The organism is Paraburkholderia sejongensis (assembly GCF_020880815.1).
Classification (GTDB): domain Bacteria; phylum Pseudomonadota; class Gammaproteobacteria; order Burkholderiales; family Burkholderiaceae; genus Paraburkholderia; species Paraburkholderia sejongensis.
In genome coordinates, this window is record NZ_JAJITD010000001.1 from 172013 (window position 1) to 229683 (window position 57671).

Here is a 57671-nt window from a genome sequence, read left to right on the forward strand (position 1 = left end):
CCGCCGGTCGCCGCGCTGGTGGTGCCGGTCGCCGCGTTCGAGGTGACCGTGCCGGCCGGCGCATTGGTGGTCTGCGCGCCGCTCGCGGAGCCGCCCGACGTGCTGATGTAGAGGTCGTGCAGGATGTCCGGGCTCTGCCAGAAGCGCGGCGCGACTTCCATTACCACGTGGTACTGGTTCAGCGGGTTGTAGATCGTCGACACCTGGCGCTGGCCGAACGCGTCGTACAGCGTGTTGTCGATCTGCGAGGGCTTGATGTTCATGCGCGCGGCGGTTGCGCGGTCGATCGTCACCATCGCTTCGAGGCCGCCTTGCTGCTGGTCGGAGTTCACGTCGGTGAGCTCCTTGCGCGCCTGCAGCGCCTCGGTCAGTTTCGGCCCCCACTTGTACAGATCGGGCGTCGAGTCGGCCAGCAGCGTGAACTGGTACTGCGCGTTCGATTGCCGGCCGCCCACCCGGATGTCCTGCACCGCCTGCAGGAACGTGCGCGCGCCGGCGACGTCGCCGAGCGGGGCGCGCAGTTGCTGGATCACCTGGTCGGCGGACAGCTTGCGCTCGCTCTTGGGCTTGAGCGACACGAACATGAAGCCCGAGTTGGTCTGGCGCCCGCCGGTGAAGCCGGCCACGCTCTCGACCGCGGGGTTCTTGCTGACAATCTCCATCATCTGCGTGAACTTGCCCTTCATCGCCTGGAACGACGTGCTCTGGTCGGCCTGAATGCCGCCGACCAGCCGCCCGGTGTCCTGCTGCGGGAAAAAGCCCTTCGGCACGATGATGTACAGCGCGACGTTCAGCCCGATGGTCAGCAGCAGCACGGCCACGATCAGGCGGGGATGCTCTAGCGCCCAGCCGAGCGAGCGTTCGTAGCCGTTTTGCAGCGCGGTGAAGCCGCGTTCGAGCCCGCGCCCGAAGCGGTTTTCCTCGCGCTTCTCGTGCTTCTCGCGCAACAGGCGCGAGCACATCATCGGCGTGAGCGTCAGCGACACCAGCAGCGACACCGCGATCGCCAGCGACAGCGTCAGCGCGAACTCGCGGAACAGCCGGCCGACGATTCCGCCCATCAGCAGGATCGGCAGGAACACCGCGACCAGCGACAGGCTGATCGACAGCACCGTGAAGCCGACCTCGCGCGCGCCGACGAACGCGGCCTTCATGCGCGGCATGCCGTCCTCGATGTGCCGCGAGATGTTCTCCAGCACCACGATCGCGTCGTCGACCACGAAGCCGGTCGCGATCGTCAATGCCATCAGCGACAGGTTGTCGAGCGAGAAGCCCATCAGGTACATCGCACCGAACGTGCCGATGATCGAGATCGGCACCGCGACGCTCGGAATCAGCGTGGCGCGCCAGTTGCGCAGGAACAGGAACACCACCATCACGACCAGTGCGACCGCGATCACCAGCGTGCGCTGGGTGTCTTTCAGCGACGCGCGGATCGTGGTGGAGCGGTCCGAGGTGGGCAGGATATCGACGTCGGCGGGCAGCGACGCATGCAGTTGCGGCAGCATCGCCTTCACGCGGTCGACCGTTTCGATGATGTTCGCGCCGGGCTGCCGGTACAGGATCACCAGCACCGAGTGCTTGCCGTTCGCGAGGCCGAGGTTGCGCAGGTCCTCGACCGAGTCGACCACTTCGCCCATGTCCGACAGCTTGACCGCCGCGCCGTTGCGATACGCAATGACCAGGTCCTTGTACTGCGAGGCCTTGGTCGCCTGGTCGTTGGTGTACAGCTGCACGCGGTTCTCGCCGAACTCGATCGCGCCTTTCGGGCTGTTCGCGTTGGCCGCGGCGAGCGCCGCGCGCACGTCTTCGAGACCGATTCCGTAGTGCGACAGCGCATGCGGTTCGAGTTCGACGCGCACCGCCGGATTCGCCGAGCCGCTCACGTCGACTTCGCCGACCCCTTGCACCTGCGACAGCGACTGCTGCAGCACGGTGGCCGCCGAGTCGTACAGCTGACCCGGCGTCAGCGTGTTCGACGTGAGCGCGAGAATCAGGATCGGCGCGTCGGCCGGGTTGACCTTGTGGTAGGTCGGGTTGCTGCGCAGGCTCGCGGGCAGATCGGCGCGCGCCGCGTTGATCGCCGCCTGCACGTCGCGCGCGGCGCCGTCGATGTCGCGGTTCAGGCCGAACTGCAGCGTGATGCGGGTCGAGCCGACCGAGCTCTGCGAGGTCATTTCGCTGACGTCGGCGATCGAGCCCAGGTGCCGCTCCAGCGGACTTGCGACGCTGGTCGCGACGGTCTCCGGGCTGCCGCCCGGCAGCGACGCCTGCACCGAGATGGTCGGAAAGTCGACCTGCGGCAGCGGCGCGACCGGCAGTTTGGTGAATGCGAACACCCCGGACAGCGCGATGCCGATCGCCAGCAGCGTGGTGGCGACCGGGCGGGAAATAAACGGACGCGACAGGTTCATCGCCTAGTTCCCCGCATCGGTGGCGGGCGGCGTCGCGCTACCGGGCGAATCGTCGCGATGGAAGCGCTCGCGCAGCCGGCGGCCGAGCGAATCGAACGCGAGATAGATCACCGGCGTCGTGAACAGCGTGAGCAGCTGGCTGACGATCAGACCGCCGGCGATCGCGATGCCGAGCGGACGGCGCAGCTCCGAGCCCGCGCCGGTGCCGAGCATCAGCGGCAGCGCGCCGAGCAAGGCGGCGAGCGTGGTCATCAGGATCGGCCGGAAGCGCAGCAGACAGGCCTGGTAGATCGCCTCGCGCGGCGGCTTGCCTTCCTCGCGCTCCGCGTAGAGCGCGAAGTCGATCATCATGATCGCGTTCTTCTTGACGATACCGATCAAGAGCACGATGCCGATGATGCCGATGATGTCGAGGTCATGACCGGTGATCAGCAGCGCGAGCAGCGCGCCGACGCCCGCCGACGGCAACGTGGACAGGATCGTGATCGGATGGATGAAGCTCTCGTACAGCACGCCGAGCACGATGTACATCGTGACGATCGCCGCGAGGATCAGGAACAGCTCGTTGGCGAGCGACGCCTGGAACGCGAGCGCCGCGCCCTGGTAGCGGGTCTGGAACGACGCGGGCAGGCCGATGTCCTTCTGCGCCTGCTCGATCGCCCTGACCGCCGCGCCGAGCGACGAACCCGGCGCGAGGTTGAACGACACCGTGGTGGCCGGGAACTGGCTCAGGTGCGTAACCAGCAGCGGGGCGGGGCGCTCGATGAACTTCGCGATCGACGACAGCGGCACCTGGCCGCCGCTCGCCGTCGCCGAGGGCAGGTAGATCGAGTTCAGCGACTCGATGTAGTGCTGCATCTCCGGCTGCACTTCGAGGATCACGCGGTACTGGTTCGACTGCGTGAAGATCGTCGAGATGATGCGCTGGCCGAACGCGTCGTACAGCGCGCTGTCGATCGTGGCCGGCGTGATGCCGAAGCGCGCGGCGGTCGCGCGGTCGATCTCGATGAACACCGAGCGGCCGTTGTCCTGCAGATCGGTCGCGACGTCGGCGAGTTCGGGCGCCTGCTTCAGGCGCTCGACCAGCTTGGGCACCCACGTGGTGAATTCGCCGATGTTCGGATCGGTCAGCATGAACTGATACTGCGTCGGGCTGACCGTCGAGTCGATCGTCAGGTCCTGCACCGGCTGCATGTAGAGCGTCGCGCCCGGAATATGCGCGACGTCTTTCTGCAACTGGCGGATCACTTCGCTCGCGTTGCTGCTGCGGTCGTCGCGCGGCTTCAGGTTGATCAGCATCCGGCCGCTATTGAGCGTGATGTTGCTGCCGTCCACGCCGATGAACGAAGTGAGGCTCTCGACATCCGGATTTTTCAGGATCCGGTCGGCGAGCGCCTGCTGACGCTCGGCCATCGCCGCGAACGACACCGACTGCGGCATCTGCGTGATCGCCTGGATCACGCCGGTGTCCTGCACCGGGAAGAAGCCCTTCGGCACGAACACATACAGCAGGCCGGTCAGCACCAGCGTCAGCACCGCGACGACCAGCGTCGCGCGCTGCCGTCCCAGCACCCACGTGAGCGCGACCGCGTAGCGCGCGATCACCCAGTCGATGAAGCGGTGCGCCTTCGCCTCGAAGCGGTGGCTCTCGTGCGGCGGCGTGTGGCGCAGCAGCTTCGCGCACATCATCGGCACCAGCGTGAGCGACACGACCGCCGAAATCACGATCGTCACCGCGAGCGTGATCGCGAATTCATGGAACAGCCGGCCGACCACGTCGCCCATGAACAGCAGCGGAATCAGCACCGCGATCAGCGACACCGTCAGCGAGATGATCGTGAAGCCGATCTGTTTGGAGCCCTTGAGCGCGGCTTCGAGCGGCGGCTCGCCTTCTTCCACGTAGCGCGCGATGTTCTCGATCATCACGATCGCGTCGTCGACGACGAAGCCGGTCGCGATCGTCAGCGCCATCAGCGACAGGTTGTCCAGCGAGAAGCCGCACAGGTACATCACCGCGAGCGTGCCGATCAGCGACAGCGGCACCGACAGGCTCGGAATGATCGTCGCGTAGACGTTGGCGAGGAACAGGTACATCACCAGCACGACCAGCACGACCGACATCGCCAGTTCGAACTGCACGTCGCGCACCGATGCGCGGATCGTGGTGGTGCGGTCGGTGACGACCTGCACGTCGAGCGCGGCCGGCAGCGACTGCTGCAACTGCGGCAGCAGCTTCTTGATGCTGTCGACCACCTGGATCACGTTCGCGCCGGGCTGGCGCTGCACGTTCAGGATGATCGCCGGGGTGTTGTCGACCCACGCGCCGAGCTTGGTGTTCTCCGGGCCCGACACGATGTTCGCGACGTCGGTCAGCATCACCGGACGGCCGCTCTTGTATGCGACCACCGCGGTTTTGTACTCGTCCGCGCTTTGCAGCTGGTCGTTCGAGTTGATCGTGTAGTTGCGGGTCGGGCCGTCGAAGTTGCCCTTCGGCGTATTGACGTTCAGGTTCGAGATGGTGGTGCGCAGATCGTCGAGATTGAGCCCGTACGCGGCGAGCGCGCGCGGGTTCGCCTGAATCCGGATGGCCGGGCGCTGGCCGCCCGACAGGCTGACGAGGCCGACGCCCGCGACCTGCGAGATTTTCTGCGCGAGACGCGTGTCCGCGAGGTCCTGCACCTCGGTGAGCGGCATCGTTTTCGACGTGATCGCGAGCGTCAGGATCGGCGCGTCGGCCGGGTTGACCTTCGCGTAGATCGGCGGCGCGGGCAGGTCCGACGGCAGCAGGTTGCCGGCCGCGTTGATCGCGGCCTGCACTTCCTGCTCGGCGATGTCGAGCGGCAGGTCGAGGTTGAACTGCAACGTGATGATCGACGAGCCGGCCGAGCTTTGCGACGACATCTGGTTCAGCGACGGCATCTGCCCGAACTGGCGTTCGAGCGGCGCGGTCACCGACGAGGTCATCACGTCCGGGCTCGCGCCCGGATAGAAGGTCTGCACCTGGATGGTCGGATAGTCGACCTCGGGCAGCGCTGAGAGCGGCAGAAAGCGCAGCGCGACGAGGCCGACCAGCATGATCGCCGCCATCAGCAGCGCGGTGCCGACCGGACGAAGAATAAAGGCGCGGGATGGATTCATGCGGTAAGTGCTGTGCCTTTACTTTATTGCGCGGCCTGCGACGCGTGGCGGCCGCGATGCGCGTGGGCACCCGATGCGGCCGATGCACCGCCCGGCGCGCTCGCGCCATGCGGGCCCGACGCGCCCGCCGCACCGGCGGCGCGCGCGGCCGGAATCGTGATCTTCGCGCCTTCGCGCAGCCGGTCGGAGCCGTCGGTCACGACCCGCTCGCCGACCGCGAGGCCGGACTGGATGCTGGTGCGCTCGCCGTCGACCGGGCCGACCTTGACCTCGCGCACGGTGACCGTGTTGTCCGCCTTGACGACGTACACGAAGCGGCCCATCGAGCCATTGAGCACCGCCGAGGTCGGCACGATCACCGCGTCCTTGATCGTATCGACCAGCAGGCGCGTGTTGACGAACTGATTCGGGAACAGCCCGTTGTCCTTGTTCTCGAAGATCGCGCGCAGCTTGACCGTGCCGGTGGTCGTGTCGATCTGGTTGTCCATCGTCTTCAGCGAACCGACTTCGAGCGGGCGGGTGTTGCTGCGGTCGTACGCGGTCGCCGACAGCTGCTCGCCGTTCGCGGTGTGCTTGATGATCTGCTGCAGGTTGTCTTCGGAGGTCGTGAACAGCACGCTGATCGGCTGCAACTGCGTGATGACCGCGATGCCGTTCGCGAGCCCCGAGGTCACGTAGTTGCCCGGGTCGACCTGGCGCAGGCCGACGCGGCCCGACACCGGCGCGGTGATGCGCGCATAGATCAGGTCGAGCTTGAAGGTATCGATGTTCGCCTTGTCGGACTTCACCGTGCCCTCGTACTGACGCACCAGCGACGCCTGGGTGTCGACCTGCTGACGCGCGATCGAGTCCTGCTCGAGCAGCGTCTGATAGCGCTTCAGATCGAGGCGCGCGGTTTCCAGCAGCGCCTGATCGCGGATCAGCGTGCCTTCGGCGTTGCGCAGCGAAATCTCGTACGGGCGCGGGTCGATCTGGGCCAGCACGTCGCCCTTCTTGACCATCTGGCCTTCCTTGAAATAGACGTCCTGCAGCACGCCGCTCAACTGCGGCAGCACGGTGACCGTGGCGAGCGGCGTGACGGTGCCGAGCGCGGTCAGCACGACCGGCATTTCGCCCTGGGTCGCGGTGGCCACGTGCACCGGTTGCGGCATGTTGCCGGGGGCGCCGGGAGCGCCGCGGCCGAAGCGGCCCGCGCGCGCGCCGCTGGCGGCGCCGGGCGCGCTCGCGCCGGCACCGGGGCCGCCCCACGGATGCCAGCGCCACAGCACCACGCCGAGCACCAGCAGCACCACGACGATGATCGCGACGGTGCGGCCGCGACGCCGCTTCACCGTGCCGGGCGCGCCCGCTTGCGCGCCATCCGCGGACGGCTTCGGCGTGGCGGGGCGTTGAGTTTCCGGGTGCTTTTGTTGTTCGTCCATCGGTTCGGTCTGGTGACTGGCAAGTGATGTGAGCCGCTCGCGCGGGCGCCGCTAAAAAGGACAGCGGCACACCGGCGGTGCAAGTGGCGGGCAGGCGGATTAGACAGCGGGCGCGGCGCGCGATGTCTCGGCGCGATGCTACCCGGCGTACGGGACAGAGATGTTAACGCAATGCGAAATCATCGAGGCGGCGCGGCGCCGTTGGCGATGGTGCCTATGGCCGGCGGCGCGGTCCCGCAACCGGGATGCGTGATCGTACGTTGCGGCCTCTGTAACAGTCCAGCCAAGCTTTTTTTCGGTTGATTACGAAGGTTACAGAGGGTAGGCGACGGGTCGGCTAGCGGCGGCCGGTGTTTGGTGTCGGGCCGTGGGTTCCCCGGGTGGCCGCAGCCGCAGCCGCAGCGGCTGACGGGTTCGACGCGCGCTTACAGGTCGAGCCGGCGTCCCGGCGTGCCGCCGATTTCGAGCACGATTTTGTCGATGCATTCGAGCAGCGCCGGTGCGGCGTTGGCGATCAGCCAGTCGCGCGGGCACTGGTCGGCCGAGCCGCCGCAGTTGACCGCGTAGCGTTCGCCCGACGGCCCGACGAAACCGAGCGCGATCGCGTTCAGACCGTCGTACCACTCGCCGGTGGCGATCGCGTAGCCGCGTTCGAGCGTATCGGCGATCGCGTTTTCCAGGCGGCCGCCGACGTTCGGCCACTCGTCGCCCTCGGCGGTCTGCAGGCCGCTCAGCAGCGTGTTGCGTTCGGCTGGCGCGAGCGCGGCCAGATACGCGCGGCCCACCGCGGTGCGCGTGAGGCTCATCCGCGAGCCTATTTCGAGCCGCGACACGAGCACCGCCGAGCGCGGCCGGATCGTGTCGATCACGACCATGTCGTAGCGGTCGCGCACCGCGAGGTGCACCGACAACGCGGTGCGCTCGGCCAGCGCGATCAGGTACGGCCGCGCGCGCGCGCGAATGTCGAAATTGCGCAGGAAGCCGTTGCTCAGTTCCAGCACCGACGACGTCAGCACGAATCGCTCGCTGTCCGGCAGCCGCAGCAGAAAGCCCGCGCTGACCAGCGTCGCGCTGATGCGCGACACCGTCGGTTTCGGGATGCCGGTCAGTTCGGCGAGTTCGCGATTGCTGAGCGGCGCGTGGGCGGCGGCGACCGTGCGCAGCACGGTCAGGCCGCGCGCGAGCGCAGTGACTTCGTCGCCGGTGCTGTCCTTGCTGTCCTTGACGGGAGCGGCGGAGAGGGGGGAAGGCAGAGGTCGGTTCATACGCTTTTTTGGAACGGTATTTCGAGTTTTCTGTTCGTCAGCTGGTGCTGTGCGCGCCGGGAACCGGCCGGCAGGCGCTGGAGCGACGCGCCGGCTTGAGTAAATTTTAAGAATTGATTGTATCGGAACGAATTACCGGAAGCCGCTTGAAGCTTTTTATCATTTTGCTTGACTTAGTCAGCATAACCATAAAAAATGGAATCTTGTTTCGAAACACCGAGTTAATTGCACGTTTTTGCCCATATTTTGGGTGTTCGGTCGAATTTACCAGATTGAAGCGTGCTAATCGGTAGCGCCTGAGCTGGCCCAGGATTTCCGGCCGCGTCGAGTCAGCGCTTTCGAAAAACCGTCTCTCAGGTTCTAGCACGGCCCTCGGAATGGCTAGAACTTTTTCAAAGCGTCACGGCAACGTGACGCTTTTTTTTTGCCTGTATGGAGTTTCACGTGCACGTATCGCCGTGGTATCAGTCCACCCGCGCAACCACGAAGTGCATGACATCCGTGCGCCGCTCGGCAAACCCGGCCTCGCAATAGGCGAGATAAAGGCGCCACGTGCGAATGAAGGTTTCGTCGAGATTCAGGCCGCGCACCGTGTCCAGGTTCGCCTCGAACCGCTGCCGCCAGAGTTGCAGCGTGCGCGCATAGTCGAGACCGAATGACAACGCGGGCGACGCGTGCAGCCCCGCCGCGCTCGCGCCACGCACGAAGCGCTCGGCACTGGGGAGCATGCCGCCCGGGAAAATGTACTCGCGGATGAAATCGCTCGACGCGCAATAGGCGGCGAAGTGCGCTTCGTCTATCGTGATCGTCTGCACCAGCGCGCGGCCATCCGGCGCGAGGCGATCTCGCAGTTTGCGGAACCACACGGGCCAGTAAGTCACCCCAACGGCTTCGAACATCTCGATCGACACGACCGCATCGTACTGACCGTCCAGATCCCGGTAGTCGCGTAGTTCGACACGGGCAAGCCCATCGAGACCCTCGCGCCGGATCCGTTCGATAGCGAAGTCGCGCTGGTTCTGCGAAATCGTCACGCCATGGACCTGGATGCCCAGGCGCGCCGCGTGGATCGTAAAGCCACCCCAGCCGCAGCCTATCTCCAGCACGCGCATGCCGGGCCGCAGACCGAGCGTCTCGACGATACGGCGGTACTTCGCCTCCTGCGCCGCGTCGAGCGAGCGTATCGGGTCGCCGTCGAAGCAGGCGCTCGAATAGGTCCAACTCTGATCGAGCCATAGCGCGTAGAACGCATTGCCGATGTCGTAGTGCGCGTGAATGTTGCGCCGGCTGCCCGTGCGTGTGTTTATCCGCAAGCGGTGTCGGAGGTTGTACCAGAGCTGCGCGAGCCGGCCGCCATGCACCGCGCGCTTCACTGCCGCCTCGTTACACAGCGCGAACCGCAGCAGCGCGACGAAATCGGGCGAATCGAGCCACTGGGCGCGGTACGCTTGCGCCACGCCGATATCGCCCGCGCGCAGGATCGCGCGGCACGCACGCCAGTCGAGCACGTGCAGCACGGCGCCCGGCTGCTGATGCGGATCGCCGAACAGGTAGTGCGCGCCCTGCGGCGTGACCAGCGTCAGATGGCCGACCCGGACCTGACGCAACACGCCGAACAGGAGCCGCGCGCACAGCGGCATCGCCGCGTTGGTCGAAAGCGAACGCAGCACGTTCATGATGAGCCGTCCTTGTCTCGTCGTGGAATACTGGCCGGCGCGCACGGCCCGCTGCGATCCGCATGGCCCGAGCCCGGCGGACGGGCGCCGTAAAACGGCACGCGCTTGAGCCACAGGCGCAGCGCCTGCCAGTGGATGTGCATCATCACTGCAAGCGCGGCGAACGGCCGGCGGGCGACGGCACGCAACGCGCTTCGCGCACTGAGCGGCTCGCCGCGCAGCGCGAGGGCGGTGCGCAGCAGCAGTCCGTTTCGATCGTGATAATCGATCGCGACGACGACCGAACCGTCGCGCAGGCGGACGCGAAACGCGTAGTGACCCGTGACGTCGCAAAACGGCGAGACGTGGAACGTTTTGCGACAGATCAGCTCGGTGTCGTCGCCGATCGGCGCGTGATCCGGCGCACTCAGCAGATAGCCGTGACGCGCGCCGAACGTGTTGCGCACATCGGCGTAGAGCGCGCGCAACGCGCCTTCGCGGTCGTAGCAGAACCAGAAGCTCACCGGGCTGAACGCGTAGCCTAAAACGCGCGGAATGGTCTGCAGCCAGATGTCCCCGTCGGCGGGGACCCCGGCTTCGGCGAGGCGCCGGCGCATCCAGCTCTCCAGCGGCTGGCCGTCGTGCGGCCCGTAGTCGCGCGTGACGAGGCCGAGCGGCGCCCAGCGGTCGATACCGAACCACCAGCGCTGCAACTGCGTCACGCAGGCAAGGTTGCAGCTCAGATACAGCACCGGATAGACGAATCGATGCCGCGCCGGACGCAGCCGTTCGTGCATCACGTTGCCGGTCAGAATACGCGCGGCGATACCGTCCCTGCCGTCGTTGCCATCGTTGCAGCTCGCTTCGATGCTCATCGCACCGCCCACGCCGGAAGCTCGCCGAACGCTTGCGCGACGTGCAGCGCGGATTTCAACCCGTCCTCGTGGAAGCCATAGCCGGTCCACGCGCCCGCGAACCACGTGCGCCGGTGGCCTTGCAGTTCGGGCAGACGCTGCTGAGCATCGACGCATGCAAGGTCCAGCAGCGGATGTTCATACACGTATCGACCGATCACGTGTTCCCGCGCGGGCGCCTCCACTGCGTTGAGCGTGAGGATCACCGGTGTGCGGAACGGCAGCGGCTGCAATTGGTTGAGCAGATAGCTCACGCACACAGGTTGGCGGTGGCCCGACGCCTGCGACACGCGTGCGCCGAGGTAATTCCACGCGGACCACACGCGCCGGCGGCGCGGCAGCAGACGCGTGTCGGTGTGCAACGTCGCGTAGTTGCGCTGGTAGCGCACTGCGCCAAGAATGCCGCGCTCCTTTTCGTCGGCGTCGACGAGCAGGCGCAGGCTCGTCGGCGCGTGGCTGGCGAGCACGATCGCGTCGAAGCGCTCGGCTCCCGCCTCGTCGGTCACGGCGGTGACGCCTTGCGGGTCGCGCCATACCGCACGCACTGGTGTGTTCGTCCGGACGTCGTCGAGCGTCGCGGCGATCCTGCGCACGTACTCGCGGCCGCCGCCCACCACGCTTTTCCACGGCGGCCGTCCATTCACCTGCAGCAATGCATGGTTCAGGCAGAAACGCAGAAACGTGGCGGCCGGAAAACGCAGGATCTCGTGAGCAGCGCTCGACCAGATCGCCGCCGCCATCGGCAGCAGGTAGTGACGCTGGAACGGCGCGCCATAGCCGCCTTCGACCAGCAGCTCGCCGACGGAGCAACGGTTGCGGCTCGCGTTTTCCAGATGCCGCTGCGCCGACGCGTTAAAGCGCAGGATGTCGCGCAGCATGTGCAGGAAGGATGGCGAGAACAGGTTGCGACGCTGCGCGAAAACCGTGTTCAGGTTCGTGCCGGCCCATTCGAGCCGGCCGTCATCGAGCGAGACCGAGAACGACATGTCGGTGCGATGCGCGCGCACGCCGAGTTCGCCGAACAGCGCGACGAGGTTTGGATAGCTACGATCGTTGAAGACGAGAAAGCCGGTGTCGACGGGATGCCGCAAGCCGTCCAGTTCGACGTCAACGGTGTTCGTGTGGCCGCCAAGGTAGCCGGCGGCCTCGAACAGCGTGACCCGGTGACGGCGCGATAGCAGCCACGCGCTGGCCAGGCCGGCAATGCCGCCGCCGACCACCGCAATGCGTTGGCCGGGCGGCGGGCAGATGAGTTCGCGCTGCATGTCGATCACTCTCCTGTTCGCGTTGTTCAGGACCGTGACTGCAGATACGGACGAGCCGCGCGTGCGGATGCATGCGGACTCAACGATTCGCATCGGCCGGCTCGAAGCCCGGCTGGCCAAGCTGCGCGGGCACCTGCGGCACGCGGACGAACTGCGAGGTGTCGTAGCCGATCGCGTCGAGCCGGGCGAGCAACGCACGGTAGGCGTCGTCGCTGATCACCGGCTCGCGCGCGAAGATCCAGCCGAGTGTCTTGTCCGGATTGCCGAGGATCGTGTAGCGGTAGCCGGGGTCGACATACAGCGTGAGTTGGGTGAAATACACGGGCCAGAACAGGCGGACGCGCCATGTGCCGCCGCCGCTGCCGGGCTCGACGGTATCGACGAACTGGTAGCGGCGCTCGTGCTGATCGAAACCGCCCTTGCGTCCGACGAACACGTCGTCGATGCGGCCATCCGCGCGCAGTGTCCATTCGGCGCGGGTCGCCACGAAGCCGTGTTCCGCAAAGTAGGGCACATGCGCGATCACGTACCAGCGGCCCATATAGCGCGGCAGATCCACCGCCACGGCTTGCAGCGGCAGCGACGCTCGCGGGTTGGGATTGGGCGGATGCCCGCCTGAGCAGGCTGTGGTGCCGAGCAGCGGGGCCACGGCGAGCGCGGTCATGACGAGCGCTGTGATGAAGCCGCGGGCGGCATGAACGATGCCGCGGGTCATCGCGCGGCCCTCGTGCCGTGCGCGTCGCATCGGTCACGCCTGTTGCCCGGCTCGCGCTTTTCGAACAGGTAGTGGGCCACCCCCCATTCGCTGCCGCGCGCATAGCCGAACAGTTCGGCGACGGCCATGTAGAACATGCGCCAGCGTTGAAACCACAGTTGCGTGTCCTTGCCGTACACGTCGGCGAGGATCGGCAGGATCTGCGCGCGCGCCGCATCGAGCGCGGCGAGCCACTGTTCGGCTGTGCGCGCATAGTGCGTACCATCGAGCCACCATTGCCGGTTCACGCGAAGGTCGTCCTGGAAACGCAGCAGCAGTGCCGCCGACGGCATCGTGCCACCGGTGAAAAAGTGCCGCGACATCCAGTCGGTTGCGTCGCTCGACGCGAACTGATACGCGAGCGAGCGATGCGCGAACATATGCACGAACAGCCTGCCGTCGTCGCGCAGCCAGCGCGAAAGCTTGCCGAGCAGCAAGCCGTAGTTCTTCATGTGCTCGAACATCTCGATCGAGACAATGCGGTCGAAGCCGGCGTCATGCTGCGGAAAGTCGAAGTCGGCGATGTTGCCGGTCAGCACCCGCAGGTTCTTCAAGCCGCGGCGCGCCGCGCATTCTTCGATGAAGCGCCGCTGCCCTTGCGCGTTCGATAGCGCGACGATTTGCGCCCGGGGAAAGCGTTGCGCAAGCCACAACGCGAGCGATCCCCAGCCGCAGCCGAGGTCGAGGATCCGCTGAGCGTCGCTGAGACCGGCGCGCTCGACATAGCGTTCGAGCATCGCCACTTCCGCTTCGGCCAGCGTTTCGCTACCGCGCGGGTAGTAGCCGCACGAGTATTTCAGGTGAGGCCCGAGGTGGGCCTCGAAGAACCGGGCCGGCACCTCGTAGTGCTGCGTGTTCGCCGCACCCGTTTCGACCGCAATCGGACTGGCGCGCAGGTCGGCCAGCAGCCGCTCCAGTGCTTCGGCGAGGGCTTCGCCGTCGTCCGCGTGTTCGTCGCGCAGACGTGCTCGTATCAGGCGCCGCATGCCCGCGCGGATCAACGCGTCGGGCAGCCAGCCGCGTTCGCAGCAGCGGATGATCCAGTGATCGTCGATCGGCGCGGCGGCGCTCGGGTCGGTCAGCGTCGTGCTCATCGTGGGGCTCCTTTGAGGCCGGACTCAGCGCGGGTCTTCGTGTCACTTGCGACGCGGCGGCCACGGCACCAGCGCGCTGGTCGAGCGCAGGTAGTCGTCGTAGCCGGCGCGCGTGCGCGCGAGGTGCGCTTCGAGCAGCGGAATGCCGGACACCTTCATTAGCAGCCACGCCATCAGCAACGGCGGCGCGAGCGTGAGCCAGCCGAACGGCAAGCGGATCGACAGCACGGTGTACGCGAACCAGTGGACGCATTCGAAGAAGTAGTTGGGGTGACGCGAGTAGCGCCACATCCCTTCGCGGCACACCTGCCCGTGGTTCGACGGCCGCGCGACGAAGCGTGCCAGCTGACGGTCGGCGAGCGCTTCGCCCGCCACGGCGATCACCCACACGAGGACGGCGCCCGCCGCGCTCGCGGCCGATGCGGATTGCGCGGACCACGCGGGAACAAAGAAGGCGATGGCCAGCAACAGCGCGACGACGGCCTGCAACTGGAAAAACCAGAAGAAATTGCGCGGCGCGGCGACGCCCCATTCGTCGCGAAAGCGCTGGTAGCGTGCGTCCTCGGGACCTGCGGCATTGCGGCACCATAGATGAAGCGCGAGGCGCATTCCCCACACGCCGCCGCCCATTGCGACGAGCGAGCGGTTCAACCCCGCACCGTTGCCCGCTACACCGGCGAAGACAGCGATGGCGCCGAGTCCGGCGGCCCACACGGGATCGATCATGCCGGCGTTGGCCGTGCGCAACTGCCAGAGCCACACCGCGCCGAACATCAGCACGAGCCCGGCGGCGGCTACGGCGATACCAGCGATCACAGACATGGATGCTCCGATGAACGGTCACATCCCTCAATACGGACGACGGGGCGCCCCGGATGCATCGAAGAGCGTTGCCACACCGCAAAAAAAATTCTGGCCGCCCAAAAGGCGGCCTGTGCGCGAGGGAAGGGCTGGCGAAGGGTTGGCGAACGGCTGGCGAACGGCTGGCGAACGGCTGGCGAATGACGACGCTCAGGCCGCGTGAATTTCGCCGCTGGCGAGCACGGGCCCGGTCGGCTGCCCCGTGGGCGAGCCGCCATGCGGCTCGAGCGACACAGCCAGCACCGCGCCCGACGTGATCTGCGCGAGGATCTGCGGCGACAGCGGCATCGACGCAGGTGCATCCGGCGGGAACACGCCGAGCGGAATCGGCTTCGCGTTGGGCGCAATCAGCCATAGCTCGGTCGAACGGTCGGCGGCCACTTGGGGGTGGACCGCCGGCACGACCACCATGCGGGCCCGGCGCACGTCGACCGTTGCGGTCCAGTGCGCAACGCCGTCACTGCGCGCAATGGTGGCCACCATGTAGTTGTTTTGCGCGACGACGGCCGTTGGCACCTGAGCCTCCTTGCGCAGGGTGACGAGGTTCAGCGCCAGCAGCACGAGGGCCGCGGCGCTTGCACCGATGCCGAGCCAGCGCCACACGGCGAGGTTATTCCACCAGCCGCCGCGCGCCTGCGCCGCGGGGCCGGAGGCCGCGGGCAAAAAGCCCAGATCACGCTGGATCCGCGTCCAGACGCGAGCGGGCGGTTCGAGCGGAGCGAGGTCGTCGGTTAGGGGGGCGAAACGCTCGATCCACTTGTCGAGCGTCGCGCGCAAGATCGCATCGCGATCTGCCCTGCGTTCGAGCGCGCGGCGCGAGTCGCTGTCGAGCACGCCGAGCGCGTATTCGGCGCACTGCAGATCGTCGTCGGGATTGGCTGGCGTATTCATCGCTCGAGGCACGTCTTCAACTGCAGCAGGCTGCGGCGGATCCAGCTTTTCATCGTGCCGAGCGGCACGCTAAGGCGCTCCGCCAGTTCGCTGTAGGTCGCGCCGCTAAAGAACGCTTCGCGCACCGCGCCGCGTTGCTGCGGCTCCAGCTCGCGCAGACAGGCTTCGAGCCGCCGTCGCTCGTCGCTGTGTTGCGCGACGTCGAACGGTGTCGGGGCCTCGTCCATGAGCGTGACGATCTGCTCATCGTCGAGCGGCGCTTCGCGATGCTGGCGCATCCGGTCGATCGTGCGGTTGCGCGCGAGCGTCAATAGCCAGGTCATCGCGCTGCCGCGCTCGGGATCGAAGCTGTCCGCGCGGCGCCACGCGTTCGTGTAGACCTCCTGCAGCAGGTCTTCGGCTTCGCTGCGATCGCGGATCATCCGCACGATGACCGCGAACACGCGTGAAGCGGTGAGTGTGTAGAAGTCCGCGAAAGCCCGCTGATCTCCCTGCGCCACGCGTCGCACAAAGTGCTCGAGCTGGGCGCGGCGAGCGTCGTTGGTCTCGTCGAGGTTACGGGACGTGTCGTTCATGCGCAGGACTCGATCGTTATCGCGCGGGCGCGGATGTGTCCCGCAATATAACACCGCCTGCGCGACCGTCCGGACGGCTCGCCGTCTTCATATCGCAGCGCTTATACCGCGCATAACGGACTTTTATTTCGACCGGGATATTGGCTCATCACCATTTCCCCTGACATGACGCGCAGGGCCAGCTGCGCTGTCGCGCCGACGCGTCATCAATCTTCCCGTCCCGAGAGTCTTTATGAAAAGAAAAATGGCTTGCGCCGTTCCCCGCGCACTATCTCGTCCGGCCGCGTTTCTGGCCGCGCTCGGTATCTCTGTCGCATTGAGCACCGCCGCCATGGCTGCCCAGCCGATGGGTGTCGCGTTCGTCTATCTGGGCAATCCCGGCGATGCGGGCTGGACCTACGCGCACGAGCAGGGCGTGAAGGCGATCGAAGCGCAGTTCGGCGACAAGATCAAAGTCACGCGCGTCGAGAACGTGCCTGAGTCGGCCGACTCCGAGCGCGTGTTCCGCGATCTCGCGAACAAAGGCAACAAGATCATCGTCGGGTCGAGCTTCGGCTTTCAGGACTTCGAGTTGAAGACGGCCAAGGATTTTCCAGACGTTGTCTTCGAGCATGCGACCGGCTACAAGAAGGCCGCAAACTTCGCGACCTACGACGTGCGCAGCTATCAGAGCGCCTATCTGGCCGGGCTGGTCGGTGGGTACACGACCAGGACGGGCACGCTCGGCTTCGTCGGCTCCGTCCCCGTTCCCGAAGTGGTGCGCAACATCGACGCGTTTACGATGGGCGCTCGCTCCGTGAATCCGAATGCGAAAGTGAAGGTCGTATGGATCAACAGCTGGTTCGATCCCGGCAAGGAGAAGCAGGCGGCTGAAACCCTGATCGGGCAAGGTGCCGACGTGCTGATCCAGAACACCGATTCGACCGCCACGATGCAAACGGCGGAGCAGAAGAAGGTGCATGCGTTCGGCTGGGACTCGGACATGAAGAAGTTCGGTCCCAATGCGCAACTCGGCGCGTGTGTCAGCTACTGGGGCGTCTACTACTCGCGTCTGATCGAACAGGTGCAGTCGGGTACCTGGACTAACGCGCCGACGTGGTGGGGCCTGAAGGAGAAAGCTATCGACCTCGCCAGCATCAACCCGCAAGCTGTGTCGCCAGCGGCGCAAAAGGCGCTGACGCAAAAACGCGAAGACATCATCGCCGGTAAATTCGATCCGTTCGCCGGGCCGATCAAGGATCAGAGCGGTGCGATCAAGATCGCCGCCGGAAAGTCGATGTCCGACGCCGAATTGTTGCGTATGAACTGGTTCGTGGAGGGCGTGGACGGCTCGCTGCCGAAATAACCTCGCCGACGAGGAGGAGACACCGGTGAGCCTGATCAATCCATCGAACTGGAGCGCGGCCGGGTTTGCCGAGCAGGGGCTTGCGCCGACGCGCGAACAGATCGTGGCTCGCCGACGGTCAACGCGTTGCTAGCGCCACCTCCCTATGCCGCTCTTTGCGGCGGCTTCCGCCGATTTCCGTCGAGTGAAAAAAAATCGCCGGCTCGCGTTCCCTGAACCACGAGCGCTCGCGGGTTCGACAGCGAGATGTTCGCCGCGCGCAAGCATTTGAGGAGGGTAAACAGCAGTTGGCTTTTGATTTCCGCGGCGATGCGGGGACTTTTGACGTATCCAGTGACCGTCAGCGTGATGCCGTCCGCCGTCAACTGGCTGAACACCACGCAAGGCACCGGGTGTTCAAGGATCGATGGATGATCCGCGTAGGCATTGAACAGAATGTCCTGAGCCTGCTCCGGATCCACGTCCAGCGAGAACGTTAACGCGATTGTGACCACGCCTTGACTCGTGTTGCCCATCGTCACGTTGCGCACGTTCTGCGCGATCAGCTGCGAGTTGGGCACGATTACCGTGGACTTGTCGGCCAGCTGGATCTCGGTAGCGCGAACATTGATGCGCCGGATGTCACCCTCGATGCCGGCAAGACTGATCATGTCGCCGACCTTCACCGGGCGCTCCGCGAGCAAGATCAGCCCCGAGATGAAATTCTTGACGATCTCCTGCAGGCCGAAGCCAATGCCCACGGACAATGCGCTGACGATCCACGCAAGGTTGTGCCATCTGACTCCCAGTACCGACAGGGTCTGCAGTGCGACGAGCAGGTAGCCGATGTTGGCGAACAACGTCAATAGCGACGCACGCATGCCGTCGCTCATTGCCGTCTTCGGCAGCAACTGGGTGTCGAACCATCCTCGAACGGATCGGACCAGGTACAGTCCGACGCCGCACGTGAGCGCCGCGTTGACCAGATGCTCGGGAACGATATTCAGCGCGCGCAGCCGGCCGCCGCCCAGCACCTCGACGATACTGGCGAACAGACCGGCGGGAGTCGTGCCGAGGCCACCGGTGAGCAGGGCCACCACTGCGGCGACGATCAACATGCTTCGACAGAGCCCGGACAGCACCGTCGCGATCTGCTCGAGATGGAAGTCTTTCAGCCCCAACAGCTGCCCGATCGCCTTGCCGCTGCGGTGCGCGGGACAGAAGATGCTTTCGCACGCATCGTGCGAGAGGCGGGTTAGCAGATACAGCGTGCACAGTACGAGGTGGAACCACACCATTTCGTAAGTGATGAAACGCGCGACGGAGACATAGCCGCACAACAATGCGATGAGGGTGCCAGCGACCGCCAGGCTGACCGCGGCATGTATCAGGCCGGCCAGCGTCGTGCGTGCTTCGGCAGACTCGCCGGCCGCGGCCAGAGCCGTGCGCACCCGGTTGGCCCGCATCAGCGACGCGCCGATGGTCAATGCAACGATCAGCGCAACGATGCCGCGAGTAAAAATCGTCAGCGGGACACTGGTGTCGACGGCCAGGTCGATTTGCTCCAGCGTCCCGGAAAAAAGCAGCAGTCCCGCGAGTATGGGCGGGAACGGGCGCAGTGCGCGCGCAAGCGGATCGGCGATGGCGGGCAAACGCCAGGAAGGATGCCGTGTACAGAGCAATGCCTCGCCGAGGGCGGCGATCAACGCGCAAGTCACCGTGTGCCTGAAAAGCCCGTTCACGAAGCTCTGCAGCGAAGGCGACAGGGCCGTTTGGCTCGCCAAGGCGACGCCGACCAGCTGCAACGCGCCAATCGTGGTCCCCACCGCGATGAGGACCGTCGACATCGCCAACGCGCTGCGCCGCAGTCGCCCCTCTGGAAGACGCCGCAAGCAGATCGATGCCGCGATCCGTTGAAGAACGCGGGTGCCGATCGTCGCGCAGCCCACAGCGATCAGGAGCAGCACAGCGGCGGCCAGCCGGTGATGCGGTTGCCATATCGATCCAGGCTGCGCCCGGATCTGGCGGGCGAATGCTCGCAAACGTCGATAGTCCGGTTCGTCCGGGCGGACCACAGGCCGCCAGAAGTCGGCGCTGATGATGCTGCCAGTACGAAGCGCGAGCTGGTCTTTCAAATGTTCGTGCAGTAGCCGCGCGATCTGCGCATTGACGTTCGAAAGCCCATCTTTGATGCGCCCGGCCTGCTCGATTTCAGCGTCGAGTCGCGCCTGCTGGTTGGCGAGCGCCACCCGCTGCCGTGCCACTGCCAGTGTTTCGCCGCCTGCGCCGGCAGCGGGAGGTGCGCCGAGCACGTCCAGTTGCGCGTGCGTTCTTGCCAGCATCGGCTGCAAAGACAGGGTCATCAGGCTGTCCGCCTCGGTGGCTGCCTGGCGGCTCAGCGTGTCGAGTTCGAGTAGCTGCGCATCGCTGGTTGCGCTCGATGCGCGCTGTCTGATCCCGTCCGCCCGAGCCTGAAGGGCGCCGAGCGCTTGCGGTGTGTCTGCTTCGACGGGCCCGTCGGCCGAAACATCCGCGGTGTCTTCGCTTCGCGCACTCCATGTGGAAGCGGCACCTGCGGCCACCGGAGCAAGAGCGGAGACAGCCACGATAAGGCTAAGGAAGAACGCAATGACCTGTCGCATGACGCGGGCTCAGTTGGGGAGAGATTGCCGGCAGTTGTGCGGCGCTGACATGGCGATCGTGTGCCGATATCGCTTTGCTGCCAGTTCGCGTCGGCAGAAAAGGGCTATACAGTCCAAAAAATTCCGTGCGAACCAAAGATGATTATATTATCATTTATGATTGAAGTATGCATAAATGATGGTGGCGCGGTGTCCTGGTCGTGCATGGGCGAACTGCGCAACAACGAATTGCGCACGGCCGCCCGTTCGCTTACGCACCTATGACCTGGTTGCGCTATCTGGAGTACCGATCCATTGAATGCATCGGTTCGGGTGTCACCCGAGCACCCGTGCAATCGCGCAAGACCCGACTCAACCATGACTGCCTATCATCGCCAATCGTTATTCTGGGGCGCGGTCGCGTTGTCGGCCGGTGTCCTCCTATGGAGCCTGCGCTCCGTGCTCACCCCCTTCCTGCTCGGGGCGATGATCGCGTACGTACTACAGCCGGGCGTGGAATGGCTAGTACGTCTGCGAGCGCCGCGGGGTCTTGCTGCGCTGGTCATGATGTCGCTCTTCGCGACGCTGATGGCGCTGCTGGTTCTGCTGGTATTCGTGGTCATTGAGCTGGAAGGCCCGCAGCTATCCGGACAGATTCCTTCGCTCGCGTCGAAACTCGAAACCGCCGTCAGACCCTCGCTGACTGCCGCCGGGATCGGCTACTGGCCGGACTGGGCGAGCGTGCGCGGCGCGCTTGCCGCGCAGCTGACGACAAGCGGTCACGACGCTATGCTCTCGGCGTTGCGATATCTGCGCACCGGCAGCAGTGCGATGATCGGCCTCGTGGGCGATCTTGTGATGGTGCCGCTGGTTCTGTTTTATTTGCTGTATGACAGACCCGAAGCAATCGCGCGGCTCGAAAGTTTCGTGCCACGGCGCTGGCTCGCACAGACGCGCAATTTCGTTACCGACGTCGACTGCATGATGTCGCAGTACCTGCGGGGGCAACTTCTGGTCGTCGCGGTATTGGCCGTTTTCTACCCCGCCGCGCTAGCTATTGCCGGATTGCGGATCGCGTTGCCGGTTGGGGTTCTGACTGCACTGGCTATCCTCGTTCCATACATTGGATTCGCGATAGCGCTGGCGTTCGCACTTTTGGCCGCGGTTCTGCAATTCGGCGATTGGTACGGCGTAGGAGCGGTCGCGCTTGTGTACGGCGTCGGTCAGATACTCGAAAGCGTCGTTCTCACCCCGCGCCTTGTCGGCGAGCGTATCGGTCTGCATCCGCTCGCGGTCATCTTCTCTTTACTGGCGTTCGGGAAGGTGTTCGGGTTTTTCGGCGTTCTGCTTGCACTGCCGGTCAGCGCCGCCTGTGTGTCGGCGTTGCGGGAACTGCGCAGGCGCTATCTGCGCTCGGCGCTTTATCGGGGTTGAGCGGGCCGGCCCGCGCGGGGCAGAGCGCACGCCACCGGCGCTCATCGAACGCTCGCGTCGCCCGCCGGCATGGGACGCCTGGCGACCTTTTCCGCCTCCACACGTTTGAGGCCTAAAGCCTGCAACACCACCGCCGCGATGTTCTGCGCGAACCTTTCCTGTCGTGATCGAAGGACTTTTCGCGACCGACCGATCGTCTTCGACGACGCCGGGAAATGAAGCTCGACCGCAAGTCCGGCGAGGACGGTGCCAATCACCGACAGCACCGATATCAGCTCGTCCGAAACGACGAAGCGACTTTGCGCAATGCCCCTGCGTGCGTCGCGCAACAGGCGCTGTCCGAGTCTACTGCTCAACGCACGCGCGGACAGTCCCTCGCGGATTAGCAGGTGTCCCCACGCTGGCTCGTAACAGGCGCGCAAAAGCGTGTGACGTACCGACACGGCGACGACTTCCGCCGGGTCGGACAAGCCGCCGACGAGACCATCGAGCGTCTCGACAAATTGCGCGAATAGCCAGTCGACGAGTGCCGTGAGGAGCCCTTCCTTCGAATCGAAGTGGTTGTAGAACGATCCGAATCCAACGTCGGCCGCGTTGGTGATCGCGTTGATCGTGACACCCTCCATGCCCTTTTTCACGATCAGCGCGAACGCCGCGTCGAGTAGACGCACGCGTGTTTCCCGCCTGCGCCGTGCGAGCCGGGGCGACCGTTCTGCGGTGGCCTCGCGGCGTTCGCCCGACCCCCTCACAGCCTGCCGACGACTCGCCCGCGGACTGCGGACATTTGACATGTTGCCTCCCTGGTCACTGTTTGACCCAATTCTAAGTATTAAAGTCATAATTGACAATATCATCAGAAATGGGTTTAATGTCACCCGGGCGCCTGTGCTGGTGGAAATCGGGTACCCATGACGGCCCACGCGGCCGGCGGACTCAGCGATCCGAACTGAAAGGCGCTGATGCACACCGTCCTTGCTTCGGCGACCAGCGCACAGCGGCGCGCATGCATCAGGCCGCGCGCTGATCGCGCGCCGCCGACTCGCGACACTGCCCGCGCAGCTGACACCGCTCAGCACCAAACGAATTTCTGCCTGAACTCTTCAGCTTTCCTGTGAACATCGTGAAACATTCCGGTCCTCACGCGCCGAGACGGGCGCGTTCCCTGTTACGTTCCTGCGCCCGCTCGATGCATCGGGTACCCGTCGTCATTGCGGCGTGCAGCGCCATTGTTCTTTGCGGATGTCACCATCGCGACGCGGCCGTGCCTGAAGCCAGGCCCGTGGTCGCGCTTGCCGTTCATCCGGATGGGCGTATCGCGGGCGACTCGTTGCCGGCGCAGGTTCAGGCGCGCTACTCCACGCCGCTTTCGTTCCGCGTCGGGGGAAAAATCATTGAGCGGCGGGTGCGGATCGGCGACACGGTGAAGGCAGGGCAGGCGGTCGCCCGACTCGATCCCACCGATCTGCAAAGTAACCTTGTCAATGCGCGCGCCCAGCTCGACGCCGCCGAACATCGGCTCGTCTTCGCGAAGCAGCAGCTCGAGCGGGACGAGGCGCAGGCACGCGCCAATCTGATCTCGACCGCGCAGCTGGAACAGACTCAGGACGCTTACGCTTCGGCGCTCGCGCAGCGCACGTCAGCTCTCGCGCAGATGTCGCTCGCGACGGATCAGCTGCGTTATGCGACGCTCACGGCCGACCACGATGGTGTGATCACCTCGGAAGATGCCGACACCGGTCAGAACATTCAGGCCACCCAGGCGGTTTATCGCCTCGACTGGACGGGCGACATCGATATCGCTTGCGACGCTCCCGAAGCAACGGTGAACGCGCTGGCGGCCGGCAGCAGAGCGCACGTCACGCTGCCCGCACTGCCCGGCAAGACGTTCGATGCATCGGTGCGCGAGGTTTCTGCCGCCGCCGATCCGCAAAGCCGCACCTGGCGCGTAAAGCTGACGCTAACTTCGCCGGGCCCCGAGGTGCGTCTGGGCATGAGCGCGAATGTGACGTTTGAGGCCGCCAGCAACGCCGGCGCCGCACAGTCCTACACGCTGCCCGTGACCGCGCTCTTTCACCGCGGCGAGCAGCCGGCGGTATGGGTCGCGCGCACGGGTAGTGACACGCTCGAACTGCGTCCGGTCACGATCGGGCGATATGACGAACGCACGGTGCTGGTCGACTCGGGCCTGCACGATGGAGACCGGGTCGTGCTGCAAGGCGTCCATGCGGTTAGCGCCGGCGAGCATGTTCAGGTGGTTCCTCCTCTGCATCCGGAGGGCTTGCCATCATGAACGCTCGCGACCCTCACGACACCTGCGACGATGCACGCGCGAAAACAGGCGACGGCTCGCACGCCGAAGGAACCGGTTTCAACCTGTCTGCGTGGGCATTGCGGCACCAGCAACTGGTGATCTTCCTGATCGGGCTCGCCACGCTGTTCGGGGTGATCGGTTACACGCACCTCGCGCAATCGGAAGATCCGCCGTTCACGTTTCGCACGATGGTGATCAAGACCTACTGGCCGGGCGCGACGGCCCGCGAAGTGCAGGAGCAGATCACCGACCGCATCGGCCGCCAGCTGCAGGCGGCGCCGTATGTCGACAACATCAAGAGCTACTCGCGGCCCGGCGAGTCGATGATCTTCTTTGCGATGAAGGACTCGGCGCCGGTCAAGGAGGTGCCGCAGACCTGGTACCAGGTGCGCAAGAAGGTGGGCGACATCCAGGCGACGCTTCCGCGGGGAACGGTCGGACCGTTCTTCAACGACGAGTTCGGCGACGTCTATACGAACATCTACGCGCTCGAAGGCGACGGTTTTTCGCCCGCGCAACTGCACGACTATGCGGACAAACTCCGCACGGTGCTGTTGCGGGTGCCCGGTGTCGCGAAGGTCGACTACTTCGGCGATCCGGATCAGCACGTCTTCGTCGAGATTTCGAACGCGCAACTGACGCGGCTCTCGATCACGCCGCAGCAGCTCGCTCAGGCGATCGACGCGCAGAACGCCGTTGCTCCCGTCGGTACGCTCACGACGGCCGACGACCGCGTGTTCGTGCGGCCAAGCGGCGCATTCAAGGACGAGCAGGCGCTCGGCGACGTGTTGATCACGGTGAACAAACGCGCGTTTCGCCTCGGCGACATTGCGACGATCAAGCGCGGCTACGACGATCCGCCGGTCACGCAAATGCGGGTGGGCGGCCAGGCGGTGCTCGGCATCGGCGTGACGATGCAGAAGGGCGGCGACGTAATCGACCTCGGCAAGGCGCTCGACGCGAAGACGGCGCAACTTCAGGCGTCGCTGCCGGCGGGGCTGAAGCTCTCGGCCGTGTCGAGCATGCCGCACGCGGTGAAGCATTCGGTCGATGACTTCGTGGAGGCAGTGGGCGAAGCGGTGGCCATCGTGCTGGTGGTCAGTCTGATATCGCTCGGCCTGCGTACCGGCATGGTCGTCGTGATCACGATCCCGATCGTGCTCGCGGTGACGGCGTTGTGCATGCATCTGTTCGGCATCGGGCTGGATAAGGTATCGCTCGGCACACTCGTGCTCGCGCTGGGGCTGCTGGTCGACGACGCGATCATCGCGGTCGAGATGATGGCGGTAAAGCTCGAACAGGGCTGGAGCCGGATGCGCGCGGCGGCCTTCGCCTATACGAGCACGGCCTTTCCGATGCTGACCGGCACGCTGGTGACGGTCTCCGGCTTTCTGCCGATCGCACTCGCGAAATCGAGCACCGGCGAGTACACCCGTTCGATCTTCGAAGTGTCGGCCATCGCGCTGATCGTTTCGTGGTTCGCGGCGGTCGTGCTGGTGCCGTTACTGGGTTTTCACCTGCTGCCGGAGCACAAGGGAAAGGCGAGCGGTGACCACGGTCACGAACACGACGTGTACAACACGGACTTTTACCGGCGTCTGTCGGGCTGTGTGAGCTGGTGTATCGACCGCCGCTGGGCCGTGCTCGGCATCACCGCCGTGCTGTTCGCCATCGCGATGGCGGCGTTCACGCGCGTGCCGCAGCAGTTCTTCCCGAATTCGGAGCGGCCCGAACTTCTCGTCGACCTGAGGCTGCCGGAGGGCGCGTCGTTCGACGCAACGCTGCGCGAAGCGAAGCGCTTCGAGAAGGTGCTGGATGGCAAACCGCAGATCGAGCATTTCGTCGACTTCGTCGGCACCGGCGCGCCGCGCTTTTACCTGCCGCTCGATCAGCAGCTTCAGCAGCCGAACTTCGCGCAGTTTGTCATTACCGCGAAAGACGTCGAGACCCGCGAAGAGTTGATGCACTGGCTCGACGCGAAACTGCAGAAGGACTTCTCCGGCGCGCGTACACGCGTCGCGCGCCTTGAAAACGGGCCGCCCGTGGGCTTTCCGATCAAGTTCCGCGTGAGCGGCGACGATATCGCCACCGTGCGTTCGATCGCGGATACCGTCGCCGAAAAGACCCGCGCCGATTCGCGCACGCGCAACGTCCAGTTCGACTGGGACGAGCCCGCTGAACGCTCGATCTCGTTCGAAATCGACCAGAACCGCGCGCGGCAACTTGGCGTCACATCCGAGGACGTCTCCAGCTTCCTGACGATGACGCTGTCCGGCTTCACGGTCACGCAGTATCGCGAGCGGGACAAGCTGATCAATGTCGATCTGCGCGCGCCGAAAACCGAGCGCGTCGATCCCGCGAGACTCACGAGTCTCGCCGTGCCGACGCCGAACGGCCCGGTGCCGCTCGGTTCGCTCGGACACGTGCGCAACGCGCTGGAGTACGGCGTGATCTGGGAACGCGACCGCCAGCCGACCATCACGGTGCAGGCGGACGTGCGCGGCGACGCGCAGGGCATCGACGTCACGCGCGACATCGACCGCGCGCTCGCCGACGTGCGCGCGCAGCTGCCGGTCGGTTACCGGATCGACGTCGGGGGCGCGGTCGAGGAGAGCGTGAAAGGCCAGACATCGATCAACGCGGAAATGCCGCTGATGGTCATCGCGGTGCTGTTGCTGCTGATGATCCAGCTGAAGAACTTCGCGCGTACCTTCATCGTCGTGCTGACCGCGCCGCTCGGACTGATCGGCGTAGTGACCGCGCTGCTGCTGTTCGGCAAGCCGTTCGGCTTCGTCGCGCTGCTGGGGGTGATCGCGATGTTCGGCATCATCATGCGCAACTCCGTGATTCTCGTGGACCAGATCGATCAGGACATCGCGGCGGGGCAGCCGCGCTTCGACGCGATCATCGGCGCGACGGTGCGGCGCTTCAGGCCGATCATGCTGACCGCCGCCGCCGCCGTTCTTGCACTGATACCGCTGCTTCGCTCCGGTTTCTTCGGCCCCATGGCGACCGCGCTGATGGGCGGCATCACGGTCGCCACGCTGTTGACGGTGTTCTTTCTGCCGGCGCTCTACGCGGCCTGCTTCAGGGTCCGGCGTGACGAATGCGCGGCGCAACACCTCGTCGCCGAGCACACGGAGGTTTGATCATGAGCTTTACCTATAAAAATCACGTGCTCGCGGTGGCTGCCGCGCTGACTGTCTCGGCGTGCTCGTTCGGGCCGAGCGGCGAAGCACCGGCGATGCCGTCGCCCGAGCATTACGGCGCCAAGGCCCAGCCGTCCAGAACCGTGACGGCCGCGGGCGTCGCACAGACATTCGATGTCGGCGCAACGGCCACGCCCGGATGGTGGCGCCTGTACCGTTCCGACGCACTCGATGCGCTGGTCGACGAGGGCTTGCGCAACAGCCCGAGCCTGGCGGCCACGCAGCGCACGCTCGCGGCCGCGCAGGAGCAACTGCGCGCGCAGGTCGGTGCATCGACGCTGCCGTCGATCGACAGCGCCGTGCAGGTCGAGCGTGCGCGCACGGCGGTCGTGCCGGGGCTGGGACCGGAGCAGGTGCAATACAACTTTTTCGCCGGCCAGATCTTTACGCACTACACATTCGACCTGTTCGGCCAGACGCGTTACACGAATTCGGCAAGCGCCGCGCGCGTACATGTGCAGGAGTTCGAACTGGACGCGTCGCGGCGCGCGCTGGCCGCCAACATCGTCGCGAGTGTGATCAATGTGGCGGCGCTCGACCGGCAGATCGCGCTCACCGAGCGGCTCGCCGACGTGTCGAACGCTGTTGCGACCGACGATGCGCAGCGGTTCTCGCTGGGATCGGCGTCACGCGCGCAGATGCTCGAATCGAAACAGGACGCGGCGTCGATCGCGGCGCTGCTGCCGCCGCTGCGGCAGCAGCGCGCGTGCGCCGTGCATGCGCTGGCGGTGTTGATCGGCCGCACGCCGGATAACGCACCGAACGTGCCGAATCTCGACGCGCTCGCGCTGCCCACGCAGGTCCCCGTTGCGGTGCCGTCGGATCTGTTGCGGTCGCGTCCGGACATTCAGGCGGCGGACGCCGCCGTCAAGGCCGCCGCTGCCGACGTGGGCGCGGCGACCGCGCAGCTTTACCCGAGCCTGTCGCTGACCGCCTCGATGGGGCGCGGCGGCTTCAGCTGGCCGGCCGTGTTTTCGGGCGCGGGCGGCTTGTGGGCGCTCGGCGCGGGACTGTCGCAGCCGATCTTTCATGGCGGCGCGCTGTTCGCACAGCGTCGCGCGTCGATCGATGCCTACGACGCCGCCGTGCTCCACTACAAGTCGACGGTGCTCTCCGCGTTCCAGGATGTCGCCAATTCGCTGGCCGCGCTGGACAACGATGCGCAAACGCTCGCAGCGGCGGATATGGCCGCGGACGCAGCCCGTGTCGCGTTCGACGATGCCGCGTCGCGCCATCGCATGGGCTCGCTGCCGGCGAGCGCAACCCACGCGTCCGAATCGCGCTACCTGAACGCGCAGATCGGCGCGGTGCGCGCCGCGGGTCAGCGCATGAGCGATACGGCGGCGTTGTTCCAGGCGATGGGGGAACTGCCTGCGGGCCGGCAGAGCACAGCATCGACGCAATGACGGTGCGCGGATGAAGAGCGTGCGCTATGACAGACTGATCGCACGCGGCCTCGCCGTCAGTCTTGCGCGAGCGGCTCTTCCGCCACGGGCAGCGGACGCGTGGCGACTTTTTCCGCTTCCGCGCGCTTGAGCCCGAGTGTCTGCAGCAGCATGGCCGCCGTGCGCTCCGGCAGGTGTTCGCCGTTGAAGCCGAGTTCCGCAAGCAAACCTGTTGCGGCTGCGCCCGGCACGACGTAGTTCAGTTCGGCCGCGATCGCGGACAGTACCGTGCCGCCGACTGCGAGAAATCCAATCAAAGGGTCGGCGACGGCAAATCGCTTGGCCTCGATACCGTTGCCGAGGTCGCGCAGCAGCCGATGGCCTAACCCACGGCTCAACGTGCTTGCCGAGAAGCCTTCGCGGATCAGGAATCGTCCCCACACCGGGTCCTGCCGGGCCCGCAGAATGGTGTGACGAACCGACACCGCGACGACCTCTGCCGGATCCGCAATGCCGGCCGCGATGCGGTCGAGCCTGTCCGCGAATTCCTCGAACACATTGTCGACGAGCGTCGAATAAATCGCCTCCTTCGACTCGAAGTGATTGTAGAACGAGCCGAAGCCGACATCGGCGGCCTCGGTGATTTCGTTGATCGCGACGCCTTCCATGCCTTTCTCTGCCATGAGCCTTAGCGCGGCATCGAGCAGTCGCGCGCGCGTTTCCCGTTTGCGGCGCGCACCGCGCGGCTCGCGTTCTTCGACAACGGGGGCCGGCGAGGGCGTCGCGCGGGGCGTGCGGGGCGTGCGTTTTGGGGTCCGGCGATTGGTCGTGGTCGTCATGATCGATTCAATTGTGGTCTTTTCCGCAGTATAGATTCGAACCTCTATGTTGACAAAACTATCAGCGATGAGTTTAATGTCACTAACGGCGCCCGGCGCCGGTCTGACAATAGCCATGGAGCGACGATGGAGACGACCACCGAAAACGATGCGGCACCGGAACTGACGACCGGGCAGCCGGCGCGTCACCCCCATCCGACGGCGAAAGCGACGGCTTTGGCCTATCTGATCTTCGATCGGCCCGATCTTCAGATAGCCGAGCGTTTTCTGACCGACTTCGGACTGCAAACGGTTTCGCGTGACGATGGTTTATTACTGCTGCGCGGCACGGGCGCTGCGGACTTTTGCTACGTCGTGCGCAACGCGCCGAAAGCGCGGTTCGTGGGCTTCGGCCTGCAGGTCGGCAGTCGCGACGAGCTCGACGCGCTGCAACAGCTGCCGGGCGCGGCGCGGCTCGAACGTTCGGCACTGCCGGGCGGCGGCTACGTGGTGACGCTGACCGATCCTTCGGGGTTTCGTGTCGATGCGCTGTGGGGCCAGTCGCCGGCAGAGAGCCTGCCTCACAGGTCGCCGTTGCCGTTCAACTCGATTGACGCGACGGTCCGCGTCAACGGCACCCAGCGACCGCCGGGCCATGCACCCGAGGTCGTTCGCCTCGGGCACGTGGTGCTCGAACTCGCCGACTATCAGACGACCTGCGCGTGGTACACGCGGCACTTCGGCTTCATTCCGAGCGACGTGCAGGTGCTGCCCGACGGCTCTCCCGCCGTCGCCTTCATGCGCGTCGATCTCGGCGGCGAGCCCGCCGACCACCACACGCTCGCGCTGGCCCAGGGATTTGTCGCGAAGTACAGCCATAGCGCTTACGAGCTCGTCGACGCGGACGCGGTGGGCATGGGACAGCGTGTTCTGCGCGACAGCGGCTGGACCCACGCGTGGGGAATCGGCCGCCATGTGCTCGGCAGCCAGATCTTCGACTACTGGCAGGACCCGTGGGGCGACAAGCACGAACACTACTGCGACGGCGATCTGTTCACTGCCGACGCGCCGACGGGCATCCACGCCGTGAGCCGCGACGCGATGGCGCAATGGGGACCGACGATGCCGCGCAGCTTCACCAAGCCGAAATTGACGCCGGTGAGCATCGCCGCACTGGTTCGCAATCTGCGCCGCAGCCCCGACCTGACGCTCGCGAAGCTAAGGACGCTCGCCAGAATTTTCGCCTGACGCAACACCTGTTCATCGAACCCGGAGACTAGAAATGGCTGTTCACGTTCTGCATTACCTGCATGATGGTCGCGCCCAGTGGGGCGTCGTTGCCGATGGCGCGATCACGCCGATACCCGGCGAGTTCGGGTCGACCGCCGAATTCATCGAGGCGAACCCGGTCGAGCGGCTGGTATTGCTCGACGGCCCGACCATTGCCGAGTCGCAGGTGCAATGGCTGTCGCCGGTGACGGCAAACCAGCAGTTCATCTGCCAGGGAGCGAACTATCGCCAGCATATGATCGAGTCCGGCATGGACCCGGACGCGAAGAAGTTCAACATGATCTTCACGAAGGCGACGAGCTGCATCGTTGCGGCCGACTCCGCGCTCGTGAAGCCGAAAGAGGTGCGGTTCCTCGACTACGAAATCGAACTCGGTCTCGTCCTCAAACGGGACATCACCTCGCGCGTCACGGTGACAGGCGAGAACCTCCACGAGTTCGTCGCGGGCGCCGTGATCGTCAACGATTACTCGGCGCGCGACATCCAGATTCCGCAGATGCAGTTCTACAAGGGCAAGAGTTATCGGACGTTCGGCCCGGTCGGGCCGTACCTGTGTCTGCTGCAACGAGAGGACATCGCGAGGCTGGGCGAGCTCGTGCTGACGCTGACAGTCAATGGAAGCGTCCGGCAGAACGACACCACGGCGGGGCTCGTCTACGGTCCCGCGGAAACGCTGACCGAGCTCTCCGGCGTTCAGGATCTGCACGCCGGCGACCTGCTCGCGACCGGCACGCCGTCCGGTTGCGCATTGATCATTCCGACGCCCGACAAGCAGCGCGCCGCCGCCCAGTTGCCCGAAGCGGAAAAGTGGCGCCTGTTCCTGAATCTGCAGGCCGAACGGACCCAGTATCTGCAGGTTGGCGACGTCGTCGAGGCGAGCATCGTCAGCCACGACCGCTCGATCAATCTGGGCGTGCAGCGTAACCGCGTGGTCGCAGAGGCACAATGAAAGGCGTCGCGAACATCGAGGACGTCCGTGCTATCGAAGCGCGCGGACAACACGCGGATCTGCCGGCGAACACCTACGAGATGATCCGCCGAGGCGCGGCCATCAATCCATCCGCGCCGGCGCTATCGTTCTTCGCGACAGTCGACGACTACTACGCGAATGCCGAGTGCTGGACCTATACCGAGCTGCTGCGCGACATCACCCGCACCGCCAATATGTTTTCGCGGCTCGGTGTACAGCGCGGTTCGGTCGTCGCGTACGTGCTGCCGAATCTGCCCGAAACCCATTTTGTGATCTGGGGTGCGCAGGCGGTCGGGATTGTTTGCGCAATCAATCCGCTGCTCGAAGCGGCGGCGATCGGCGAACTGCTCAACGCGTCGGGCGCGACCGTGCTCGTTACGCTCGCGCCGTTTCCGGGCACTGACCTCTGGCAGAAGGTCGGTTCGATCCTCGACGAGGTTGCGTCGCTCAAGCACGTCGTGCTCGTCGATCTCGCCGATCACGTGACGGGCGAACGGCGCTCGACAGCCCTGCGGCGTCAACGCGGCGAATGCCCGGGGCCGCTCGATGGTGGGCGCGTGCCGGGCGACATGCCCGCGCGGATCGTCGTGCACGACTTCAACGCGGCAATCGCGTACGAATCGAGCACCGCGCTCACCGCCGGGTATCAGATGAGTGCCGACGACCTGTCGTCGTATTTTTGCACCGGCGGCACGACCGGTTTGCCGAAAATCGCGATGCGCCGGCACGGCAACGAGGTGGCCAATGCATGGAGCGCGGGCCAGTTCTTCGGCGACAGCGTGGGACCCGGCAAGACGATGTTTTGCGGCTTACCGCTTTTTCACGTCAATGCGGCGATGGTAACGGGATTGCTGCCGTTCTCGCGTGGCGCTCATGTCGTGCTCGGTACGCCGCAAGGGTATCGAGCCGAGCGGGTTGTCGCGCGTTTCTGGCAGATCGTCGAACGTTATCGGGTGAATTTTTTCAGCGGTGTGCCGACGCTTTACGGGTCGCTGCTGGAGGTGCCGATCGGTGGCTGCGACGTCAGCTCGCTCGAATATGCGCTGTGCGGCGCCGCGCCGATGCCTGCGCAACTTCTGCGTGCATTTCAGGCTCGCACTGGCATCAGGATTCTCGAAGGGTACGGGCTCACGGAAGGCACCTGCATCAGCACCGCCAACCCCCCGCTGGGCGAACGGCGCGCTGGTTCGATCGGCCTGCCTCTGCCCGGTCAGGCGATGAAGGCGGTGATCGTCGACGAAACCGGGCGGTACCTGCGTGACTGCCATGTGGATGAGCCCGGACAGCTGGTGATTTCCGGTCCCAATGTATTCAGCGGTTATGCGAGGCCGGAACAAAACCGCGGAATCTGGCTGGACCTGGGCGATGGCCGCCGCTGGCTCAATACCGGAGACATCGGCCGTTGCGACGCCGACGGGTACTTCTGGCTCACCGGCCGCAAGAAGGAACTGATCATTCGTGGCGGCCACAACATCGATCCAGCGGCAATCGAAGAGCCGCTGCATCGTCATCCCGCTGTCCGACTGGCTGCCGCCATCGGCCGGCCGGATGTGCATGCGGGCGAGTTACCCGTCGTGTATGTCGAGATGAAGGCCGGCATGCGCACGACTGAAGCGGAACTGTCCGAGTTTCTGCGGCGCGAGATTCACGAACGTGCGGCGCTGCCCAAGGCAATCCGGATCGTCGATGCGATGCCGTTGACGGGCGTCGGCAAGATTTTCAAGCCAGCGCTGAGGTGGCGCGAAATGGCGGATGCGTTGCAGTCGGCCCTTGCTGAAGCCGGAGTCAACGGAGCAGGGGTTAGCGTCATGGAAGACGCCTCTCGCGGCGTGTCGGCTCACGTCGACCTTCCCAGTGCTCAGTTCGAACGAGTGGCGCGCGCGACGCTCGGGCGCTTCCCGTTTGCCTTTTCGCTGTCTGCTCCGCCAAACCCGCCACGCAAAGGTGGGAGCGCCGCAGCGATCGATACGGCAAATGGCCGGCAAGTGAAATCAGATTAGCGGGATATTCAGTCGTCAGAAAGACGGCGTGAAAACGCGCGTTTCACTCAGTACGACTATGTAATGGGTTGTCCGGAGTTTGTTGGGGCAATCGAAAGACATGAATTCAGACAAGTGGCGATCCCCGGCACCGGTGAGATCGGCCGTAACTTGCGGGCGAAAAAATTATTCAGCGACGAGACAGGAGGAGACACGTGAATTACAGGAGAAGAGTTCGCTCCGGCGGTTTGGCGGTTTGCATTTTCTGCGCCGCGCTTGCTGATACTGCACATGCTCAAACGGCTGGAAGCTTTACGGTGGCCACAGGGTGGCTTCATGTCGCGCCCCAGAGCAGCGCAACGCCGCTCACCGTGGAAAGCGTCGGTGGTGTCACGGTGAATCAGCAATTAGCCGGTAGCGGGGCGCACGCAACGTCCACGGATACGGTGGGAATTACCACCGAGTACTACGTCACCGATCACATAGGCGTTGCCACACTCATTGGGCTTCCACTGACCGTGAATCTAGTCGGAGACGGAACACTCGCGAAATATGGCACGCTCGGTTCGACGCGACCGATGCCGCCCGCTCTCGTCCTTCGATACCATCTGCTCGCCGCCCAGTCGAAATTCCGTCCTTTCCTCGGATTGGGCGTGAACTATACCTGGTTCACTCAGGTTCGCACGACTAACAGTACGTTCGTCACTGACAGTCTCGGTCCAGGCGGCTCCGCGCATGCATCCCTTAGTTCATCCTGGAATCCGGTCTTCCAGATCGGCGCAAATTACGCGATCACAAACCACTGGTCCGTGGGAGCCAGTGTCGATTACGTTCCCGTCAAGACTCATCTCACGCTGGACGGGACCACGGCTAATGGGACGCCAATCGTTTCACGAGCGACGATCCGCCTGAACCCCGTCAATGTTTTCCTGAACATCGCGTACACGTTCTAGTACGCACGGGCAGCGCGCGAGTGGCTATCACGCATGCCTTCATCACATCTGCAGCAATACCTCGGTTTGGGTGAAACAATGAAACGACAAATGCTTGAAGCGATCCTGTTTGCACTGCCGAAAGTGCTCGATCTGACGGCGCGCCGCTTCCCAGACTACCGGAAGCGCCTCGAGGAGCGAAACCTGGTCGCCTGGATCGGCCTGATGGATCGCAGCCTCGGTCGCGTCATCGAGGTGAGGAACGGTCGCATCCGCTCGCGTGCGGACACGCATCCGCAAGCCGACGTGAGCATGCTGTTCAAGGACGTCGCCACGGCCCTTAAATTCCTTTCGCCGCGCCAGGATCACGCAGAAATTATTCATGCGGCAAAGAACTTCAAGGTGATCACGGAAGGCGACGATGAACTGCTGGTGTGGTTCATGCAAACGCTCAGCATGATGCAAACCGTCGGCCTGCCAATGGGCGTGCGGATGCGCGACGGCACCCAGCGTTATACGACGTGCACGAATGGAGGCCCGTTGTTCGTCTATGTGAAGGCGGGCCGCATCGTTCGCGTGACGCCCATCGATCTCGACGACAACGACGCGGCGAGCTGGCAGATCGAAGCGCGCGGCCGACGCTTCAGCCCGCCGCGACGAGGCCTCGTCGCACCGCACGCATTGTCGGTGAAGTCGCTCGTCTATTCGGACAAGCGCATCCTTCATCCGCTCAAGCGCGTCGATTTCGATCCCGATGGCGAGCGCAATCCGCAGAACCGCGGCAAGTCGGGCTATGTGCCGATCAGTTGGGACGAGGCGCTCGATATCGTCGCGCGCGAGATCAACCGGCAAAAACGGCTTCATGGTCCGGGCTCCATCACGTTTCCGATGTCGTCGCATCATCAGTGGGGCAATGTCGGCTACTACCTGAGCGCGTTGACCCGCTTTGCGAATCTGATCGGCTTCACGCGCGTTGCCGCCAATCCCGACAGCTGGGAAGGCTGGTACTGGGGGGCGATGCATCACTTCGGCAACTCGATGCGGGTCGGCGTGCCGGCAGGGTACGGGGGCCTCGAGGACTGTCTGAAAGAAGCGCGGATGATCGTCTTCTGGTCCTGCGATCCCGAGAGCACCAACGGGGCCTACGCGGGATTCGAGGGCACGCCGCGCCGTCTTTGGGCCAAAGAGCTCGGAATCGAATTCGTCCACATCGATCCCCACTGCAATCCGACCGCGCAGTTGCTCGGTGGCCGCTGGATTCCCGTGCGACCGCAGACCGACGCGGCCCTCGCTACCGCGATCATGTACGTGTGGACCGTGGAGGGCCTGTACGACGAGCACTACGTTGCCAGCCGCACGACCGGCTTCGACCAATGGCGCGCGTATTTGCTGGGCCACGCAGACGGCCTGCCGAAAACGCCCGAGTGGCAGGAGGGCGAGACCGGCGTGCCGGCGAAAGACGTGCGCGCGCTCGCGCGCCGGTGGGGGAAGAACAAGGTCTATCTCGCGGTCGGTATGACCGGCGCGGGCTTCGGCGGCGCGGGGCGCGGCGCGACCGGCGCGCAATGGGCGCGTTGCATGGTCATGATGATGGCGATGCAGGGATGGGGAAAGCCGGGCGTCAATTTCGGCTGCCTCGAACTCGGCGCTCCTCACGACCTGCATTTCTATTTCCCGGGATACGCGGACGGCGGCATGTCCGGCGACCTCGCGTGGACCGCGAACGCAGTGAACAACTACCAGCGCATGCCCCACATTCTGACCATGAACCCGGTGAAGCAGATGGTTCCGCGCCAGCAGTTGCCCGACGCGATCATCGACGGTCACGCGACGGGTTATTTGTGGGACGGCATTTCGCAGGAGGCGCAGTTCGCGCCGTTCAGCTACCCGATGCCCGGCTATTCGCCGATCCACATGATTTATCGCTATGGGGGCTCAGCTTTCAGCACGGTCACGAAGTCCGGACGCTGGCTCGACGCCTATCGACATCCGAGCATCGAGTTCGTGGTCAACCAGTCGATCTGGATGGAAGGGGAAGCGCAGTTCGCCGACATCATTCTGCCGGCGTGCACCTCGCTCGAGCGCTGGGACATCGGCGAATGGTCCAATTCCGGCGGCTACGCGCATCATGGCTACAACACCGTCAATCATCGCATCGTGACGTTGCAGCACAAATGCATCGAACCGCTGGGCGAGTCCCGCTCCGACTACGCTATCTTCACCGCCATCCTGAGCCGCCTGGGTCTGGGCGGCGTGTTCACCGAAGGCTGCGGTGAACTCGATTGGGTCAAGCGGGTGTTCGAATCGTCGGATCTGCCCGTTCACATTTCGTGGCGCGACTTTTGTCGCAAAGGCTATTTTGTGGTTCCGCCGGAGAAGCCCGAATTGCGGCATCCGGTCGATATGCGCTGGTTTGCGGAAGGTCGTCGCAAGGATCTGCACGAGCCTCATCCGCTGCCGTCGCAGTACGCCGAACAGTTCGGCGAGGGCTTGCAGACGCCGAGCGGCAAATTCGAGTTCGTGCCGGAGCTGCTGATGCGGCATACCCGCGACAACCCCGAGCGACCGCCGGTGAATCGCTATATCCCATCGTGGGAGGGATTGCGCTGCGGCCTGTCGGCGCGTTATCCGCTGCAATTGATCGCGACTCACAGCCGCTACAGTTTTCATACTCATTGCGACGGCAAAAACTCGTCGGTCAACAGCATCGAAGATCATCGCGCGCTGGTCGGCGGGCACCGTTTCTGGCTGTTGCGACTCAGTCCCGCGGACGCGTCCAGTCGCGGCATTGCTCATCGCGATCTCGTGAAGGTCTACAACGAGCGGGGCGCTGTCATTTGCGCGGCCGACATTTCACCTCTCGTCACCGCGGGTGTCGTCAAGTCGTATGAGGCGAGCGCCGAATTCCAACTGATCGAAGTGAACGGCGAACGCGTCGAAATAGGCGGTTGCATGAACCTGCTGACCCCCGACCGGCCGCAAACGGCGGGTACGAGCAGTATGAGTCCGAATTCATGCCTGGTGCAGGTCGAAAAATGGAACGGCGCCGATGCGTTCATGCTCGGTCGCGCAGCGTGAGGAGTGCGAGATGAGCAAGTGGAATCTGGTGATCAAGGTCGGGCAGTGCGAGAACTGTCACAACTGCGTGATCGCCGCGCGCGATGAGCACGTCGGCAACGACTTCCCCGGTTATTCGGCGCCGGCCTGCGCCGATGCCGAAAGCCCCGTTCGCATCCTGCGCCGGGTCCAGGGCGACTCGCACATGGTCGAGACCACGTATTTGCCGGTGATGTGCAATCACTGTGACGACGCGCCTTGCATGCGGGTCGGCGGCGACGCAGTGCGCAAGCGCGCCGACGGCATCGTCATCATCGATCCCGAGAAGGCGCGCGGCCGCAAGGACATCGTGAAGGCCTGCCCATATAAGGCAATAGTCTGGAACGACGCGTTGCAAGTGCCGCAGACGTGGATCTTCGATGCTCATCTGCTCGATCAGGGCTGGCCGCATCCGCGATGCGAGCAGTCTTGCCCCACGGGCGTCTTCGAGAGTGTCAAGCTCGACGACGCAGCGATGGCGGAAAGGGCGCGACGCGACGGACTCAAGGTCTTGCGGCCCGAATTGAAGACCCGGCCTCGCGTGTGGTACAGCGGACTGGAGCGCTGGGAAAGCGTGTTTATCGGCGGATGTGTGAGCGCACGGGTCGGCGGCGTGGTGGACTGCGTCGCCGGCGCGGACGTGACGCTTTATGCGGGGCAGCAGCGGGTGGCCGAGACGGTGTCGGACGCGTTCGGCGACTTCCGGTTCCCGGGGCTCGCGAAAGGCAGTGGCGGCTATCGGGTGGAGATCAGTCATCCGCTGGGCAACGCGTCGCGGGACTGCGAACTGGGCGAGAGCGTTTTTTTAGGCGAGATCGGCCTCGTGCAGTCGGCGAGTCCGGTCGAACTCGCCTGACGCGATTTCTTCCTCGTTTAATGCGGCAGATTCCCTGCGGCCGACAGCCTCAGCGCGCCAGCACCGAAACAGTCGCGATGCCGAGAATCGTCATCACCAGCGACGCGCTTACGTGAATCACCACTTCGCCGGCCGCCCAGCCGAGCCGGCCGTCCTGCAGGCGCTGCACGACTTCCGCGGAGAAGGTCGAGAAGGTGGACAGGCCGCCCATCAGGCCGGTGATCACGAACAGGCGCCACTCGGGCGCAAGCTGCGGCACTCGCGCGAAGCCCGCGACCGCCACGCCGATGATGTAGCCGGCGATCACGTTGGCGGCGAGCGTGCCGAGCGGCAGCCCGCTGAAGAGGCCGTTCATGCGAATGCCGAGGAACCAGCGAAACAGCGAACCGAGTGCGCCGCCGATGGCGACCGCGAGAAAAGACCAGTACATGGGGAGAGGAATCGAAACCGGAAGGTCGACAAACCGGTTGATGCGGAGCGAGCCGATGCCGCGTCCGCATGACCGGGCGTAGCAGGCATCATCAGCCCCGAGGGCGGTTAATGGAGAATGCCATCTCCAGCCGCGCAGTCTAACATCGGCGCGCGGCTTTTGGGGACAGGCTCAAAGGGGCGCGAGGCGGCGCGGAGCGGGGCGGAAGGGCGGCGCAACGGCGGCGGCCCCGATCGCGTCGCGCCGTCCGCGTTGCGTCACTCCGGCGTCGCCGAAATCTTGTGGATCGACAGATCCGCGCCGTTGTATTCCTCTTCCTGGTCGAGCCGCAGCCCGACCGTCTTGCGAATCACCCCATAGACGAGCGTGCCGCCCAGCCCCGATACGACGATCCCGCCGAGCGTGCCGAGCACCTGCGAGCCGAACGCGACGCCGCCCAGGCCGCCGAGCGCCTGCGTGCCGAAGATACCGGCCGCCAGCCCGCCCCACGCGCCGCATAGCCCATGCAGCGGCCACACGCCGAGTACGTCGTCGATGCGCCAGCGGTTTTGCACGCAGGTGAACATATAGACGAACAGCACGCCGGCGATGCCGCCCGTCACCAGCGCGCCGAGCGGATGCATGATGTCCGAGCCCGCGCATACCGCGACCAGTCCGGCGAGCGGCCCGTTGTAGGTGAAGCCCGGGTCGTTGCGGCCCGCGAACCACGCGGTCAGCGTGCCGCCGACCATCGCCATCAGCGAATTGACCGCGACGAGGCCGCTGATCTTCTCGAGCGTTTGCGCGCTCATCACGTTGAAGCCGAACCAGCCGACCGTCAGCACCCACGCGCCGAGCGCGAGAAACGGAATGTTCGACGGCGGATGCGCGGCGATGCCGCCGTCGCGATGGTAGCGACCGTGGCGCGCGCCGAGCAGCAGCACGGCCGGCAGCGCGACCCAGCCGCCGAACGCGTGCACCACCACCGAACCGGCGAAGTCGTGAAACGGCGCGCCGAAGACCTGCGTGAGCCAGCCCTGGATGCCGAAGCGGTTATTCCACGCGATCCCCTCGAAGAACGGGTAGATGAAGCCGACCAGCACGAAGGTCGCGAACAGTTGCGGATTGAATTTCGAGCGTTCGGCGATCCCGCCCGACACGATCGCCGGAATCGCCGCGGCGAAGGTCAGCAGGAAGAAAAAGCGCACGAGCGCGTAGCCGTTGTGTTCAGCGAGCGACGCGGCGCTGCCGAAAAACTGCACCCCATACGCGATCGTGTAGCCGATGAAGAAGTACGCGATCGTCGAGACCGCGAAGTCCACCAGAATCTTGACGAGGGCATTGACCTGATTCTTCTTGCGCACCGTGCCGAGTTCGAGGAACGCGAACCCCGCGTGCATTGCCAGCACCATCGCGGCTCCGAGCAGAAGGAACTCGGTATCGGCGCCGCTTTTCAGACTTTCCATCGATGTGTCCCGCTTATGCCAAAAAAGAGTGCGATGGGAGCAAGAAGCGGGCCAAATTTGTGCCGACCGCGTCGGCCCGGTGCAAACCGGGCACCGGCATGGATTCGATGACGCCCTCGCTCGGGGAGATGCACTCAGACGATGCACCTGAACGGCGACGATGAGCACAACATCAGTGCATGTCAGGCGGGGCTCGGCGGGAACGAACCAATTCAGGGCGAATTATTCGATTTTAATTACGGTTAGATTCGAAATCCTGACGGATCGGTGCATGTTAATGTGCGTTGGCGTTTGTCGCCGAAACCGGCGCTGCCCGGGCGACGCGCATTGCGCGGGGGCCGCGTCCGGCGGCCCACGGTAGCGTCCGCGCTGCTTTGTCTTCGCCCGCAAAGCCGACATAATGTGCCGACTCCGCGCCCGCTCGGCGGACCACCCCTCCAATGCGCACGCATGAGACTGACCACCAAAGGCCTGTTGCTGATCGCGATCCCGGCCGTTTTCGAACTCGCGCTGCTGTCCGGCCTCGTGAAGGCGCAGGCCGACACGGCCCTGGCCGAGCGCCTGGCATTGCACAGCGAGAGCGTGCTGCGCCACAGCGCCGCGATTGTCGATCCGGTACTGTCGGAGTCGGTCGCGCTGCGCGGCGCGGTGCTCGCCAACGACGCGCGCTTCGCGACGCCGGTCGGGCTGTGGATCGACCTCGACCGGCGCATCGATCAACTGGCCGAACTGGTCGCCGACAATCCTGGCCAGGTCGAGCGCGTGGTCGAGGTGCGCCAGGCGGTGCAGGCCTACCGGCAATGGTCGGACCGGGTTCAGGACCTGTTGCACGCGGGGCGGCACGACGATATCGCCGCGCGCTTTCGCGACCTTGCGCAGGCCGATGTGCTGGACCGCTTCCGCTTGCACGTGAACGCGTTTCAGGCCGAGGAACGGCGTCTGGACGCGCAGCGCTCGAACGCGGCGGCCGCTGCGCGGGAGCGCCAGCAGACGCTGATCGTCGCCGCCGCGCTCGGCTCGCTGCTGTTCGTTGGGCTGGCCATGTGGCTGTTCACGCGCGGCGTGCGCGGCCGGCTCGCGCTGCTGTCCGACAACGCCGGCCGGCTCGCCGGCAACGAGCCGCTCGCGCCGCTCGGCGCGGGCCGCGACGAGATCGCCCGGCTCGATCTGACCTTGCACGAGACCAGCCGCCGGCTGCTCGAAGCGGAGCGCATCGAGGCGCGCTTTCACGCGGATCTGGAGCGCCGCACGGTCGAACTCGCGCGCATCAACGAGACGCTGCGGCAGCAGACTCAGGAAAACGAAATGTTCATCTACAGCGTGTCGCACGATCTGCGCGCGCCGCTGGTGAACCTGCAGGGTTTTTCGAAAGAGCTGATCCGCGCCGGCGACGAACTGCGCGCGGCGGTGCGCGGCTCGTCGCTGGCGGCGGCGACGCGCCAGCGGATCGAGCGGATCGTCGACGAGGACATCGGCGAGGCGCTGCATTATCTGCAGACCGCGGTGCTGCGCGCGTCGCACATCATCGATGCGCTGCTGCGGCTGTCGCGGGTCGGACGGGTCGAGTACCGGCGCCAGCGGGTCGATATGCGCGACATCGTGCAACGCGTGGTCGATGCGATGCAGGGCTCGATCCGCGCGCGGCGCGCGCGCGTGACGGTCGGCGAATTGCCCGCGGTGTGGGGCGACCCGACCGCGCTCGAACAGATCTTCGCGAACCTCGTCGGCAACGCGGTCAATTACCAGGACCCGAAGCGCGCGAGCCGCATCGAGATCGGCACGACGCCGGCGCCGCCCGGTGTGCATTCGCTGCGGATCTTCTACGTGCGCGATAACGGCCTGGGTATTCCGGAGATCGCGCTGCCGCGTCTGTTCAATGCGTTCCAGCGCCTGCACGGCACCGCGACCGCGGGCGAGGGGATCGGCCTTGCGCTGGTGCGCAGGATGGTCGAGCGGCACGGCGGACGGGTGTGGGCGGAATCGAAGGAAGGGACGGGGACGACGTTGTATCTGTCGCTGCCCGAGGCGGACGCGAGGACGGAGGCGGGGGCGGGGCGCGAGCAGCCGGCCGCGGGCGCGCCGGCGCTTGCCGAGGCGGCGGCCGGCCAGCCGTCGCGCGACGCGCGGGGCGGCCCGCAGGCGCAGCTCGACGCGCGCGAGCGGGCGGGGGCGGCCAGTGACGCTAATGCCGGGGCAGGGGCGGCGGTGTTCGGCGCGGGTGTGGCCGCGGCCGGCAAGCCGGCCGCGCGGTCGGTCGCGCAGTCGGTCATGCGGGCAGGCGGGCGCTCAGTCGCGCAGTCGGCCGAGCCCGAGCGTCCCCTCTGAAGACTCCCTAGCAGCGCGCGAATACGCGCCGCGGCTTCAACAGCCGGCGCCCGCGCACCGACCAGTAGCAACCGCAAACCACCAGCAACGCGACGCCCGCCAGCGCTTCGACAGGGCTCGGCCGCAGGCCGTGCAGACCGTCGATACTGAACAGTCCGTTGGCGGCGATCAGCAACGCCGCCCACAGCGCGCACGCGGCCTGCAACAGCAGACGCGTGCCGGTCAGATGTCGCGCGCGGTTATGGCACGACCAGGCGGCCGGCCGGCGGGCACAGAAAAAAGCGATCGCCATCAGCATGATGACGAGAGTCACGATCCAGTCGATCAGTTTCATCGAAACAGCACTCCCTAAAGCTGCCGCGACTATAGGGAAGTGCTGAGCCGGAAACTATCGGACGATTCTCAAATGTTGGATCGGATTTTCGGCCGGCGGTGGTCGCCGCCGGGGAGAGATTCGAGCGCGGGGGCTGGGCCCGCGCTCGCTGCTCGATGCATCGATGCAGTTCAATGCTCGATGCGGGTGCCCAGCAGCACGAGGAATTGCCGGAGCCACTCGGGATGCGCGGGCCACGCGGGCGCGGTGACGAAGTTGGCGTCGGTGATCGCGGCGTCGACCGGGATGTCCGCGTATTCGCCGCCGGCCAGCTTCACTTCGGGCGCGCAGGCGGGGTAGGCGGAAATGCGCTTGCCGCGAATCACGTCGGCGGCGGCGAGCAACTGCGCGGCATGGCAGATCGCGGCGATCGGCTTGCCGGCCTCGGCGAACTGCCGCACCAGTTCGATCACCTTGGGATTGAGCCGCAGATATTCGGGTGCGCGGCCGCCGGCGATGCCGAGCGCGTCGTACTGCTGCGGATCGACGTCGTCGAAGGTGGCGTTCAGCGTGAACTGGTGACCGGGCTTCTCGGTGTAGGTCTGGTCGCCCTCGAAATCGTGGATCGCGGTCTTCACGCGCTCGCCTGCTTTCTTGTTCGGACAGACCGCGTCGACGATATGGCCGACTGCCTGCAGCGCCTGAAACGGCACCATCGTTTCGTAATCCTCGGCGAAGTCGCCGGTCAGGAACAGGATCTTCTTTGCCGCCATCGTATATCTCCGGTTGATCGATACAACGTTGGGATGCTGCCAGTGCTCGGGGTCGATGCTGAGTGCTCGATGAGGTGCTCAGTGAGGTGCTCAATGGGGTGCTCAATGAGGTGCTCAATGAGGTGCTCAGTGACGTGCTCGGCCAGTCTACTCCATGAAGTTTGACAGAACCGGGTCCGCGTTTGCGCGGCGCTCGCGTTCAGTTCCGGCGGCGGCCGGACTGCGCGCCGCCCATCCCCGGATCGCGGCGCCGGCGGTATCATGGGCGCGTCTTTGCTAGCGTGAGCCGCCCGGCGCGGCTCCTACTGATCATGATTTCATCTGTTTCCTCTTCGTTGCTGCGCCGCGTTGCGTGTGTAGTGTTCGGTTTTGGCGTGCTGGCCGCGTGCCAGAAAAACGATGCGTCGACCGGCCAGGTCGCGGGCAAGCTCAACGACGCCGCCCAGCTCGCCGGTCAGAAGCTCGACCAGGCGGCGAGCTACGTCGGCCGGCAAGTCGACGCGACCAAATCCGCCGCGCAGCAGAACCTCCAGTCGGCCTCCGCGCCGTCGATCAAGATCGACCCATCGGCGCTCGCCTCCAGCGCGCAGGCCAATCTGCAGAACGCCGCGAGCGCGGCCAACGCGCAACTCGGCAAGGCCGCGTCGCTGACCGGCCAGGGCCTCGAAACGGCGGGCCGCAAGCTGCAGGCATGGTCGGCGCAGAACGCGAGCGCGTCGGCTTCGGCGAACGCGTCGAACGCATCGGGCGATTTCGCCGATGCGCAAAAACGGACGGACAAATGACATGCGCGTCAGTCGATTTCGCAGCGACCGGTTTGACGCTGCCGTTAAATGTAACTATGATCGTTGCACTTCGTCGGTCTCGGGCGGGTGAGATGTGAACACCAGTAGCCGCTTTGCGTTTGCCGTGCATGTGCTTGCGCTGCTGTCGTTGCAGAGCGGGGTGCCGTTGTCGTCGGAGATGATCGCGGGCAGCGTGAACACCAATCCCGCGCTGATTCGCCGGCTGCTGGCGATGCTCGCGGAAGCGGGCCTCACCACCTCGCAGCTGGGCGCGGGCGGCGGCGCGCTGCTGGCGCGCTCGCCCGCGCAGATCACGCTGCTCGACGTGTATCGCGCGGTCGACGATGCGCAGTTGTTCGCGCTGCATCGTGAGGAGCCGAATCCGGCCTGCATGGTGGGGCGCAATATTCAGGGCGTGCTGCGCGGCGTGATCGATGAAGCGCAGCAGGCGATGGAGGCGTCGCTGGCGGCGCGCACGCTCGCCGATGCGACCGCCGACGTGGTGCGTCTCGAGAAACAGCGCGAGCGCAGGCGCCGCGCGTGAGCCGATGAGCCGGTGCGGCGGGCGCGTCGCGCTGGCCTCACCGGCACTTGCAAGCAGGAAGCGCGGGGCACGTGTCGAGCCGTGTGAACGGTACGCGCGCCGCGGACGGGCAAACGAAGCAAACGAAGTAACCAACGCAAACGGGGTGAAGTCCCCGCTTTTTTTCTCTTTATATGTAATCGATCTAGTTACATATTCAACGGTCAGGAGCACGATGAAATGAGCAAGCAACTGAAAATCGCACTGTTCGGCGCGACCGGCATGGTCGGCTCGCGGATCGCGGCCGAAGCGGCCCGCCGCGGCCATCAGGTCACCGCGCTGGTGCGCGATCCGGCGCGCGTGCCGGCCGGCGTCGCGAATCTGCATGCGGCGCGCGCCGACCTGCTCGACGCCGCGAGCGTCGGCGCGGCGGTGCGCGGGCATGACGTCGTCGCGAGCGCGTATGCGCCGCCGCAAGGCGATCTCGCGACGCTGACGCGCGCCACCCATGCGCTCGTCGAAGGCGTGCGCGCGGCGGGCCTGAAGCGTCTCGTGGTGGTGGGCGGCGCGGGTTCGCTCGAAGTCGCGCCGGGCAAGCAGCTGGTCGACACCGACGGTTTCCCGGACGCGTATAAGGGCATCGCGCTCGCGCACCGCGACGCGTTCGACTACTACCGCGGCGTCACCGATCTCGACTGGACCTTCTTCGCGCCGGCCGCGCTGATCGCCCCGGGCGAGCGCACCGGCACGTTCCGCACCGGCGCGGCCACGCTGATCGCCGATGCGGACGGCAACAGCCGCATTTCGGCGGAAGACTACGCGATCGCGTTCGTCGACGAACTGGAGCAGGGCCGCTTCGTGCGGCAGATCGCGACCGTCGCTTATTGAGCGTCTTACTGAGTGACTTACTGAGCGTCGCCGTTCGCGCAAGCTCCCTAACATTCGGTTACGCATGCGCGGGCGCGGCGGGCAAAACAGCGGCTACACTTGGCGTCTCCCGTTTTCTTACGGATTGCCATGCAGTCATGCCCGTCGCGGCGTGAGTCCGAGGCTGCGCCGTCCAGCGGCGGGCAGCAGCCGGCGACCCGCGCCGTTCCCCATTTCTCCTCCGACCCTATCGACCACGCGCCGGCCGCGCGTCGCGCGCGCTCGCCCGTTGTCAATCGTCTGAGCGGCTGGCGCGGCTGGTTCGGCGCGCTGCTCTGCGCGACGCTGCTCGCGTGCGTCGGTCTCGCGCCGCGCATCGCCAGTGCCGCCGGCGCGAGCGAGGCCGCCGCGAGTGCTCCGGCGCCCGCGCCTGCCACGCCGGTGATCCCGGCGTTGCAAAGCCTGATCAATAGCGCGACCGTCAACGCGACGCCCGCCGCGCCGGCTTCCGGCGCATCGGCCGCCGAGGCGGCATCTGCGCCGTCGGCCGCGAGCCAGGCGGAACTCGCGCGCTCGCTCGACAGCGTGATCGCGACGCTCGACAACGATCGCCAGCGCACCGCGCTCGTCAACCAGCTGAAGAAACTGCGCCAGGTGTCGCAGGACGCCGCGCAAACCGTCGGTCCGGCCGCGCCCGCGCAGCCCAGCCCGGGGCTACTCGGCGCGATCGCGTCGGGGATCGCATCGTTCGAATCCGACATGCACCAGGGCCGCACGCCAGTGCGCTACTGGAGCGGCCGCCTGACCGCGGCCGGCAACGAGCTGTACACGATCGTCTCGGGGCAGAGCCGCGAAAGCCTCGGCAGCATCCTGCTGGCGATGCTCGCGATGCTGGCCGGCTGGGGCGCCTGCGCCGGCGCGCTGATCTACCTGCAGCAGCGGCTGTACCGGCGGCTCGGCGTCCAGATCGGCCTGCGCCCGAATCCGACCACCCGCGAGCTACTGGTGTTCGCGTTGCGCCGCGTCGGTCCGTGGATCATCGCGTTCGTCGCCGCGCTCCTGTTCGTGCGCGCGATGCCCGATGCGCTCGGCCGCACGCTCGGCATGGTGGTCGCGTATGCGATCGTGGCGGGCGCGGTGTTCTCGGCGATCTGCCTGATCATGTTTTCGCTGTTCGGCTCGGGCCACCGGCGCGTCGCGGTGCGGCTGCTGATCGATCACGCGCGCCGCGTGCTGTTCGTGATCGGCGTATGCGGCGCGCTCGGCGACGCGGCCGTCAACTACGACGTCGCGCATCAGCTCGGCTCGAATCTCGCCGCGCTGATTTCGACCGCGGCCAATATGACGGCCGCGGTGCTGACCGGCTATTTCGCGCTCGCGTTCCGGCGCCCGGTCGCGCATCTGATCCGCAACCGCTCGTACGAACTGCGCAACGACCACCAGGCCGCGACCGATGCGTTCGACGTGCTCGCCGCGCTGTGGCACGTGCCGGTGCTGGTGCTCGCCGCCGCGTCGGTGGTCGCGACGCTGGGCGGTTCGGGTTCGAGCGAGAACGTGCTGCAGATTTCGATCGTCACCGCGCTGCTGCTGGTGCTGGCGTTTTTCCTGTCGGCGATCGTGCTGCGCATGACACGCCCGCGCAGTGCCCGCGCGCGCCGTCGCTCGCCGTATCTGACGCGTCTGCTGCGCTTTTGCGGCACGCTGCTCACGCTGTTCATCTGGCTATTCTTCTTCGAGTTGGCCGCGCGGTTGTGGGGGGTGTCGCTGGCCGCGATGGTCGAGCAGAACGTCGCCGCGCGCGGGATCGCGCATGCGGTGACGGCGATCGTCGCGACGGTGTTCATCGCGTGGCTGCTGTGGATTCTGGTCGACACCGCGATCACCGAGCAGCTCAATCCGGGCAGTCCGCGCAACAAGGCGCGCAGCCCGAGCATGCGGGCCCGCACGATGCTGCCGCTGGTGCGCAACGTGTTGCTGGTGACGATCATGACGATCGCCGGCATCGTCACCGCGGCGAACCTCGGCATCAACGTGACGCCGCTGCTGGCGGGCGCCGGCGTGATCGGTCTGGCGATCGGCTTCGGCGCGCAGTCGCTGGTGACCGACCTGATTACCGGCCTGTTCATCATCATCGAGGACACCATTTCGGTCGGCGACTGGATCGACGTCGACGGCGGCCACGCGGGCACGGTCGAGCATCTGTCGATCCGCACCGTGCGGCTGCGCGACGGCCAGGGCGCGATCCACGCGATCCCGTTCTCGCAGATCAAGATCGTCAAGAACCTGTCGCGCGATTTCGCGTATGCGGTGTTCGAAGTGCGTCTCGCGTTCTCGACCGACGTCGATCAGATCATGCAGCTGATCCGCGAAGTCGGCGCCGATCTGATGGCCGACTTCCGCTACCGGCGCGAGATGCTCGGGCCGATCGAGGTGTGGGGGCTCGACCGTTTCGATCCGAACTGGATGGTCGTCAAAGGACAGATCAAGACGCGGCCGCTGCAGCAATGGAGCGTCGCGCGGGCGTTCAATCTGCAGCTCAAGCGCAAGATGGACGAGGTCGGGATCGAGATTCCGGTCGCGCAGATGCGGGTGTACACGTCGTCGAAGGACAGCGAGGGCGAGCCGTTGCGCGACGATGAGATGACCGGTTTCGTCGCGCCGGTGGAGGGAGGGCGGCCGGTGCCGCGCGGCGATGACGGTGCTTACGGGCGGCAGTCGGAGGCGCTGCGCGAAGGGGCTCACGCAAGGACGCACGAACCTTCACGGGAACGCTCGCGCGAAAAGGAGCGCGAGCGCAAACCTGCGCGCGAAGCCGTGACCGACGAACCCTATGAGGCGACGCATCAAGCGACGCATCAAGCGACGCATCGAGCGGCCGGCCTCGGCCCGTCGGCGCACGCCGCGCCGCCGGTGCCGCTCGCGCCGGTGCGCGACGTATCGCATGAACCGCGGCCGGCGCCGCCGCCGACCGGACAAACCGCATCGACTCCGCCGCAGATTCCGACCGCGGGCGATGCGGGCGGGAAGACCTGAATTCGCAGGTTCAGTTCAAGCGAGCGCTAGCGCGTCGGCAACCCGCACGACGTCGTTCACATGCGTGCTGATCCGCGCGGCTTCGACGCCATACACGTGCAGCGACACGGCTGTGGCATCGCTCAGGTTGCCGAGCCGATGAATCGCGCCGCGCCCGCTGCGCACATACGAGACCGCGCCGGGCTGGCGCGCCTGCGAGCGCAGCGCGCTCGCGCAATGCTGCGACTCGTCCCACGCGAAAATCGTTTCGTTTAACTGACCGTCGAGCACCGCGTAGCCGCACCACGTGTGATGCGCATGCACCGGGCTCGCCTGACCCGGCTGCCAGACCAGCGCGGCAATCGCGTAGCGGCCGTGCGGGTCGGCGGCGAGCAGGTGGCGCCGGTAGCAGTCGGCCGAGCCTTCGCGTTGCGCGGGCGCGAGCAGCGCCGGGTCGGCGGCCGCCTCGGCGAGCGCGACACGCATGCTGCGCGCGAAGAAACGCGAATGCGACGGTTCGGGGAAGCTCGCGCAGGCCTCGAACATCGCGTCGAGCGTGTCGCACAGACGCGCGAGCGGCGTACGCGCAAAATCGCGCTCCGCCGGCGTGGCCGCACGAAAAGTCGCCGCCTGCGACGGCATCGGATAGTCGGCAAGGCGCTCGAAAGAGGGGGCGCGGAACTCGTCGGTCATGGTCGTGGTGCAGTGGCTGCGCTGCTGATCGGCTGTTTTTGGGTATCGATATTTATACCCGTTTGACCCGAGAAAGAGTTTCCATATAATTCCCCCACGGGTTAGAAAAGTAGAATAATTTCCTCTAAGGGGTAGCGCATGGGCATGGATATCATCGACCGGAAGCTGCTGGAATTACTGCAGGAAGACGCGACCATGCCGATCGCCGAACTCGCGCAGCGCGTGAACCTGTCGCAGACGCCGTGCTGGAAGCGGCTGCAGCGCCTGAAGGAAGCCGGGGTGATCCGCGCGCAGGTCGCGCTGTGCGATGCGCGCAAGCTCGGGGTCGGCACCACGGTGTTCGTCGCGGTACGCACCAACCAGCACACCGAGGCGTGGGCCGCCGCGTTCACTCAGGTAGTGCGTGACATCCCCGAAGTGGTCGAGGTCTACCGGATGAGCGGCGAGACCGATTACCTGCTGCGCGTGGTGGTCTCCGATATCGACGACTACGACCGCATCTACAAGCAGCTGATCACGAGCGTGCCGCTGTACGACGTCAGTTCCAGTTTCGCGATGGAGCAGATCAAGTATTCGACCGCGTTGCCGGTGCGTTCTTTTGCGGTGACCTGAGCGGCGCGCACCGCGCTGCGCGGGCGCTGTGTGTTGCAGTGAGGGCGCTGTGGGATCGCTGTGAGATCGCACTGCCGCGCCCGCACCGGCAGGTGCGCCGCTTGCTGCGAATCTATCGAAGTCAGCGCCGCGCGCGCGAATTCCAGGCGATCCGTTCGTTGCTATGCAAGCCGCGTGCAAGCTCAGTGGGCGTAGAATTCGCGTTCCCTGAAAACCCGCGACTGCTTCGCGAACCGAGCCCGCTTCAATGACCAAACCGCCGCGCAAGAAGGACCCCACCGTCGGCATCGCCATCTTCATCGTGGTGGCGATCCTGCTGGTGATCGTCACGCTGTTCTATAACGCGATCCGCGAGAAGGAAGAGTTCGACAGCCACAACGCGACCCCGCCGTCGGTGACCTCGCAGGCGGCCGCGGCGGCCAACGCGCTGAAGCCGGCGAGCGGTCCCGCGCAGTAAGCGGGTCGCCGCGACGCGGCGGCGCTTCCTCGCGGCGCGTCTTGTCTTATTGGTCCGGCAGCCGGATCATGCTCGCGTCCTTGCGAATCTGCGCGGATGCCGCGAGCATCTGCTTGCATTGATGCGCGAGCAGTTTCATGTCGTGCACCGCGTCGGCGGTGTACTCCGGCGACTTCTCCGTTTCGACCACCATCGCATCGAGTTCGCGCGTCATCAGCTTGATCTGCTCGCCCTGGTCGGCGGGCAGCGCGGTGCCGGCTTCGGCCGCGCTCAGGTTCTCGCGCACGAGGCTCAGCGCGCGTTGCAGCGGCTGCAGCGAGATGTCCTCGACCTGCTGCTGCTGTTGCGCGGAAGTGCGTAGCAGCGGCGAGGCCGCGGCGATCTGCGATGCGAGCACGTGACTGCGCACCAGCAGGCCATTGAGTTCCGGCACGAACTTCTGCGCGGACTTCGGTTCGAGCATCATCCGCTGGAACGCCTGGCCGAGATTCGCGAACGCGACGTGCACGTTCTTGCGCGCGAGCCGGTAGCGGTAGTCGCGATCGAGCGCGGTCGCCGCGGCGCTGGCCGCGGCCGAGGTGCCGCTGTTCGCCGCGCGCGCGGCCGGGTTGTTGACCGTCGCGGCGCCGGCGGCGGCTTCGGGCGCGCCGGCAGTCGCGGCCGCGGCCCCGGCCGCCGCCGTATTGGCGGCGACGCTCACCGTAGCGCCGGTTGTGGCGCTAGGGCCCGCCAGCGCCGCTGCGCCAAAGCCGAGCCCCGCATCGGCCATCGCTGCGGCCGGCGCGAGCGCGCCGCTTTCGGTGACGGTCGCGACCACCGCCGCGGCCGGCTTGCCGCTCCACCACCAGCTCGCTTCCAGATACTGGCGGGTCGCACTGATCACGTTGTTGACCAGCTTGCCCATCAGCCGGTATTCCCAGTACGGGAACAGGTGGCTCGCCGCGATCGCGATCGCACAGCCGACCACCGTGTCGATCGCGCGCTCGCCGATAATGCGCATGCTGCCCGGCGCCAGCAGATGGAACAGCAGCAGCACGTACGACGAAGTGAACACCACGCTCGCCGTGTAGTTGAACAGCAGCAGGCTGTAGCTCATCACCATCGACGCGAACATCACCACCATCAGCAGATGCGGCTGCTTGACGAACATGATCAGCGCGATGCTCGCCGCGCAGCCGATCAGCGTGCCGATGATCCGCTGGCCGTTGCGCTGTTTGGTCAGCGAATAACCGGGCTTCAGAATGATGACCGTGGTCATCACGATCCAGTACGCGTTGGTGAGCGGCAGCAGGCGGCCGAGCCAGAAACCGACCGCGACCGCGATCGTCACCCGTAGCGCGTGGCGAAAGCTCGGCGAGGCCATCGTCAGATTCGAGAAGATCTGCCCGAACGGCACCCGCCGGCTCGACACGAAGCGGCTTAGCGCCTGGTCGATACGCAGTTCGGTTTCGGTCGCGCTCGGCTCGCTCGTGAGGCTGCGGTGCATCTTGTCGATCAGCCGCGTCGCGCTCCAGATGCGGCGGAAATTGGCCGACACCGCCGAATACGCTTCCGGGTTATGGGTCGGCAGTTCCTTCTTGCGCATCAGTTCGATCTCGTACTCGATCGCGCGCAGTTCCGCCTTCACGTTCACACGCTTGCGCGGCGCCTGATTCTGCAGCACCGCGAGGCCGATTTCCTCGAGATCGGCGGCCGCCTTGCGGATCAGGTCGCGATAGAACACCAGCAGATCGGAGCCGCCGAACGTGCTGCGCACCAGCGTGTAATCGGTTTGCGCGCCGACGAACAGCTCGTGCAGATCGACGGTATTGATGAACAGGTTGTAGAGCATCGCGCGGTGCGGCTCCAGCTTGCCGCGCCTGAGCCGCGGCAGGTTGCGCAGCACGATGTCGCGCGCGGCCTCCTGGCGGTCCACGGCGGAAATCTGCTTGTCGACCAGATTGCGGTAGCACTCGTCGAGATCGTTGTCGAGGTCGTAGAACGCGGCGCGCGCGAGCAGGTAATCGGCGCACGCGAACACGCTTTCGGCGAGCGCCTGCTGCTCGATCCGGTTCATCATCCAGCGGCTCACGAAGGTCGACCAGTACGTGTACCAGAGGCCGCCGAGCAGGATCCACGACGCGTTGGTCAGCGCCTGCAGCGGCGTGAAGTGATCCTCCAGCGTCATGATCATCATGAACAGCGTCGCGAAGCTGATCTGCGGCCAGCGGTTGCCGTACACGACGATCAGCGACAGCACGAACGTGAGCGGCACCACGGTGGCCCATAACGCGACCGGGTTGACGGTCGCCAGACCCGTGGCCAGAGCGGACAGAAAACCGATCACCGTGCAGGCCAGCATTTCGTTGTGCTTGTACTTCAGCGGCCCGGGCATGTCGACCACGCACGCGCCGAGCGCGCCGGTCGCGATCGTGAAGCCGAGTTCGCGATCGTGGAACACGATCAGACACAGGAGCACCGGTAAGGACACGCCGACCGCGATGCGCAGGCCGCCATAAAAGTACTGGCTATATAAGAATTTTCTGATTTCGACCGAATAGCGCATCGACTACCTGGGATTGATTCACGAAGAAAACCACAGTTGAGAAGGCCGCTCCAAATTGGTGTCGAGTCTATCTTATTTCCGGACCCTTCTGACCTTGGACGGCGGCCCGCGTTATGCGCCGGCGAGGCGGTTTGTTATGCTGTCGCTTCAATTTTGGCGACCGCTTGCGAGCGTCGCGAGGCCTGCCACCGGCTCATCCGAATCCATGCTGCAACTCTTCTACTCGAACCGCTACGAAACGCTGGTCGGCGCGCTGCTCGACGACCTCGGAGAGGCGCCGTCCGACCCGTGGACCGCGCGGCCGGTGATCGTGCCGAGCGCGGCCGTGCGGCGGCGGCTCGAACTCGATATCGCCGCGCGCCAGGGCATCTGCGCGAATATCGACTTCGGTTATCTCGCGCAATGGCTGTGGGCGCGGATCGGCGGCGTGATCGACGTGCCGAAGCATTCGCCGTTCGCGCCGGACCGCCTCGTGTGGCGCTGCTACCGGCTGCTCGCCGACGCCGACGAAACGCTGCCGTGGAATGCGTCACCGCGTCTGCGCACCTATCTCGACGCGGCCGATCCGTCGATGCGCTACGAACTCGCGCGGCGCGTCGCGACCGTGCTCGATCACTATCTGACCTATCGCCCGGAATGGCTGCTGCAGTGGCACAAGGGCGGATCGATCTTCGCGAGCGGCACGCCCGACGACAGCGGCCCGCGTTTGACCGGCGCGAGCGAGTCGGCGCGCGAGGACGAACGCTGGCAGGCCGCGTTGTGGCGCGCGGTGCTGGCCGAACTCGCGCAAAGCGCGCAAGAGGCGAACGGCGCCGCGCGCGGGTCCGTCAATGCATTGCCCCCCGCGTATCGCTTCCTCGATGAAATCGGCACGCTGGACCTCGACGCGATTTCGAAAGCGCAGTGGCCCGAGGCGGTCAGCGTGTTCGCGCTGCCGACCATGCCGCCGCTGCATATCGCGCTGCTGCGCGCGCTGTCGCGCTGGATCGACGTGCGGCTGTACGTGATGAATCCGTGCCGCGAGTTCTGGTTCGACGTGGTCAGCGAAGGACGGGTGCAGGCGCTCGACGCGGCTGGCAAGCTCGACTATCAGGAGGTCGGCCATCCGCTGCTGGCCGAATGGGGCCGCCAGACCCAGGCGCAGTTGCATATGCTGCACGAGCTGACCGAGAGCGCGGCGTCGGCGGAGACCGGCGAGTACAGCGAGAACCCGCAACCGAGCTGGCTCGCCGCGGTGCAGAACGGCATCCTCGATTTGCGCGCGGAAAGCGACGCCGAAGAACTGCCGGTCGAACGCGGGATCGAGGTGCACGTGTGTCACAGCCTGTCGCGCCAGCTCGAAGTGCTGCACGACCGCCTGCTCGGCTGGTTCGACGAATTCGACGATCTGCAGCCGTCCGACGTGCTGGTCGCGGTATCGGATCTGGCCGCGGCCGGCCCGCTGATCGACGCGGTTTTCGGCACCACGCCGGCCGGCGACACGCGGCGCATTCCGTACCGGATCACCGGCTTGCCGCCGTCGCAGGCGAACCCGGTCGCGCGTCTGCTGCTCGACTGGCTCGCGCTGCCCGAGCGCAGCGTCGGCGCGCCGGACCTGATCGAATGGCTGCGCGTCGATGCGATCGCGGTGCGCTACGGGATCGATGCGAACGCTTTGGAGGCCGCGCAGGAATGGCTCGCGGCGGCCGGCGCGCGGCGCGGGTTCGCGCCGCTCGAACCGGTCGGCGAGCACGTGTCGGTCGCGCGCCATACGTTCGCCGATGCGCTGACGCGGCTCTATCTCGGCTACGCGATGCCGGCTGGCGGCGAACCGGTCGACGCGTGGCTGCCGGTCGAAGGCGCGGACGGCTCCGGCGCCGAACTGCTCGGCCGGCTGTCGCGTTTCGTCGAGGATGTGGAGAGCTTCGCCGCGAACTGCGCGCTCGAACGCACGCCGGCCGAGTGGTCGCAACTGCTGCTCGAAACGCTCGGCCAATGCTTCGATGGCGGCGTCGAGTTCGCCGATTCGCTGGCGGCCGTGCGCGATGCGCTCGACGCGATGAACGCCGCGATGCAGGCGGGCGCGCAGCAGGTGCCGTTGCCGGCGTCGGTGGTGCGCAGCGCGCTCAGCGAAGCGCTCGACGACCCCGCGCGCGGCGGCGTGCCGTGGGGCAGCGTGACGTTCTCGTCGCTGACCAGCCTGCGCGGCTTGCCGTTCCGGGTCGTGTGTCTGGTCGGCATGGACGACGGCGTGCTGCCGTCGCTCGCGCGCGCCGACGAGTTCGATCTGATGGCCGCGTTCGGCAAGGCCGGCGACCGCCAGCGCCGCGACGACGAGCGCAATCTGTTTCTCGATCTGCTGCTGGCCGCGCGCGAGCGGCTGTTTATTTCGTACACCGGCCGCAGCATTCGCGACAACGCGCCCCTGCCGCCGGCCGCGCTGGTCGATGAACTGCTCGATCACCTCGCGCAGGTGTCGGCGGGCGAACACGCGAGTCCGGCGCAGGTCGAGCACGCGCGGCGCGCGTTCCTGATCGAGCATCCGTTGCAGGCGTTCGCATCGGACTATTTCGCCGCGCAGCCCGATCTGTTCACTTACGACGCCGACCGCGCCGAACTGGCCACACTGCTTGCCGAACCGCAGCATGCGGCCGCCGCGCCGTTCTTCGACCGGCCGTTGCCGCCGGAAGACACGCGGGAAATCGAGTTCGACGACTTCGTGCGCTTCTGGCGTCATCCGGCGCGCGCGCTGCTGCGCGATCGCCTCGGCATCGCGCTCGCCGATGCGCAGGGCGAGCTGCTCGATACCGAGCCGTTCGATCTCGACTACGCGGGCCGCGATGCGCTCGCCGACAGGTTGCTGCCGGTGCTGCTCGATACCGCTACCGACGACGACACGATGTTCGGCCGCGTGCAGCGCGTCGCCGCCGCGAGCCCCGAGCTGCCGGGCGGCGCGACCGGCGCGGTGTGGCGTTCGCGCGAACTGAACGCGTTGCGGCAACTAGCGCTCGCGGTGCGCCGCGAGGTGGCGTCGGGCGTGGAGCGGCTGCCGTTCGCGCTGGAGATCAAACCTCGCTGGCCGTCGCTCGACCAGTCGTTAGGCGATAACGCCGCGCACGGCCAACGCCCGGTCCAGCTGTTCGGCGCGTACGACGCGCAACTGCGCGAGGCCGCCGAGGCCACCGCTGCCTCTGCTGCCACCTCCGCACCGCTGCAACTGCGCGGCACCCTGAATCTGCTGACTGGAACCGGACAGGTGATTTTCCGTTACGCCAAGGCCACCGCGCGCGACTACCTGTCCGCGTGGCTCGCGCATCTGGTCTATTGCGCGGCGCAGCCGGACGGCCCGCGCCGCACGGTCTGGCACGGCAGCGGCGAAAGCTTCGAGCTTGCGCCGGTTGCCGCGCCGCTCGAACAACTCGCGCCGCTCGTCGCGCTATACCGCGCCGGCCGCCGGCTGCCGCTGCGCTTTTTCCCGAAGAGCGCGTGGACCAGGGTCAGCGAGAGCGAGTCGGCCGCCCAGGGCGTGTGGATCAACGACCGGGTGCGCGGCGAATCCGACGATGCCGCCTTGCGCATCGCGCTGCGCGGCACGCCGCTCACGCTCGACGAACCGTTCGGCAGCCTCGCCGCGCTGGTCTACAAGCCGTTGCTGCAACACCTGCGGAGCGTGTCATGAGCGACGCGCTGCGCCATCGGACGTTGGTCGCCGACGAACTCGACGTATTCGCCTGCGCGCTCGACGGCGTGAACCAGATCGAAGCGTCGGCGGGCACCGGCAAGACGTGGAACATCTGCGCGCTGTACGTGCGCCTGCTGCTCGAAAAGAACCTGAACGCGGATCAGATTCTTGTCGTCACGTTCACGAAGGCCGCGACCGCCGAGCTGCACGAACGGATTCGCGGCCGGCTCGCGGAACTGCATCGCGCGATCGAGATGGACGACGACGGCGGCGATCCGTTCGTGCGCCGTCTGTTCGAAACGACGCTCGCGCCGGAGAACGGCATCGAGCGCGACGCCGCGTTGAAGGTCGTGCGCCGCGCGCTGCGCACCTTCGATCAGGCCGCGATTCACACGATCCACGCGTTCTGCCAGCGCGCGTTGCAGGAGGCGCCGTTCGCCGCCGCGATGCCGTTCGCGTTCGAGATGGAAGCCGACGACGCCGCGCTGCGCTTCGAGCTGGCCGCCGATTTCTGGCGCGAGCAGGTCGAGCCGGTCGCGCATGCGCATCCGGCGTTCGCCGCGTGGCTGGTCGCCAAACGCGCGGGTCCCGCATCGCTCGACGAGCAGCTCGCGCGACGCCTGAAAAAGCCGCTCGCGCAGCTGCGCTGGGGCAGCGTCGCCGCCGACGGCGCGGGCGCCGATGCGCAGGCCGGCTTCGACGCCGCGTGCGAACTGTGGCAGGCCGAGCGCGACGCGATCGTCGCGCTGCTCAGCGAC

Annotated in this window: 41 protein-coding genes and 1 riboswitch (2 of these 42 running past the window's edge); of the genes, 20 read left to right on the forward strand and 21 right to left on the reverse strand. The window is 65.9% G+C overall.

All coding sequences use genetic code 11. The features are described from left to right. The 12 genes from LJ656_RS00685 to LJ656_RS00740 all read right to left on the reverse strand — a co-directional run. Positions 1–2414, reverse strand: partial view of an efflux RND transporter permease subunit gene (locus tag LJ656_RS00685; RefSeq protein WP_230507325.1) — the 5' portion only. The gene continues 907 nt to the left of window position 1, outside the view; 2414 of the gene's 3321 nt are visible here — the first part of the coding sequence; the start codon lies at positions 2412–2414; its stop codon lies off the left edge, out of view. 3 nt (positions 2415–2417) lie between these two features. Further along, positions 2418–5552: an MdtB/MuxB family multidrug efflux RND transporter permease subunit gene (locus LJ656_RS00690; protein WP_230507327.1), complete on the reverse strand. Its 3135-nt coding sequence runs from the start codon at positions 5550–5552 to the stop codon at positions 2418–2420. Positions 5553–5575: 23 nt separating this feature from the next. Further along, positions 5576–6973 carry an MdtA/MuxA family multidrug efflux RND transporter periplasmic adaptor subunit gene (locus LJ656_RS00695; RefSeq protein ID WP_230507328.1) on the reverse strand — a complete coding sequence of 466 codons (1398 nt, stop codon included), beginning with the start codon at positions 6971–6973 and terminating at the stop codon, positions 5576–5578. A gap of 425 nt (positions 6974–7398) precedes the next feature. Continuing rightward, positions 7399–8238 (reverse strand): IclR family transcriptional regulator, encoded by an 840-nt coding sequence (locus LJ656_RS00700; RefSeq protein ID WP_230507329.1) that lies wholly within the window; start codon positions 8236–8238, stop codon positions 7399–7401. 464 nt (positions 8239–8702) lie between these two features. Then, positions 8703–9914 carry an SAM-dependent methyltransferase gene (locus LJ656_RS00705; RefSeq protein WP_230507330.1) on the reverse strand — a complete coding sequence of 404 codons (1212 nt, stop codon included), beginning with the start codon at positions 9912–9914 and terminating at the stop codon, positions 8703–8705. Then, positions 9911–10768 (reverse strand): DUF1365 domain-containing protein, encoded by an 858-nt coding sequence (locus LJ656_RS00710; RefSeq protein ID WP_230507331.1) that lies wholly within the window; start codon positions 10766–10768, stop codon positions 9911–9913. The genes LJ656_RS00705 and LJ656_RS00710 overlap by 4 nt, the downstream gene beginning before the upstream one ends. Then, the gene (locus LJ656_RS00715) at positions 10765–12072 is read right to left on the reverse strand and encodes an NAD(P)/FAD-dependent oxidoreductase (protein ID WP_230507332.1); all 1308 of its coding nucleotides are present in this window, start codon (positions 12070–12072) and stop codon (positions 10765–10767) included. The genes LJ656_RS00710 and LJ656_RS00715 overlap by 4 nt, the downstream gene beginning before the upstream one ends. Positions 12073–12151: 79 nt before the next feature. Continuing rightward, positions 12152–12736 carry a lipocalin family protein gene (locus LJ656_RS00720; RefSeq protein WP_230507891.1) on the reverse strand — a complete coding sequence of 195 codons (585 nt, stop codon included), beginning with the start codon at positions 12734–12736 and terminating at the stop codon, positions 12152–12154. Positions 12737–12783: 47 nt separating this feature from the next. Continuing rightward, positions 12784–13920 (reverse strand): SAM-dependent methyltransferase, encoded by a 1137-nt coding sequence (locus LJ656_RS00725; RefSeq protein WP_230507333.1) that lies wholly within the window; start codon positions 13918–13920, stop codon positions 12784–12786. Between the two features lie 42 nt (positions 13921–13962). Continuing rightward, positions 13963–14742 (reverse strand): DUF1295 domain-containing protein, encoded by a 780-nt coding sequence (locus LJ656_RS00730; RefSeq protein WP_230507335.1) that lies wholly within the window; start codon positions 14740–14742, stop codon positions 13963–13965. A 189-nt stretch (positions 14743–14931) separates the two neighbouring features. Next, complete coding sequence (locus LJ656_RS00735; RefSeq protein ID WP_230507336.1) at positions 14932–15672, reverse strand: anti-sigma factor; 741 nt, start codon at positions 15670–15672, stop codon at positions 14932–14934. Further along, on the reverse strand, positions 15669–16247 hold the full coding sequence (locus LJ656_RS00740; RefSeq protein WP_230507338.1) for a sigma-70 family RNA polymerase sigma factor: 579 nt from the start codon (positions 16245–16247) through the stop codon (positions 15669–15671). The genes LJ656_RS00735 and LJ656_RS00740 overlap by 4 nt, the downstream gene beginning before the upstream one ends. A gap of 232 nt (positions 16248–16479) precedes the next feature. Here LJ656_RS00740 and LJ656_RS00745 point away from each other — a divergent pair, with 232 nt between their 5' ends. Further along, positions 16480–17592: a BMP family ABC transporter substrate-binding protein gene (locus LJ656_RS00745; protein ID WP_230507339.1), complete on the forward strand. Its 1113-nt coding sequence runs from the start codon at positions 16480–16482 to the stop codon at positions 17590–17592. Positions 17593–17735: 143 nt separating this feature from the next. Here LJ656_RS00745 and LJ656_RS00750 read toward each other — a convergent pair whose 3' ends face one another. Beyond that, positions 17736–20213 carry a DUF3772 domain-containing protein gene (locus LJ656_RS00750; protein ID WP_230507341.1) on the reverse strand — a complete coding sequence of 826 codons (2478 nt, stop codon included), beginning with the start codon at positions 20211–20213 and terminating at the stop codon, positions 17736–17738. A gap of 357 nt (positions 20214–20570) precedes the next feature. Between LJ656_RS00750 and LJ656_RS00755 the strand changes: the two genes are divergently transcribed. Next, entirely contained in the window at positions 20571–21626 is a 1056-nt protein-coding gene (locus LJ656_RS00755) for an AI-2E family transporter (RefSeq protein ID WP_230507342.1), read from the forward strand. A 41-nt stretch (positions 21627–21667) separates the two neighbouring features. On the opposite strand, the gene LJ656_RS00760 is transcribed toward LJ656_RS00755, so the two are convergent. Continuing rightward, positions 21668–22417, reverse strand: coding sequence for a TetR/AcrR family transcriptional regulator (locus LJ656_RS00760; protein WP_230507344.1), 750 nt, complete (start codon positions 22415–22417; stop codon positions 21668–21670). 329 nt (positions 22418–22746) lie between these two features. On the opposite strand from LJ656_RS00760, the gene LJ656_RS00765 reads away from it, so the two are divergent. The 3 genes from LJ656_RS00765 to LJ656_RS00775 are packed head-to-tail and all read left to right on the forward strand — an operon-like array spanning position 22747 to position 28552. Further along, the gene (locus LJ656_RS00765; RefSeq protein ID WP_425605898.1) at positions 22747–23916 is read left to right on the forward strand and encodes an efflux RND transporter periplasmic adaptor subunit; all 1170 of its coding nucleotides are present in this window, start codon (positions 22747–22749) and stop codon (positions 23914–23916) included. Continuing rightward, the gene (locus LJ656_RS00770) at positions 23913–27086 is read left to right on the forward strand and encodes an efflux RND transporter permease subunit (protein WP_230507346.1); all 3174 of its coding nucleotides are present in this window, start codon (positions 23913–23915) and stop codon (positions 27084–27086) included. Before LJ656_RS00765 ends, LJ656_RS00770 begins: the two co-directional genes overlap by 4 nt. 2 nt (positions 27087–27088) lie before the next feature. Then, entirely contained in the window at positions 27089–28552 is a 1464-nt protein-coding gene (locus LJ656_RS00775; protein WP_230507348.1) for an efflux transporter outer membrane subunit, read from the forward strand. Between the two features lie 56 nt (positions 28553–28608). On the opposite strand, the gene LJ656_RS00780 is transcribed toward LJ656_RS00775, so the two are convergent. After that, positions 28609–29370, reverse strand: a complete 762-nt coding sequence (locus tag LJ656_RS00780) for a TetR/AcrR family transcriptional regulator (protein WP_230507350.1) — start codon at positions 29368–29370, stop codon at positions 28609–28611. 126 nt (positions 29371–29496) lie between these two features. On the opposite strand from LJ656_RS00780, the gene LJ656_RS00785 reads away from it, so the two are divergent. The 6 genes from LJ656_RS00785 to LJ656_RS00810 all read left to right on the forward strand — a co-directional run bounded on the left by LJ656_RS00785 (position 29497) and on the right by LJ656_RS00810 (position 38472). Then, on the forward strand, positions 29497–30597 hold the full coding sequence (locus tag LJ656_RS00785; RefSeq protein ID WP_230507352.1) for a VOC family protein: 1101 nt from the start codon (positions 29497–29499) through the stop codon (positions 30595–30597). A 34-nt stretch (positions 30598–30631) separates the two neighbouring features. Further along, positions 30632–31588, forward strand: a complete 957-nt coding sequence (locus LJ656_RS00790; protein ID WP_230507354.1) for a fumarylacetoacetate hydrolase family protein — start codon at positions 30632–30634, stop codon at positions 31586–31588. Continuing rightward, complete coding sequence (locus tag LJ656_RS00795) at positions 31585–33609, forward strand: acyl-CoA synthetase (RefSeq protein ID WP_230507355.1); 2025 nt, start codon at positions 31585–31587, stop codon at positions 33607–33609. The genes LJ656_RS00790 and LJ656_RS00795 overlap by 4 nt, the downstream gene beginning before the upstream one ends. Before the next feature lie 194 nt (positions 33610–33803). Further along, complete coding sequence (locus tag LJ656_RS00800; protein WP_230507356.1) at positions 33804–34541, forward strand: OmpW/AlkL family protein; 738 nt, start codon at positions 33804–33806, stop codon at positions 34539–34541. Between the two features lie 78 nt (positions 34542–34619). Further along, a complete protein-coding gene (locus tag LJ656_RS00805) occupies positions 34620–37598 on the forward strand; it encodes a molybdopterin-dependent oxidoreductase (RefSeq protein ID WP_230507357.1) in 2979 nt (992 codons plus the stop codon). 10 nt (positions 37599–37608) lie between these two features. Next, positions 37609–38472 carry a 4Fe-4S dicluster domain-containing protein gene (locus LJ656_RS00810; RefSeq protein ID WP_230507358.1) on the forward strand — a complete coding sequence of 288 codons (864 nt, stop codon included), beginning with the start codon at positions 37609–37611 and terminating at the stop codon, positions 38470–38472. 49 nt (positions 38473–38521) lie between these two features. On the opposite strand, the gene crcB is transcribed toward LJ656_RS00810, so the two are convergent. Continuing rightward, entirely contained in the window at positions 38522–38902 is a 381-nt protein-coding gene (gene crcB / locus LJ656_RS00815) for a fluoride efflux transporter CrcB (RefSeq protein WP_230507359.1), read from the reverse strand. Between the two features lie 75 nt (positions 38903–38977). Continuing rightward, positions 38978–39039, reverse strand: a riboswitch (Fluoride riboswitch). Positions 39040–39159: 120 nt separating this feature from the next. Then, positions 39160–40347, reverse strand: a complete 1188-nt coding sequence (locus tag LJ656_RS00820; protein ID WP_230507360.1) for an ammonium transporter — start codon at positions 40345–40347, stop codon at positions 39160–39162. A 450-nt stretch (positions 40348–40797) separates the two neighbouring features. Here LJ656_RS00820 and LJ656_RS00825 point away from each other — a divergent pair, with 450 nt between their 5' ends. Next, the gene (locus tag LJ656_RS00825) at positions 40798–42672 is read left to right on the forward strand and encodes a sensor histidine kinase (protein WP_230507361.1); all 1875 of its coding nucleotides are present in this window, start codon (positions 40798–40800) and stop codon (positions 42670–42672) included. A gap of 7 nt (positions 42673–42679) precedes the next feature. Here LJ656_RS00825 and LJ656_RS00830 read toward each other — a convergent pair whose 3' ends face one another. After that, a complete protein-coding gene (locus LJ656_RS00830; RefSeq protein ID WP_230507362.1) occupies positions 42680–43006 on the reverse strand; it encodes a hypothetical protein in 327 nt (108 codons plus the stop codon). A gap of 170 nt (positions 43007–43176) precedes the next feature. Next, entirely contained in the window at positions 43177–43758 is a 582-nt protein-coding gene (locus tag LJ656_RS00835; protein ID WP_230507364.1) for a DJ-1/PfpI family protein, read from the reverse strand. Between the two features lie 311 nt (positions 43759–44069). Between LJ656_RS00835 and LJ656_RS00840 the strand changes: the two genes are divergently transcribed. The 4 genes from LJ656_RS00840 (at position 44070) to LJ656_RS00855 (ending at position 48966) form a co-directional block, all read left to right on the forward strand. Continuing rightward, positions 44070–44543: a BCAL1086 family glycoprotein gene (locus LJ656_RS00840; RefSeq protein ID WP_230507366.1), complete on the forward strand. Its 474-nt coding sequence runs from the start codon at positions 44070–44072 to the stop codon at positions 44541–44543. Between the two features lie 94 nt (positions 44544–44637). Then, a complete protein-coding gene (locus LJ656_RS00845; RefSeq protein WP_230507368.1) occupies positions 44638–45087 on the forward strand; it encodes an Rrf2 family transcriptional regulator in 450 nt (149 codons plus the stop codon). 219 nt (positions 45088–45306) lie between these two features. Further along, on the forward strand, positions 45307–45954 hold the full coding sequence (locus LJ656_RS00850) for an NAD(P)-dependent oxidoreductase (RefSeq protein ID WP_230507369.1): 648 nt from the start codon (positions 45307–45309) through the stop codon (positions 45952–45954). A 129-nt stretch (positions 45955–46083) separates the two neighbouring features. After that, a complete protein-coding gene (locus tag LJ656_RS00855) occupies positions 46084–48966 on the forward strand; it encodes a mechanosensitive ion channel family protein (RefSeq protein WP_230507370.1) in 2883 nt (960 codons plus the stop codon). A gap of 15 nt (positions 48967–48981) precedes the next feature. Here the strand turns inward: LJ656_RS00855 and LJ656_RS00860 are convergent, their stop codons facing one another. After that, on the reverse strand, positions 48982–49638 hold the full coding sequence (locus LJ656_RS00860) for a cysteine dioxygenase family protein (RefSeq protein ID WP_230507371.1): 657 nt from the start codon (positions 49636–49638) through the stop codon (positions 48982–48984). Between the two features lie 138 nt (positions 49639–49776). On the opposite strand from LJ656_RS00860, the gene LJ656_RS00865 reads away from it, so the two are divergent. Both LJ656_RS00865 and LJ656_RS00870 read left to right on the forward strand, forming a co-directional pair. Beyond that, positions 49777–50250, forward strand: a complete 474-nt coding sequence (locus LJ656_RS00865; RefSeq protein ID WP_230507373.1) for an Lrp/AsnC family transcriptional regulator — start codon at positions 49777–49779, stop codon at positions 50248–50250. Positions 50251–50497: 247 nt separating this feature from the next. Then, positions 50498–50707, forward strand: coding sequence for a hypothetical protein (locus LJ656_RS00870; protein WP_230507375.1), 210 nt, complete (start codon positions 50498–50500; stop codon positions 50705–50707). A 46-nt stretch (positions 50708–50753) separates the two neighbouring features. On the opposite strand, the gene LJ656_RS00875 is transcribed toward LJ656_RS00870, so the two are convergent. After that, a complete protein-coding gene (locus LJ656_RS00875) occupies positions 50754–53252 on the reverse strand; it encodes an FUSC family protein (protein ID WP_230507377.1) in 2499 nt (832 codons plus the stop codon). Positions 53253–53457: 205 nt separating this feature from the next. Between LJ656_RS00875 and recC the strand changes: the two genes are divergently transcribed. Together recC and recB are read left to right on the forward strand one after the other, a co-directional pair. Beyond that, positions 53458–56910 carry an exodeoxyribonuclease V subunit gamma gene (gene recC, locus LJ656_RS00880; RefSeq protein ID WP_230507379.1) on the forward strand — a complete coding sequence of 1151 codons (3453 nt, stop codon included), beginning with the start codon at positions 53458–53460 and terminating at the stop codon, positions 56908–56910. Further along, positions 56907–57671: the 5' end (the start) of an exodeoxyribonuclease V subunit beta gene (gene recB / locus LJ656_RS00885; RefSeq protein ID WP_230507381.1), read on the forward strand. Its footprint extends 2961 nt past the window's final position; only the first 765 of its 3726 coding nucleotides appear in the window; its start codon is at positions 56907–56909; its stop codon lies off the right edge, out of view. Before recC ends, recB begins: the two co-directional genes overlap by 4 nt.

What these genes read in the sequence shown, in the direction of transcription:
- LJ656_RS00690 (WP_230507327.1), bottom strand. Translation starts at nt 5,552, where the DNA reads ATGAATCCATCCCGCGCCTTTATTCTTCGTCCGGTCGGCACCGCGCTG.
- LJ656_RS00695 (WP_230507328.1), bottom strand. Translation starts at nt 6,973, where the DNA reads ATGGACGAACAACAAAAGCACCCGGAAACTCAACGCCCCGCCACGCCG.
- LJ656_RS00700 (WP_230507329.1), bottom strand. Translation starts at nt 8,238, where the DNA reads ATGAACCGACCTCTGCCTTCCCCCCTCTCCGCCGCTCCCGTCAAGGAC.
- LJ656_RS00705 (WP_230507330.1), bottom strand. Translation starts at nt 9,914, where the DNA reads ATGAACGTGCTGCGTTCGCTTTCGACCAACGCGGCGATGCCGCTGTGC.
- LJ656_RS00710 (WP_230507331.1), bottom strand. Translation starts at nt 10,768, where the DNA reads ATGAGCATCGAAGCGAGCTGCAACGATGGCAACGACGGCAGGGACGGT.
- LJ656_RS00715 (WP_230507332.1), bottom strand. Translation starts at nt 12,072, where the DNA reads ATGCAGCGCGAACTCATCTGCCCGCCGCCCGGCCAACGCATTGCGGTG.
- LJ656_RS00720 (WP_230507891.1), bottom strand. Translation starts at nt 12,736, where the DNA reads ATGACCGCGCTCGCCGTGGCCCCGCTGCTCGGCACCACAGCCTGCTCA.
- LJ656_RS00725 (WP_230507333.1), bottom strand. Translation starts at nt 13,920, where the DNA reads ATGAGCACGACGCTGACCGACCCGAGCGCCGCCGCGCCGATCGACGAT.
- LJ656_RS00730 (WP_230507335.1), bottom strand. Translation starts at nt 14,742, where the DNA reads ATGTCTGTGATCGCTGGTATCGCCGTAGCCGCCGCCGGGCTCGTGCTG.
- LJ656_RS00735 (WP_230507336.1), bottom strand. Translation starts at nt 15,672, where the DNA reads ATGAATACGCCAGCCAATCCCGACGACGATCTGCAGTGCGCCGAATAC.
- LJ656_RS00740 (WP_230507338.1), bottom strand. Translation starts at nt 16,247, where the DNA reads ATGAACGACACGTCCCGTAACCTCGACGAGACCAACGACGCTCGCCGC.
- LJ656_RS00745 (WP_230507339.1), top strand. Translation starts at nt 16,480, where the DNA reads ATGAAAAGAAAAATGGCTTGCGCCGTTCCCCGCGCACTATCTCGTCCG.
- LJ656_RS00750 (WP_230507341.1), bottom strand. Translation starts at nt 20,213, where the DNA reads ATGCGACAGGTCATTGCGTTCTTCCTTAGCCTTATCGTGGCTGTCTCC.
- LJ656_RS00755 (WP_230507342.1), top strand. Translation starts at nt 20,571, where the DNA reads ATGACTGCCTATCATCGCCAATCGTTATTCTGGGGCGCGGTCGCGTTG.
- LJ656_RS00760 (WP_230507344.1), bottom strand. Translation starts at nt 22,417, where the DNA reads ATGTCAAATGTCCGCAGTCCGCGGGCGAGTCGTCGGCAGGCTGTGAGG.
- LJ656_RS00770 (WP_230507346.1), top strand. Translation starts at nt 23,913, where the DNA reads ATGAACGCTCGCGACCCTCACGACACCTGCGACGATGCACGCGCGAAA.
- LJ656_RS00775 (WP_230507348.1), top strand. Translation starts at nt 27,089, where the DNA reads ATGAGCTTTACCTATAAAAATCACGTGCTCGCGGTGGCTGCCGCGCTG.
- LJ656_RS00780 (WP_230507350.1), bottom strand. Translation starts at nt 29,370, where the DNA reads ATGACGACCACGACCAATCGCCGGACCCCAAAACGCACGCCCCGCACG.
- LJ656_RS00785 (WP_230507352.1), top strand. Translation starts at nt 29,497, where the DNA reads ATGGAGACGACCACCGAAAACGATGCGGCACCGGAACTGACGACCGGG.
- LJ656_RS00790 (WP_230507354.1), top strand. Translation starts at nt 30,632, where the DNA reads ATGGCTGTTCACGTTCTGCATTACCTGCATGATGGTCGCGCCCAGTGG.
- LJ656_RS00795 (WP_230507355.1), top strand. Translation starts at nt 31,585, where the DNA reads ATGAAAGGCGTCGCGAACATCGAGGACGTCCGTGCTATCGAAGCGCGC.
- LJ656_RS00805 (WP_230507357.1), top strand. Translation starts at nt 34,620, where the DNA reads ATGAAACGACAAATGCTTGAAGCGATCCTGTTTGCACTGCCGAAAGTG.
- LJ656_RS00810 (WP_230507358.1), top strand. Translation starts at nt 37,609, where the DNA reads ATGAGCAAGTGGAATCTGGTGATCAAGGTCGGGCAGTGCGAGAACTGT.
- crcB (WP_230507359.1), bottom strand. Translation starts at nt 38,902, where the DNA reads ATGTACTGGTCTTTTCTCGCGGTCGCCATCGGCGGCGCACTCGGTTCG.
- LJ656_RS00820 (WP_230507360.1), bottom strand. Translation starts at nt 40,347, where the DNA reads ATGGAAAGTCTGAAAAGCGGCGCCGATACCGAGTTCCTTCTGCTCGGA.
- LJ656_RS00825 (WP_230507361.1), top strand. Translation starts at nt 40,798, where the DNA reads ATGAGACTGACCACCAAAGGCCTGTTGCTGATCGCGATCCCGGCCGTT.
- LJ656_RS00830 (WP_230507362.1), bottom strand. Translation starts at nt 43,006, where the DNA reads ATGAAACTGATCGACTGGATCGTGACTCTCGTCATCATGCTGATGGCG.
- LJ656_RS00835 (WP_230507364.1), bottom strand. Translation starts at nt 43,758, where the DNA reads ATGGCGGCAAAGAAGATCCTGTTCCTGACCGGCGACTTCGCCGAGGAT.
- LJ656_RS00840 (WP_230507366.1), top strand. Translation starts at nt 44,070, where the DNA reads ATGATTTCATCTGTTTCCTCTTCGTTGCTGCGCCGCGTTGCGTGTGTA.
- LJ656_RS00850 (WP_230507369.1), top strand. Translation starts at nt 45,307, where the DNA reads ATGAGCAAGCAACTGAAAATCGCACTGTTCGGCGCGACCGGCATGGTC.
- LJ656_RS00855 (WP_230507370.1), top strand. Translation starts at nt 46,084, where the DNA reads ATGCAGTCATGCCCGTCGCGGCGTGAGTCCGAGGCTGCGCCGTCCAGC.
- LJ656_RS00860 (WP_230507371.1), bottom strand. Translation starts at nt 49,638, where the DNA reads ATGACCGACGAGTTCCGCGCCCCCTCTTTCGAGCGCCTTGCCGACTAT.
- LJ656_RS00865 (WP_230507373.1), top strand. Translation starts at nt 49,777, where the DNA reads ATGGGCATGGATATCATCGACCGGAAGCTGCTGGAATTACTGCAGGAA.
- LJ656_RS00870 (WP_230507375.1), top strand. Translation starts at nt 50,498, where the DNA reads ATGACCAAACCGCCGCGCAAGAAGGACCCCACCGTCGGCATCGCCATC.
- LJ656_RS00875 (WP_230507377.1), bottom strand. Translation starts at nt 53,252, where the DNA reads ATGCGCTATTCGGTCGAAATCAGAAAATTCTTATATAGCCAGTACTTT.
- recC (WP_230507379.1), top strand. Translation starts at nt 53,458, where the DNA reads ATGCTGCAACTCTTCTACTCGAACCGCTACGAAACGCTGGTCGGCGCG.